Source organism: Lelliottia sp. F153 (assembly GCF_002870005.1).
Taxonomy (GTDB): Bacteria; Pseudomonadota; Gammaproteobacteria; order Enterobacterales; family Enterobacteriaceae; genus Enterobacter; species Enterobacter nimipressuralis.
On sequence record NZ_PKFT01000005.1, the window covers coordinates 115,343 to 171,393 of the forward strand.

General features: G+C 57.3%; 54 protein-coding genes, 1 pseudogene and 1 other annotated feature (2 of these 56 running past the window's edge). Of the genes and pseudogenes, 23 read left to right on the forward strand and 32 right to left on the reverse strand.

What is annotated here, in order from left to right; all coding sequences use genetic code 11:
- The 6 genes from F153LOC_RS13930 to F153LOC_RS13955 all read left to right on the forward strand — a co-directional run.
- On the forward strand, positions 1 to 870 hold the 3' portion of the coding sequence (locus tag F153LOC_RS13930) for a cyclopropane-fatty-acyl-phospholipid synthase family protein (protein WP_102105093.1). The gene continues 351 nt to the left of window position 1, outside the view; the window shows 870 of its 1,221 coding nt (coding positions 352–1,221); the start codon falls outside the window, past its left edge; its stop codon occupies positions 868 to 870.
- On the forward strand, positions 867 to 1,352 hold the full coding sequence (locus F153LOC_RS13935) for a DUF2878 domain-containing protein (RefSeq protein ID WP_102105094.1): 486 nt from the start codon (positions 867 to 869) through the stop codon (positions 1,350 to 1,352). The genes F153LOC_RS13930 and F153LOC_RS13935 overlap by 4 nt, the downstream gene beginning before the upstream one ends.
- Entirely contained in the window at positions 1,349 to 1,876 is a 528-nt protein-coding gene (locus F153LOC_RS13940; protein WP_102105095.1) for a hypothetical protein, read from the forward strand. Before F153LOC_RS13935 ends, F153LOC_RS13940 begins: the two co-directional genes overlap by 4 nt.
- The gene (locus F153LOC_RS13945) at positions 1,873 to 2,403 is read left to right on the forward strand and encodes a DUF3833 domain-containing protein (RefSeq protein ID WP_102105096.1); all 531 of its coding nucleotides are present in this window, start codon (positions 1,873 to 1,875) and stop codon (positions 2,401 to 2,403) included. Before F153LOC_RS13940 ends, F153LOC_RS13945 begins: the two co-directional genes overlap by 4 nt.
- Positions 2,404 to 2,415: 12 nt before the next feature.
- Positions 2,416 to 3,375, forward strand: a complete 960-nt coding sequence (locus tag F153LOC_RS13950) for a DUF523 and DUF1722 domain-containing protein (protein WP_102105097.1) — start codon at positions 2,416 to 2,418, stop codon at positions 3,373 to 3,375.
- A 156-nt stretch (positions 3,376 to 3,531) separates the two neighbouring features.
- Entirely contained in the window at positions 3,532 to 4,626 is a 1,095-nt protein-coding gene (locus tag F153LOC_RS13955) for an AAA family ATPase (protein ID WP_102105098.1), read from the forward strand.
- Positions 4,627 to 4,748: 122 nt separating this feature from the next.
- On the opposite strand, the gene nlpA is transcribed toward F153LOC_RS13955, so the two are convergent.
- A complete protein-coding gene (nlpA, locus tag F153LOC_RS13960) occupies positions 4,749 to 5,558 on the reverse strand; it encodes a lipoprotein NlpA (protein WP_233210364.1) in 810 nt (269 codons plus the stop codon).
- A 152-nt stretch (positions 5,559 to 5,710) separates the two neighbouring features.
- Positions 5,711 to 6,130: a GNAT family N-acetyltransferase gene (locus F153LOC_RS13965; protein WP_102105100.1), complete on the reverse strand. Its 420-nt coding sequence runs from the start codon at positions 6,128 to 6,130 to the stop codon at positions 5,711 to 5,713.
- Between the two features lie 199 nt (positions 6,131 to 6,329).
- Here F153LOC_RS13965 and F153LOC_RS13970 point away from each other — a divergent pair, with 199 nt between their 5' ends.
- From F153LOC_RS13970 to F153LOC_RS13990, 5 genes are all read left to right on the forward strand, one after another.
- The gene (locus F153LOC_RS13970) at positions 6,330 to 6,899 is read left to right on the forward strand and encodes a TetR/AcrR family transcriptional regulator (RefSeq protein WP_102105101.1); all 570 of its coding nucleotides are present in this window, start codon (positions 6,330 to 6,332) and stop codon (positions 6,897 to 6,899) included.
- A 146-nt stretch (positions 6,900 to 7,045) separates the two neighbouring features.
- Positions 7,046 to 8,167, forward strand: coding sequence for an efflux RND transporter periplasmic adaptor subunit (locus F153LOC_RS13975; RefSeq protein WP_102105102.1), 1,122 nt, complete (start codon positions 7,046 to 7,048; stop codon positions 8,165 to 8,167).
- On the forward strand, positions 8,167 to 11,274 hold the full coding sequence (locus F153LOC_RS13980; protein ID WP_102105103.1) for an efflux RND transporter permease subunit: 3,108 nt from the start codon (positions 8,167 to 8,169) through the stop codon (positions 11,272 to 11,274). Before F153LOC_RS13975 ends, F153LOC_RS13980 begins: the two co-directional genes overlap by 1 nt.
- 2 nt (positions 11,275 to 11,276) lie before the next feature.
- Entirely contained in the window at positions 11,277 to 12,641 is a 1,365-nt protein-coding gene (locus F153LOC_RS13985; RefSeq protein WP_102105104.1) for an efflux transporter outer membrane subunit, read from the forward strand.
- Between the two features lie 157 nt (positions 12,642 to 12,798).
- On the forward strand, positions 12,799 to 13,095 hold the full coding sequence (locus F153LOC_RS13990; protein ID WP_100778241.1) for a YicS family protein: 297 nt from the start codon (positions 12,799 to 12,801) through the stop codon (positions 13,093 to 13,095).
- A gap of 30 nt (positions 13,096 to 13,125) precedes the next feature.
- Here the strand turns inward: F153LOC_RS13990 and F153LOC_RS13995 are convergent, their stop codons facing one another.
- The gene (locus F153LOC_RS13995) at positions 13,126 to 14,076 is read right to left on the reverse strand and encodes a LacI family DNA-binding transcriptional regulator (RefSeq protein WP_100778242.1); all 951 of its coding nucleotides are present in this window, start codon (positions 14,074 to 14,076) and stop codon (positions 13,126 to 13,128) included.
- 293 nt (positions 14,077 to 14,369) lie between these two features.
- On the opposite strand from F153LOC_RS13995, the gene F153LOC_RS14000 reads away from it, so the two are divergent.
- From F153LOC_RS14000 to F153LOC_RS14025, 6 genes are all read left to right on the forward strand, one after another.
- On the forward strand, positions 14,370 to 14,684 hold the full coding sequence (locus F153LOC_RS14000; RefSeq protein WP_102105105.1) for a PTS sugar transporter subunit IIB: 315 nt from the start codon (positions 14,370 to 14,372) through the stop codon (positions 14,682 to 14,684).
- A gap of 12 nt (positions 14,685 to 14,696) precedes the next feature.
- On the forward strand, positions 14,697 to 16,019 hold the full coding sequence (locus F153LOC_RS14005) for a PTS sugar transporter subunit IIC (RefSeq protein ID WP_100778244.1): 1,323 nt from the start codon (positions 14,697 to 14,699) through the stop codon (positions 16,017 to 16,019).
- Between the two features lie 21 nt (positions 16,020 to 16,040).
- Positions 16,041 to 17,429, forward strand: a complete 1,389-nt coding sequence (locus F153LOC_RS14010; RefSeq protein ID WP_102105106.1) for a glycoside hydrolase family 1 protein — start codon at positions 16,041 to 16,043, stop codon at positions 17,427 to 17,429.
- A gap of 6 nt (positions 17,430 to 17,435) precedes the next feature.
- Positions 17,436 to 17,738 carry a PTS lactose/cellobiose transporter subunit IIA gene (locus tag F153LOC_RS14015; protein WP_142503674.1) on the forward strand — a complete coding sequence of 101 codons (303 nt, stop codon included), beginning with the start codon at positions 17,436 to 17,438 and terminating at the stop codon, positions 17,736 to 17,738.
- Positions 17,739 to 17,882: 144 nt separating this feature from the next.
- Positions 17,883 to 19,262, forward strand: a complete 1,380-nt coding sequence (locus F153LOC_RS14020) for a carbohydrate porin (RefSeq protein ID WP_100778246.1) — start codon at positions 17,883 to 17,885, stop codon at positions 19,260 to 19,262.
- A gap of 146 nt (positions 19,263 to 19,408) precedes the next feature.
- The gene (locus F153LOC_RS14025; RefSeq protein WP_100778247.1) at positions 19,409 to 20,314 is read left to right on the forward strand and encodes an EamA family transporter; all 906 of its coding nucleotides are present in this window, start codon (positions 19,409 to 19,411) and stop codon (positions 20,312 to 20,314) included.
- 39 nt (positions 20,315 to 20,353) lie between these two features.
- Here the strand turns inward: F153LOC_RS14025 and nepI are convergent, their stop codons facing one another.
- From nepI to ivbL, 9 genes are all read right to left on the reverse strand, one after another.
- Complete coding sequence (gene nepI / locus F153LOC_RS14030; RefSeq protein WP_100778248.1) at positions 20,354 to 21,544, reverse strand: purine ribonucleoside efflux pump NepI; 1,191 nt, start codon at positions 21,542 to 21,544, stop codon at positions 20,354 to 20,356.
- A 124-nt stretch (positions 21,545 to 21,668) separates the two neighbouring features.
- Positions 21,669 to 22,121 (reverse strand): DUF1198 domain-containing protein, encoded by a 453-nt coding sequence (locus F153LOC_RS14035; protein ID WP_102105107.1) that lies wholly within the window; start codon positions 22,119 to 22,121, stop codon positions 21,669 to 21,671.
- A 157-nt stretch (positions 22,122 to 22,278) separates the two neighbouring features.
- A complete protein-coding gene (gene uhpT, locus F153LOC_RS14040; protein ID WP_100778250.1) occupies positions 22,279 to 23,670 on the reverse strand; it encodes a hexose-6-phosphate:phosphate antiporter in 1,392 nt (463 codons plus the stop codon).
- Positions 23,671 to 23,807: 137 nt separating this feature from the next.
- On the reverse strand, positions 23,808 to 25,136 hold the full coding sequence (locus tag F153LOC_RS14045; protein ID WP_102105108.1) for an MFS transporter: 1,329 nt from the start codon (positions 25,134 to 25,136) through the stop codon (positions 23,808 to 23,810).
- 9 nt (positions 25,137 to 25,145) lie between these two features.
- Positions 25,146 to 26,645, reverse strand: a complete 1,500-nt coding sequence (gene uhpB / locus F153LOC_RS14050) for a signal transduction histidine-protein kinase/phosphatase UhpB (protein WP_100778252.1) — start codon at positions 26,643 to 26,645, stop codon at positions 25,146 to 25,148.
- On the reverse strand, positions 26,642 to 27,235 hold the full coding sequence (gene uhpA / locus F153LOC_RS14055) for a transcriptional regulator UhpA (RefSeq protein ID WP_095280027.1): 594 nt from the start codon (positions 27,233 to 27,235) through the stop codon (positions 26,642 to 26,644). Before uhpA ends, uhpB begins: the two co-directional genes overlap by 4 nt.
- Before the next feature lie 72 nt (positions 27,236 to 27,307).
- Positions 27,308 to 27,595, reverse strand: coding sequence for an acetolactate synthase small subunit (ilvN, locus tag F153LOC_RS14060; protein WP_100778253.1), 288 nt, complete (start codon positions 27,593 to 27,595; stop codon positions 27,308 to 27,310).
- Between the two features lie 3 nt (positions 27,596 to 27,598).
- Complete coding sequence (ilvB, locus tag F153LOC_RS14065; RefSeq protein ID WP_102105109.1) at positions 27,599 to 29,287, reverse strand: acetolactate synthase large subunit; 1,689 nt, start codon at positions 29,285 to 29,287, stop codon at positions 27,599 to 27,601.
- Between the two features lie 102 nt (positions 29,288 to 29,389).
- Positions 29,390 to 29,488, reverse strand: coding sequence for an ilvB operon leader peptide IvbL (gene ivbL / locus F153LOC_RS14070; RefSeq protein WP_100778255.1), 99 nt, complete (start codon positions 29,486 to 29,488; stop codon positions 29,390 to 29,392).
- A 524-nt stretch (positions 29,489 to 30,012) separates the two neighbouring features.
- Here ivbL and tisB point away from each other — a divergent pair.
- Both tisB and emrD read left to right on the forward strand, forming a co-directional pair.
- Positions 30,013 to 30,102: a type I toxin-antitoxin system toxin TisB gene (tisB, locus tag F153LOC_RS14075; protein ID WP_100778256.1), complete on the forward strand. Its 90-nt coding sequence runs from the start codon at positions 30,013 to 30,015 to the stop codon at positions 30,100 to 30,102.
- Between the two features lie 230 nt (positions 30,103 to 30,332).
- A complete protein-coding gene (gene emrD, locus F153LOC_RS14080; protein ID WP_100780789.1) occupies positions 30,333 to 31,517 on the forward strand; it encodes a multidrug efflux MFS transporter EmrD in 1,185 nt (394 codons plus the stop codon).
- Here emrD and F153LOC_RS14085 read toward each other — a convergent pair.
- Both F153LOC_RS14085 and dsdC read right to left on the reverse strand, forming a co-directional pair.
- On the reverse strand, positions 31,420 to 32,508 hold the full coding sequence (locus F153LOC_RS14085; protein WP_100778257.1) for a glycoside hydrolase family 5 protein: 1,089 nt from the start codon (positions 32,506 to 32,508) through the stop codon (positions 31,420 to 31,422). The two genes, emrD and F153LOC_RS14085, sit on opposite strands and share 98 nt — an antisense overlap.
- 86 nt (positions 32,509 to 32,594) lie before the next feature.
- Positions 32,595 to 33,521 (reverse strand): DNA-binding transcriptional regulator DsdC, encoded by a 927-nt coding sequence (gene dsdC, locus F153LOC_RS14090; RefSeq protein ID WP_100778258.1) that lies wholly within the window; start codon positions 33,519 to 33,521, stop codon positions 32,595 to 32,597.
- Between the two features lie 214 nt (positions 33,522 to 33,735).
- On the opposite strand from dsdC, the gene dsdX reads away from it, so the two are divergent.
- Together dsdX and dsdA are read left to right on the forward strand one after the other, a co-directional pair.
- A complete protein-coding gene (dsdX, locus tag F153LOC_RS14095) occupies positions 33,736 to 35,073 on the forward strand; it encodes a D-serine transporter DsdX (protein ID WP_102105110.1) in 1,338 nt (445 codons plus the stop codon).
- A 17-nt stretch (positions 35,074 to 35,090) separates the two neighbouring features.
- Positions 35,091 to 36,392, forward strand: a complete 1,302-nt coding sequence (dsdA, locus tag F153LOC_RS14100) for a D-serine ammonia-lyase (RefSeq protein WP_102105111.1) — start codon at positions 35,091 to 35,093, stop codon at positions 36,390 to 36,392.
- On the opposite strand, the gene F153LOC_RS14105 is transcribed toward dsdA, so the two are convergent.
- The 5 genes from F153LOC_RS14105 to F153LOC_RS14125 all read right to left on the reverse strand — a co-directional run bounded on the left by F153LOC_RS14105 (position 36,378) and on the right by F153LOC_RS14125 (position 40,546).
- Positions 36,378 to 36,839 (reverse strand): regulator, encoded by a 462-nt coding sequence (locus F153LOC_RS14105; RefSeq protein ID WP_129035795.1) that lies wholly within the window; start codon positions 36,837 to 36,839, stop codon positions 36,378 to 36,380. The genes dsdA and F153LOC_RS14105 overlap by 15 nt on opposite strands.
- Positions 36,840 to 37,196, reverse strand: coding sequence for a DUF202 domain-containing protein (locus F153LOC_RS14110; protein ID WP_100778262.1), 357 nt, complete (start codon positions 37,194 to 37,196; stop codon positions 36,840 to 36,842). It abuts the gene before it with no gap.
- On the reverse strand, positions 37,186 to 37,533 hold the full coding sequence (locus F153LOC_RS14115; protein ID WP_100778263.1) for a YidH family protein: 348 nt from the start codon (positions 37,531 to 37,533) through the stop codon (positions 37,186 to 37,188). Before F153LOC_RS14115 ends, F153LOC_RS14110 begins: the two co-directional genes overlap by 11 nt.
- A gap of 77 nt (positions 37,534 to 37,610) precedes the next feature.
- On the reverse strand, positions 37,611 to 38,933 hold the full coding sequence (locus F153LOC_RS14120; RefSeq protein WP_100778264.1) for a 6-phospho-alpha-glucosidase: 1,323 nt from the start codon (positions 38,931 to 38,933) through the stop codon (positions 37,611 to 37,613).
- Positions 38,930 to 40,546 (reverse strand): alpha-glucoside-specific PTS transporter subunit IIBC, encoded by a 1,617-nt coding sequence (locus tag F153LOC_RS14125; RefSeq protein ID WP_149044997.1) that lies wholly within the window; start codon positions 40,544 to 40,546, stop codon positions 38,930 to 38,932. The genes F153LOC_RS14120 and F153LOC_RS14125 overlap by 4 nt, the downstream gene beginning before the upstream one ends.
- A gap of 221 nt (positions 40,547 to 40,767) precedes the next feature.
- On the opposite strand from F153LOC_RS14125, the gene F153LOC_RS14130 reads away from it, so the two are divergent.
- Positions 40,768 to 41,514 carry a GntR family transcriptional regulator gene (locus F153LOC_RS14130; protein ID WP_102105112.1) on the forward strand — a complete coding sequence of 249 codons (747 nt, stop codon included), beginning with the start codon at positions 40,768 to 40,770 and terminating at the stop codon, positions 41,512 to 41,514.
- Here F153LOC_RS14130 and F153LOC_RS14135 read toward each other — a convergent pair.
- The 3 genes from F153LOC_RS14135 to ibpA form a co-directional block, all read right to left on the reverse strand.
- The gene (locus F153LOC_RS14135) at positions 41,482 to 43,143 is read right to left on the reverse strand and encodes a putative transporter (protein WP_102105113.1); all 1,662 of its coding nucleotides are present in this window, start codon (positions 43,141 to 43,143) and stop codon (positions 41,482 to 41,484) included. The two genes, F153LOC_RS14130 and F153LOC_RS14135, sit on opposite strands and share 33 nt — an antisense overlap.
- A gap of 191 nt (positions 43,144 to 43,334) precedes the next feature.
- Positions 43,335 to 43,763: a small heat shock chaperone IbpB gene (gene ibpB / locus F153LOC_RS14140; RefSeq protein ID WP_100778267.1), complete on the reverse strand. Its 429-nt coding sequence runs from the start codon at positions 43,761 to 43,763 to the stop codon at positions 43,335 to 43,337.
- Positions 43,764 to 43,897: 134 nt separating this feature from the next.
- The gene (gene ibpA, locus F153LOC_RS14145; RefSeq protein WP_100778268.1) at positions 43,898 to 44,308 is read right to left on the reverse strand and encodes a small heat shock chaperone IbpA; all 411 of its coding nucleotides are present in this window, start codon (positions 44,306 to 44,308) and stop codon (positions 43,898 to 43,900) included.
- Positions 44,302 to 44,374, reverse strand: a sequence feature (ROSE (Repression Of Heat Shock gene Expression) occurs in the 5'-region of heat shock genes and acts as an RNA thermometer to modulate expression.). (Overlaps the previous gene by 7 nt.)
- A gap of 246 nt (positions 44,375 to 44,620) precedes the next feature.
- Between ibpA and F153LOC_RS14150 the strand changes: the two genes are divergently transcribed.
- On the forward strand, positions 44,621 to 44,953 hold the full coding sequence (locus F153LOC_RS14150) for a YceK/YidQ family lipoprotein (RefSeq protein WP_100778269.1): 333 nt from the start codon (positions 44,621 to 44,623) through the stop codon (positions 44,951 to 44,953).
- Here the strand turns inward: F153LOC_RS14150 and F153LOC_RS14155 are convergent, their stop codons facing one another.
- The 10 genes and pseudogenes from F153LOC_RS14155 to dnaN all read right to left on the reverse strand — a co-directional run.
- Complete coding sequence (locus tag F153LOC_RS14155) at positions 44,954 to 46,180, reverse strand: DUF3748 domain-containing protein (protein ID WP_199174673.1); 1,227 nt, start codon at positions 46,178 to 46,180, stop codon at positions 44,954 to 44,956. It abuts the gene before it with no gap.
- A gap of 51 nt (positions 46,181 to 46,231) precedes the next feature.
- Positions 46,232 to 47,567 (reverse strand): annotated as a pseudogene (locus tag F153LOC_RS14160) (MFS transporter).
- An 86-nt stretch (positions 47,568 to 47,653) separates the two neighbouring features.
- Positions 47,654 to 48,802: a galactonate dehydratase gene (dgoD, locus tag F153LOC_RS14165; RefSeq protein WP_102105116.1), complete on the reverse strand. Its 1,149-nt coding sequence runs from the start codon at positions 48,800 to 48,802 to the stop codon at positions 47,654 to 47,656.
- Positions 48,799 to 49,416 carry a 2-dehydro-3-deoxy-6-phosphogalactonate aldolase gene (locus F153LOC_RS14170; RefSeq protein WP_100778273.1) on the reverse strand — a complete coding sequence of 206 codons (618 nt, stop codon included), beginning with the start codon at positions 49,414 to 49,416 and terminating at the stop codon, positions 48,799 to 48,801. Before F153LOC_RS14170 ends, dgoD begins: the two co-directional genes overlap by 4 nt.
- Positions 49,400 to 50,278, reverse strand: coding sequence for a 2-dehydro-3-deoxygalactonokinase (locus F153LOC_RS14175; protein ID WP_102105117.1), 879 nt, complete (start codon positions 50,276 to 50,278; stop codon positions 49,400 to 49,402). The genes F153LOC_RS14170 and F153LOC_RS14175 overlap by 17 nt, the downstream gene beginning before the upstream one ends.
- Entirely contained in the window at positions 50,275 to 50,964 is a 690-nt protein-coding gene (dgoR, locus tag F153LOC_RS14180) for a D-galactonate utilization transcriptional regulator DgoR (RefSeq protein ID WP_102105118.1), read from the reverse strand. Before dgoR ends, F153LOC_RS14175 begins: the two co-directional genes overlap by 4 nt.
- A 223-nt stretch (positions 50,965 to 51,187) precedes the next feature.
- Positions 51,188 to 52,000: a sugar-phosphatase gene (gene yidA, locus F153LOC_RS14185; RefSeq protein WP_102105119.1), complete on the reverse strand. Its 813-nt coding sequence runs from the start codon at positions 51,998 to 52,000 to the stop codon at positions 51,188 to 51,190.
- A gap of 172 nt (positions 52,001 to 52,172) precedes the next feature.
- A complete protein-coding gene (gyrB, locus tag F153LOC_RS14190; protein ID WP_100778277.1) occupies positions 52,173 to 54,587 on the reverse strand; it encodes a DNA topoisomerase (ATP-hydrolyzing) subunit B in 2,415 nt (804 codons plus the stop codon).
- 28 nt (positions 54,588 to 54,615) lie between these two features.
- Positions 54,616 to 55,689, reverse strand: a complete 1,074-nt coding sequence (recF, locus tag F153LOC_RS14195) for a DNA replication/repair protein RecF (RefSeq protein WP_100778278.1) — start codon at positions 55,687 to 55,689, stop codon at positions 54,616 to 54,618.
- A protein-coding gene (gene dnaN, locus F153LOC_RS14200; RefSeq protein WP_100778279.1) for a DNA polymerase III subunit beta crosses the window boundary here: on the reverse strand, positions 55,689 to 56,051 show its end. Its footprint extends 738 nt past the window's final position; 363 of the gene's 1,101 nt are visible here — the last part of the coding sequence; its start codon lies off the right edge, out of view; its stop codon occupies positions 55,689 to 55,691. The genes recF and dnaN overlap by 1 nt, the downstream gene beginning before the upstream one ends.

Consider the following 56,051-nt stretch of genomic DNA (forward strand, 5'->3'; position numbering starts at 1 on the left):
GTCGAACGGCTACGCCACTGGATGCGCCGCAACCATCGCCAGCAGGCGCGGGAAAATATTGCCGCCCATTACGATCTCGGCAACACCTTTTATGCCCAGTTTCTCGACGAAGAGCTGCTCTATTCCAGCGCCCTGTTTACCTCGCCGGATCAGGATCTCACGGCCGCGCAGCAGGCAAAAATGGCCCGCCTGTGCGATCAGCTTTCGCTGACGCCGGACGATCATCTGCTGGAGATTGGCACAGGCTGGGGAGCAATGGCCGAATTCGCCGCGCGCCACTACGGCTGTCGGGTCACCACCACCACGCTCTCTTACGAGCAGTTTTGCTGGGCGCAGGCACGGATTAACCGCGCCGGATTGCAGGATAAAGTCCAGGTTTTGCTGTGTGATTATCGCGACTTAACTGGGGAGTACGACAAGCTGGTGTCCGTTGAGATGATCGAAGCGGTCGGCAAAACCTTTCTGCCGGAGTTTTTCCGCACCTGCCAGGCCCGCCTGCGCCCCGGCGGCAAAATGGCGCTTCAGGCGATCACTATTCAGGACCAGCGCTACCGCGACTACAGCAAAAGCGTCGATTTCATTCAGCGCTATATCTTCCCCGGCGGCTTTTTGCCGAGCATTACGGCGATGAACGAACTGATGACGCGCCACACGGATTTCGTGGTTCGCAACCTTTTCGACATGGGACCGGACTACGCCCGCACCCTGACACACTGGCGCACGCGCTTCCTCCACGCCTGGCAGGAGATCGAAAAACTCGGCTTTGACGAGCGTTTTCGCCGCATGTGGCTCTACTACCTGGGCTACTGCGAAGCCGGGTTCAACGCCCGCACCATCAGCGTGGTGCAACTGACGGCAGAGCGCGTATGAACCGCCATGTGCAGGTCTTCGTGCTCGCCATCGCGTTCGATCTCTACTGGACGCTGGTGGTGATGTTTCGTGAGCGGGGAGTGATGGTGTGGCTCGCGCTGGCGCTGCTGGCCTGCCTGATGCTGAAACCGATCCAGCGTCTCTTCGCCCTTATGCTGGCGGTCGCCGGGAGTTCTCTGGACACCCTCTGGTCGCTGACCGGTCTGCTGCGCTTCAACGGCGAAGGGATTTTGCCTCTCTGGATGATGGCGCTTTGGCTGATGTTCGCCTGCGTCTGGACCCAGCTCACGACCACCACTGCGCTGCCGCGCTGGCTGCTGGTTCTGATGGGCACCGCCGGCGGTCCGGTGGCCTATTTTCTCGGCGAGCGGCTGGGCGCGATCACCTTTCAGGCACCGGCATTCATCGTCCTGAGCTGGATGGCGATGGGCTGGCTGGTATTGATTCTCTTTTTCCATCTGCTGGTGGGGAGGCAACAATGAGATCCGCTTTGCTGCTTCTGCTCTGGCTGGCTGCCGCGCTCCCTGCGGCGCACTCCGCCGACTGGCTCACCTGGCGCAAAGTGGGCGAGGCGACCCTCACCTGGGGCCCGTTTGACGTTTATCGCTCCCGGCTGAGCACCCCGGATGGGCGTTACACCGGCCTGCAACAGGATCAGGCGCTGCTGATTACCTATCAGCGCAGTATCCGCCGTGACGAACTGGTCGACGCTACCCGCGAGCAGTGGCAGGCGCAGGGCATTCTGGACAGTGAACCCAACAGCGCCGAATGGCTGCGCAGGTTGCAGGCACTGTGGCCTGATGTGAATCAGGGAAGCCAGCTGGCGTTTGTCGTGAATAACGGACAGGGGCAATTCTGGTATCGCGCCCCGACCGCCCGTTCGGCGTTCACACCGCTCGGCCCACCGCAATCGGCGACCTTCAGCGAGCGCTTTCTGGCGATCTGGCTCGGTCCTCGTACGCAATATCCCGAACTACGACTGCAGTTGCTCGGAGGTAAACCATGAAACGTTTTCTGACTCTCGGCCTGGTGCTGATGACGCTGCTGGCGGGCTGTAGTGCCGACATTAACGATTACCGCGATCAGCAGCCGCGGCTCGATATCTTCCACTATTTTCAGGGCCAGACCGAAGCCTATGGGATGGTGCAGGATCGCAGCGGGAAGCAAATTCGCCGCTTCCACGTCGATCTCAAGGGCGAGGTAAGCGGCGATACGCTGACGCTCAACGAGCAGTTTGTGTATGACGATGGCGAAAAACAGCAGCGCGTATGGCATATCCGGCGCGTCAGCGCCGATCGCTTTGAAGGCCGTGCGGGGGATATTGAGGGCGTAGCGACAGGCCAGGCGGCGGGAAATGCCTTCAACTGGCGCTATAACATGAACGTCAAAGCCGACGGCAAAACCTGGCTGCTGCACTTCGACGACTGGATGTATTTGCAGGACGGCAAACACCTCTTCAATAAAACCGCGATGACGAAGTTTGGCTTTAACGTCGGAACGGTGACGATTTTCTTCACCCGCAACGAGCAGTAAGGGGACAACACCATGAACAATAAACCCATTCTCGGTATCAGCGGATGTCTGACCGGCTCAGCCGTACGGTTCGACGGCGGACATAAACGCATGAGTTTTTTAATGGATGCGCTGGCGCAATGGGTAACGTTTAAACCCGTATGCCCGGAAATGGCGGTGGGCTTGCCCGTCCCTCGCCCGGCGCTGCGACTGGTCAAAACGCCCGACTGTGAGATGCACATGCGCTTTACCCAGGCCCCCCATGAAGACATCACCCATAAAATGGCCGAGTTTGCCGGGCACTATTTGCCGGGTATTGCCGATTACGCCGGCTTCATCGTCTGCGCCAAATCGCCAAGCTGCGGCATGGAGCGCGTGCGCATCTACGACGAAGCGGGTAATCCTGGCCAGAAAGAGGGAAACGGTCTCTTCACCGCCGCGATGCAGGAAAAATATCCGTGGCTGCCGGTGGAGGAAGACGGGCGGTTGCACGATCCGGTACTGCGGGAGAACTTTATCGCGCGGGTATTTGCCCTGCACGAGCTGAACATGCTTCGCGCCAGCGGCCTGACGCGCGGCGCACTGCTGGCCTTTCACAGCCGCTACAAGCTGCAACTGCTGGCGCATAATCAGGCCGGTTATCGCGAGATCGGACCGTTTGTGGCATCGCTTCACGAATGGGACGATCTGGAGGCCTTTTTTGCGGTCTATCGCGAGAAACTGATGGCGATTTTGAAACAGCCCGCGTCGCGCAAAAACCACACCAACGTGCTGATGCACATTCAGGGCTATTTCCGTAAACAGCTCAATACCCGCCAGCGCCTGGAGTTGCGTGAAGTTATCCTCAACTACCGCGCCGGACAGCTGCCGATCCTCGCCCCGCTCACGCTGTTGAAACATTATTTGGCCGAGCACCCGGACCGCTATCTCCTGACGCAAAACTACTTCGACCCGTACCCGCAAGACTTAGGCCTGCGGCTGGCGATCGCTTGATTTAACAACGAGAGACCTTTAGCCCAAAGGGTCCTTACACGCACCCCCGTTTTAGACGACAAACCTCACTGTCGTCTTTTTTTTGGCCCGCGGCATGGGTTATTGGCTGGTAGAATGAGTGGGTTGACCCCGTTTTGCATCACTCAGGTAACCACGATGATCCGCGCCCTGCACATTGAAAACTACCGCTCGATTCGCCAGCTCTCGCTCGGGCTGGAACAGCTCAATATCGTTTTTGGGCCGAACGGCACCGGTAAATCGAATATTTACAAGGCGATCCATCTGATGCACAGCGCGGCGCAGGGCCAGTTTTCGCAGGCTCTGGCGAACGAAGGCGGGATTTTAAAGGTGTTCTGGGCCGGGAAAACGCGAAGCGATCAGCTGCGCCGCGTCAATCTGGCGGTGGAAACCGAAACCTACGAGTACGAGCTACAGGTGGGGTTTGTCGAGAAGCTGCCCTATCCTTCACAGTTCCAGCTCGACCCGGTGATCAAAGAAGAGACCCTCTGGCTGAGCGATCACCATCGCCGCCCGTCGTCTCGGCTGATGCAGCGTAAAAACCAGACCGTATTTCTGAACAACATTCACCACGAGAAAGTGACCCACAGCGGCACGCTGTATGAGAACGAATCGGTGTTCGGCCAGTTGGGCGAGCCGCATCTCTATCCTGAGGTGTCGCAGATGCGCGAATCCCTGCGCAACTGGCGCTTTTACCACGAATTTTCCGTCTCGTCTGGCTCGGCGATGCGCGCCCCGCAGGTGGGTTTTCGGTCGCCGGTTTTAGCCAGCGACGGGGCGAATCTCGCGGCAGCGTTCCAGACGATTGTGGAGATTGGCGACGAGCTGCTATTGATGCGGATCCTCGACCAGGCCTTCCCCGGCTGCGTATTTTACAGCGATAACAGCGGGGGACGTTTTCGCATGATGATGCAGCGCGAAGGGTTAAGCCGCCCGCTGGAACCGGCAGAATTCTCGGACGGCACGCTGCGATTCCTGTGCCTGGCCGTCGCACTGCTCAGCCCGCGACCACCCGCGTTTATTGCCCTCAACGAACCGGAAAACAGCCTGCACCCGCAGATGCTGCCCGCCCTTGCCAGCCTGATCGCCGAAGCGAGCCACTACTCGCAAATCTGGCTGACCAGCCACTCACCGGAACTGGCAAATTTAATCGAAAAACACCGCTCGTTTTCGCTGTATCAGCTGTCGATGGTGGACGGAGAGACAAGGATGGAGCGGCTGGCGATGACTTAATTTAACAATGCGAGACCTTTAGCCTAAAGGGTCCTTACACGCACCCCGCTTTAGACGACAAACCTCACTAAGGCTTAGAGCATGCAAGAAGGCCATTCATCGCTTTAATGGCCTTCTTGAGATCACCAGCCCGGAACCGCGCCGCCATTAAAGATTTTTTCTGCCGCTTTCGCCACTTCTGGCGACTGGTACGACTGAATAAATTCCTTCACGTTTTCCGCGTCTTTATTCTCTTCGCGGGTTACCACAATATTCACGTAAGGCGAGTTTTTATCTTCGATAAACACGCCATCATGCACCGGTGACAGCCCGGTTTGCTGGAGGTAAGTGGTGCTGATGATCGCCACATCCACTTTTGGGTCGTCAAGCACGCGCGGCAGCTGTGCGCCTTCCAGTTCCATGATGTTCAGCTTTTTCGGGTTAGCGGTAATATCAAGAGCCGTTGGCAGCAGGCCGACGTCGGGTTTAAGCGTAATCAGCTTCTCTTTTTGCAGCAGCAACAGCGCGCGGCCCAGGTTGGTAGGATCGTTTGGAATTGCAACGGTCGCGCCATCCTTCAGTTCCGATACCGATTTGATTTTGCGCGAGTAGCCTGCCATCGGGAAGACAAACGTATTTGCCACCGCGACCAGCTTATAGTTGTGAGCTTTGTTATCTTCCGCCAGGAATGGGCGATGCTGGAAGACGTTCGCATCCAGTTCGCCGTGGTTCGTCGCATCGTTGGGCAGCAGCGAGCCGCTGAAACCGACCAGCTCCACATCCAGCCCGTACTTCTCTTTCGCCACTTTTTTGGCGACTTCCGCCACATCCTGCTCTGCGCCGTTAATCACGCCGACTTTAATATGTTTGGCATCGCTGCCGCTTTGATCACAGCCCGCAAGCAGAACGCCCGCCAGAAGTAATGCACCACATCGAGGTAAAGGGAATTTCACGAGACAGATCCTTTTGATAAACTTTTAAACAACTATATCGACAACGAAGCGGTACGCTAAAAACCGAAAAAGAATCAACCAGAAGGAAAAGTTATATATCGGTACTGTCTGAATGGCAGGCCCGGTCACACCGCGCCACCGGGCATCCGCCGTTACAGATCTTTCGCCAGATAGTGCCGCTGCATGCCCTGATAAGGGAAATCCTCCAGCGTCATCTGCAGTGTGTACCCCTGCTTTTCATAAAACGGACGCGCCTGAAAGCTGAACGTATCCACCAGCGCATGGCGGCAGCCCTGGCGGCGGGCTTCTTCTTCGGCGGCATTTATCAGCTGACTTCCCAGCCCGCTACCGCGCGCATCATTGCTCACCCACAGGTACTGAAGATTCAGCCATTCGCCTTTGCGATTGCCGATCAATCCGCCCGTCATCACGCCACTATCGTCGCGTGCATAAACAGCGATATCGCCACCGACCGCAGAAAAATCGATATACTGCCGGTTATACGATCGTAATCCATTCAGGAGTTCTTCTTTATCGGCTTCAGTAATGGTATCCGTAAGGCTCAAGTGCATGTTGCTCTCCTTATTTTCAGCGCAATCTGAATATCGCACACCTTTATCTTCATAAAAACTCCTTATTCTCTCCTTTATTTCGCAGTAGAAATATTCTTTCAATATGAAAATAAAAAAAGCGCTTTCCTGAACCATTCTGAAACGTATAATAACCAAAAATGAGAACGATCATTCTCACTCTCAGCGCGGCGGGGAAACGATGAGCACAACGCTTGAAGAACGGCAGAAACTACGGCAGGACGAGATCATCACCGCGGCGCGACGCTGCTTTCGCGCGAGCGGCTTTCACGGTGCCAGCATGTCGCAAATCGCCAGCGAGGCGAAGCTGAGCGTCGGGCAGATCTACCGTTATTTCAGCAATAAAGATGCCATCATCGAAGAGATGATCCGCCGCATTATCGACTACCGCATCGCCGAGATGGAAGGCAAAACCCAGACCGACCGCATGCCGCAGATCCTTGCCTGGCGCCAGACTCTGAGCGAAGACGACGATGCGCTGATGCTGGAAATGTCTGCCGAAGCGACCCGCAATCCGCTGGTTGCGGCAATGCTGGTGGAAGCCGACGCGCGCATGTTTGCCAACGCCTGCGAGCACCTGAAAAAACAGTGCCCGCACCTGAGCGACGAGCGTATTCGCTGCTGCGTGGAAATTATCGCCGTGATGATGGAAGGCTCCATCTATCGTCGATTAACCCCACAAAAAGTATCAGCAGAAGAATTAGAAAAAATTTATCGGGAAATACTCAATATGCTTCTCATTGTGAATTAATTAAACCTGAACTCATCACCGGGAAATAGCTATTTCCCGTTTTTTCATTTCCGCGAATCGCGGAGATGCGGCATCGCTTTGCCTTAAAACCTCCTCATCTCGTTAAGCCATTAACGGGACAGGCGTCGTTCACCCTGGAAAAAAGTATGAAAACCCTAACAACCGCCATCGCGGCATTATTTCTCCTGACCGGTTGCGATAATGCACAAATATCCGCGCCAGAAGGCGCACTCCCGCAAGTGGGGATCGTCACCCTCATGAGCCAGCCCGTCCCGGTGGTCAGTGAGCTTACCGGGCGGACCAGCGCCGCCCTGAGCGCGGAGGTACGCCCGCAGGTGGGCGGCATCATCCAGAAGCGGCTGTTTAATGAAGGCGATACGGTGAAAGCCGGGCAGGCCCTGTATCAGATTGACCCGGCCAGTTTCAGGGCGAGCTACGACGAAGCCGCCGCCGCGCTGAAACAGGCCCAGTCGCTGGTGCAGGCCGACTGCCAGAAAGCCAGGCGCTATGCACAGCTGGTGAAGGACGATGGCGTTTCGCGCCAGGATGCAGAAGATGCACAGGCCACCTGTGCGCAGGACAAGGCCAGCGTCGACTCCAAAAAAGCTGCGCTGGAGAGCGCGCGCATCAGCCTGAACTGGACCACCGTCACCGCGCCGATTAGCGGGCGGATCGGTATTTCGTCCGTCACGCCGGGCGCACTGGTGACCGCCCAGCAGGAGACGGCTCTGGCGACCATTCGCGGGCTGGACAGCATGTACGTCGATCTCACCCGTTCGAGCGCCGATCTGCTGCGATTACGCAAGCAAACGCTGTCCACCAATAGCGATACCCTGAGCGTTTCGCTGATCCTCGAAGACGGCAGCACTTACAGCGAAAAGGGCCGTCTGGCCCTGACAGAAGTGGCCGTTGATGAATCCACCGGCTCCGTCACCCTGCGGGCGATTTTCCCCAATCCGAAGCATCAGCTTCTGCCGGGCATGTTCGTTCGCGCCAACGTGGACGAGGGCATCATGGATGACGCGATTCTGGCACCGCAGCAGGGCATTACCCGCGACGCCAAAGGCAACGCCACCGCGCTGGTTGTGAACGGCAGCAACAAAGTCGAACAGCGCACGCTGCAAACAGGGGAAACCTACGGCGACAAATGGCTGGTGCTGAGCGGGCTGAAGGCGGGCGATAAGCTGATCGTAGAAGGCACCGGAAAAGTGTCCACCGGGCAGGAAGTGAAAGCCGAAGAGATCAAAACCGCCGGAGGAGACGCCTGATGTTTTCCCGTTTCTTCGTGCGTCGCCCGGTGTTTGCGTGGGTGATCGCCATTCTGATTATGCTCGCCGGGATGCTGGCGATCCGCACCCTGCCGGTCGCGCAGTACCCGGACGTCGCGCCGCCGTCGGTGAAAATCTCCGCCACCTACACGGGGGCCTCCGCCCAGACCCTGGAAAACAGCGTCACCCAGGTGATTGAGCAGCAGCTGACGGGCCTGGATAACCTGCTTTATTTCACCTCCACCAGCAGCTCCGACGGCTCCGTAAGCATCAACGTCACCTTTGAACAGGGTACCGACCCGGATACCGCCCAGGTGCAGGTGCAAAACAAAGTTCAGCAGGCCGAATCGCGCCTGCCGAGCGAAGTACAGCAGTCGGGCATCACGGTAGTGAAATCCCAGAGCAACTTCCTGCTGATCATGGGCGTGTACGACAAAACCGACAAAGCCAGCAGTTCAGATATTGCCGACTGGCTGGTGAGTAACGTGCAGGACCCGCTGGCGCGCGTGGAAGGCGTGGGCAGTTTGCAGGTGTTCGGCGCGGAGTACGCGATGCGCATCTGGCTCGATCCGGCGAAGCTGGCCTCGTACGCGCTGATGCCGTCCGACGTACAAACCGCGATTGAAGCGCAGAACGTGCAGGTCTCTGCCGGGAAAATTGGCGCGCTGCCGTCGTCGAATGCGCAGCAGCTGACGGCCACCGTGCGCGCCCAGTCGCGCCTGCAGACCGTCGATCAATTTAAAAATATCATCATCAAGAGCCAGTCCAACGGCTCGGTGGTGCGCATCGGCGACGTCGCCCGCGTTGAGATGGGCAGCGAAGATTACACCGCTACTGCGAAACTAAACGGCCACCCGGCGGCTGGCGTTGCGGTGATGCTCTCGCCTGGGGCTAACGCCCTGAGCACCGCGACCGCAGTGAAAGAAAAAATCGCCGAGTTCAAACGCGCGATGCCGGAAGGCTATGACGTCGCCTACCCGAAAGACAGCACCGAGTTCATCAAAATCTCCGTTGAGGATGTGATTCAGACGCTGTTCGAAGCCATCGTGCTGGTGGTGGTGGTGATGTATCTGTTCCTGCAAAACGTCCGCGCCACGCTGATCCCGGCGCTGGCGGTACCGGTGGTGCTGCTCGGCACCTTTGGCGTGCTGGCGCTGTTCGGCTACTCCATCAACACATTGACCCTGTTCGCGATGGTACTGGCCATCGGCCTGCTGGTGGATGACGCCATCGTGGTGGTGGAAAACGTCGAGCGCATTATGCGTGATGAGGGCCTGCCCGCCCGCGAAGCGACCGAAAAATCGATGGGTGAAATCTCCGGCGCACTGGTGGCGATTGCCCTCGTGCTCTCGGCGGTGTTCCTGCCGATGGCGTTCTTCGGTGGCTCAACGGGGGTAATTTACCGCCAATTCTCCGTGACCATTATTTCGGCGATGATCCTCTCGGTGGTGGTGGCGCTTACGCTCACCCCGGCCCTGTGCGGCACGGTTCTCAGCCACACACCGCCACACAAGAAAGGCTTTTTCGGCGCCTTTAACCGCTTTTACAGCAGAACAGAAAGTGGCTATCAGCACCGTGTCCTGCGCGTATTACGCCGCTCCGGCAGCATGATGGCGATTTTCGCGGTCCTGTGCGGCGCGATGGCCCTGACCATGTGGAAACTGCCAGGCAGCTTCCTGCCGACGGAAGATCAGGGCGAAATCATGGTGCAGTACACCCTCCCCGCAGGCGCGACCGCCGTGCGCACCGCCGAGGTGAGCCGCAAGGTCACCGACTGGTTCCTCAGCAAAGAGAAAGACAACACCAATGTGATTTTCACCGTTGAGGGCTTTAGCTTTAGCGGCAGCGGCCAGAACGCCGGGATGGCGTTTGTGTCACTGAAAAACTGGTCCGAACGTAAGGGCAGCGAAAACACCGCACAGGCGATTGCCCTGCGCGCCAGCAAAGAGCTGGGCGGCATTCGTGATGCCACCGTGTTCGCCATGACGCCGCCGTCCGTGGACGGTCTCGGCCAGAGCAACGGCTTTACCTTTGAGCTGATGGCGACGGGCAATACGGATCGCGATACCTTGCTGGCGTTTCGTAATCAGCTGATTGGTGAGGCGAATAAAAACGCGTCGCTGCAGGCGGTGCGCGCCAACGATCTGCCACAGATGCCACAGCTGCAGGTCGATATCGACAACAACAAAGCCGTTTCTCTCGGCCTCGCGTTGAGCGATGTCACCAGCACCCTCTCCAGCGCCTGGGGCGGAACCTACGTGAACGATTTTATCGATCGTGGTCGCGTCAAAAAGGTCTACATCCAGGGCGATAGCGATTACCGCGCCGCGCCGTCGGATCTCAACAAATGGTACGTGCGCGGCAGCGATGACAGCATGACGCCGTTTTCCGCCTTCGCCACCACTCGCTGGGAATACGGCCCGGAAAGCCTGGTGCGCTACAACGGCTCTGCGGCGTATGAAATTCAGGGTGAGAACGCCAGCGGCTCCAGCTCTGGCAGCGCGATGACCACGATGGAACAGCTGGCGAACAAACTGCCCGCTGGCACCACCTGGGCGTGGAGCGGCCTGTCGTTGCAGGAAAAACTGGCCAGCGGCCAGGCGATGAGCCTTTACGCCCTGTCGATTCTGGTGGTGTTCCTGTGCCTGGCGGCGCTGTACGAGAGCTGGTCGGTGCCCATCTCGGTGATCATGGTCATTCCGCTCGGCGTACTCGGTGCGGCGCTGGCCGCGACGATGCGCGGTCTGAACAACGACGTTTACTTCCAGGTGGCGCTGCTGACCACCATCGGCCTGTCGTCGAAAAACGCCATTCTGATTGTCGAGTTTGCCGAAGCCAAAGTGGCGGAAGGGTACTCCCTGACGCGCGCCGCCCTGCGCGCCGCCCAGACCCGTCTGCGCCCAATCATCATGACCTCGCTGGCGTTTATCGCAGGGGTCACGCCGCTGGCGGTCGCGACCGGCGCGGGCGCTAACAGCCGCGTGGCAATCGGCACCGGCATCATCGGCGGAACGCTTGCGGCAACGCTGCTGGCGATTTTCTTTGTCCCGTTATTCTTTGTACTGGTGAAGCGTCTGTTCTCCGGTAAGCACGCAAACCGGAGGTAATCATGTTTCGTGTTTCTGTTTTAGTGTTGGCGCTGATGAGCGCAGGCTGTGTCTCACTGGACCCGACCTATCAGCGCCCGGATGCGCCCGTCCCGGCGACGCTGCCGGGCAGCCACGGCGAGGCCAGCGCGGTCGTCAGCCAGTGGCAGCAGGTGGTGAACGATGCGCGGTTAAAAAGCGTGGTGACGATGGCGCTTAACAGCAACCGCGACGTGCAAAAAGCGATTGCCGATATCGACGCCGCCCGCGCCCAGTATGGCGAAACGCGCTCGTCCCTGTTCCCGACGGTCGATGCTGAGCTGAGCCATACCCGCAGCCGGACGCTGGCCGGTGGCGTCACCACCAGCGACGAAGCCAACGGCGCGGTGTCGAGCTTTGAGCTGGACCTGTTTGGCCGCAACCAGAGCCTCTCCCGCGCCGCGCGTGAAACCTGGCTCGCCAGCGAATTCACGGCGCAAAATACGCGCCTGACGATGATTAGCGAGCTGACCACCGCATGGCTGACGCTGGCGGCGGATAACAGCAATCTGGCGCTGGCGAAATCCACCATGGAAAGCGCAGCCAATTCGCTAAAAATCGTGAAACGCCAGCAGGAAGTGGGTGTGGCAGCGGCGACGGATACCAGCGAAGCGATGGCGGTGTATCAGCAGGCGCGCGCCAGCGTGGCGAGTTACCAGACGCTGGTCGCGCAGGATAAAAACGCCCTTAATCTGCTGGCGGGCGATACGGTGCCAGACGCGCTGCTGCCGGGCACGCTGGAGAGTCTGAGCGACAATGCCATCACCCTGATCCCGGCGGGTGTCAGCTCCAGCGCGCTGCTGCGCCGCCCGGATATTCAGGAAGCCGAGCACAATCTGCTGAGCGCCAACGCCAGTATTGGCGCGGCGCGTGCGAATTTCTTCCCGACCATTTCCCTGACCGCCAGCGCCGGGGTTGGCAGCGATTCATTGTCATCTCTGTTCAGCCACGGCCTCAAAGTGTGGTCGTTCGCACCGTCGATCACCCTGCCGCTGTTCAGCGGCGGGAGCAATCTGGCGCAGCTGCGGTATGCCGAAGCGGAGAAAAAGGGGCTGATCGCCACCTACGAAAAGACCATTCAGAGCGCGTTCAAAGACGTTGCCGACGCGCTTGCGCGGCGGGAAACGCTCAGCGAGCAGCTGGACGCCCAGCGGGAATACGTCGCGGCGGAGCAGAAAACGCTGGATGTGGCGACGCGCAGCTATCAGGCGGGTGCGGGGGATTATCTGACGGTACTGACCGCGCAGCGGTCTCTGTGGTCGGCGCAGACGTCGCTGATCGCCCTGCAACAGACGGACTTCACCAACCGCGTGACCCTCTGGCAATCGCTCGGCGGTGGCATCCAATAAATCTTTTGCCGGGCGCTGATGCCCGGCAAAAACTCCAGCTACGCTTAAAACGTCTCATACCTGTGTCTGTCCAGAATCATACTTTCGGCTTGAATCGCTTTGATGAATGTAACGATATATTTCAGAGAACAACGCGCGTTTTACTCCGGGGGTTTCAATGAAAGCTGCTCACCTGTTTTGTCTGGTTATCTGTTTGCTTTTCGCCGCCTTCGTCCACGCCAGAGAGACGCAGGACCCGGTAAAAACGGAGAAAATCCGCCAGGCCGTGATGAAAGATATCAAGAAAGTCTGCTCGCCTCAGGGCAAGCAGACGGACAAAGAGTGGCAGGCGATGATCATGTCATCCGAGGCTAACAAGCTGCTGGTGAAAAACGCCGTGCTGGCGATGGAGCGCGACAACCTGGATAACTACTGGGAAGCCGTCGGCAAAGTGGACTGCATGGAGGATTACTAAGCGTGAAGCGTGCTTCACGCTTTTTTTTGATTAGCGTTTACGCATATCCGGGATAATCAGATCCCCGCGTAAGACGTAAGAGCCGAGCATTTGCGTTTTCTCATTCAGCCACGCCACAATCCGCGCCGCCATCGCATCCATGGAGTATTCGATGGCCGGAATGGTCGGAATTCCCGGAAGATGCAGCGATCCGGCGAGACTAAAGACCATGATGTCTTCCGGAACCGACTTATTAAACGCCTGCAATTGCGGGATCACGCGCTGCGCTTCCTGCTCATCCGCCACCAGCAACGCGTTGAAATTCAACGTGGTCGCGTTATTCAGTAGTTCCTGCAACGCCACGGACGATGAAGTGGCGTCCATAAACACCAGATTGCGGTTAAACGGCAGGAAATTTTTCTCCAGCGCGTGTTTGTATCCGAGCAGCACCTGATCGGCAAAACCGCTGCCCTGTGGCTGAATTAAGGCAATCTGCCGACGGCCCTGACTGGTGAGGTAGTTACAGGCGGTTTCGGCGGCAAAGGCGTGGTCAAACTGGATGCTGTTGGCGTTATCGGACTCCATGCAGTCCACCAGGATGACGTTATCCTGATCGATATGCAGCGGGAAACGCGCCCCGATTATCAGGATGTCGTCGCAAAGGCCGCAGGAGAGTTCATCGAGCGCGTTGAGCACCTCGCTTTTGGTGTTCGCGAAGCGCAGCAGCAGATGTTTTTGGTGCTGACTGAGCTGTTTTTCCAGCGCGTAAAGATACCCGGTGGTCTGGTTGATATTATCCTGCGCACAGATCACGCCGATACAGCCGGTAGACTGGCTCAACAGCGATTGCGCTATAACGTTGGGCCGATAGTTCAGCTCATCCACCGCTTTCAGTACGGCCTCACGGCTGGCTTCCTTCACGCCGCGCGACCCGCTCAACACCCGTGACACCGTGGCTTTGGACACCCCGGCCAGACGTGATACATCGTTGATTGTAGACATCATATTCCCCTGTCAGGACCCACGTAGCCCTGTAATTCCTGTTACCGCTTCGGCTCACATTATAGCCAATCCGGAGTATATCCGTTTCCGTTTTCCATGGAAACCGATTTTCCGTTTCCACTCAATTTGATGTCAAAAACGCCAAATTCTGTGACCCACATCGTGATAACACGCCCCATAAGCGGCGGATCTTGATGGTTATCACACTTCTGGGGTTTATGAATGGAAACCGGTTTCCATATGATATCCAATCATCCCCGCAATAACTTTTTACACTTTGAGGATGGTTGTCGATGTTCAAGATTATGCTGTGCTGCTCTGCCGGGATGTCCACCAGCCTGCTGGTGAGGAAAATGGTTGAAGTGGCAGAAGAACGCGGAGTCCCGGTCACGATTGATGCGTACGGCGTGTCCGAATTTGACACGCAGTTTCCGCAATACCAGGTCGTTCTTCTCGGACCGCAAGTGAAATACATGTTAAAGACACTGGCAGACAAGGCCGCTACGCAGGGTATTCCGGTACAAGCCATCGACATGATGGACTACGGTATGCAGCGTGGTGATAAGGTACTGGACTATGCTCTGTCGCTCATCGAAGCGGCACACTAAGAAGGTGTTCTCATGAGTTCGTTATATCAATCAATGGTTGCCGTTATTGAGCAGTCCATTACCCCGCTGGCGGCAAAGCTCGGACAGCAAAAGTACGTGATTGCGATCCGTGACGGGTTTACCGCCGCCCTGCCGTTTATGATCATCGGCTCGTTTATGCTGGTGTTCATCTTCCCGCCGTTCTCGGCGGATACCACCAACAGTTTTGCCCGCGGCTGGCTCGATTTCTCCCAGACCTACCGCGAACAGCTGATGTTGCCGTTTAACCTCAGCATGGGCGTGATGACCTTCTTTATCTCGGTGGGGATCGGCGCGAGCCTGGGTCGCCAGTTTAATCTCGATCCGGTGATGTCCGGCCTGCTGGCGTTTATGGCGTTTCTGCTGGTGGCGGCCCCCTATGCCGACGGCAAAATCTCCACGCAGTATTTGTCCGGCCAGGGGATCTTCACCGCGCTGATTACCGCCATCTACTCCACCCGCGTTTACGCGTGGCTGAAGGAGAACAAAGTCACCATTCGCCTGCCGAAAGAAGTCCCGACCGGCGTGGCGCGCTCCTTTGAGATCCTGATTCCGGTGATGGTGGTGATCGGCACGCTGCACCCGCTGAACCTGTTCATCGAAGCGCAAACCGGGATGATTATCCCGCAGGCGATTATGCATCTGCTGGAGCCGCTGGTGTCCGCCTCTGACTCCCTGCCGGCCATTCTGCTCTCCGTGCTGCTGTGCCAGATCTTCTGGTTCGCGGGCATCCACGGCTCGCTGATTGTCACCGGCATCATGAACCCGTTCTGGATGGCGAACCTGTCGGCAAACCAGGCAGCACTGGCGGCGGGCGCAGCGCTTCCGCACGTCTATCTGCAGGGCTTCTGGGATCACTATCTGCTGATCGGCGGCGTGGGCTCGACCTTACCGCTGGCCTTCCTGCTGCTGCGCAGCCGCGTGACGCATCTGCGCACCATCGGCAAAATGGGCGTGGTGCCGAGCTTCTTTAACATCAACGAACCGATTCTGTTCGGTGCGCCGATAATCATGAACCCGATGCTGTTTATCCCGTTTGTGTTCGTGCCGCTGGTGAACGCCTGTCTGGCCTACGCCGCGACCAAACTCGGCTGGCTGGCGCAGGTGGTATCCCTGACGCCGTGGACCACCCCGGCCCCCATCGGTGCGTCATGGGCAGCAAACTGGGCGTTCAGTCCGGTAGTGATGTGCGTAATTTGTATGGTGATGTCAGCCCTGATGTATCTGCCGTTCCTGCGCGCCTATGAGCGCTCTTTGATGAAAACCGAAGAGCAAAAAGCCCAGGCAACCGTCGGTACTGCTGAAGCTGCACGTTAATAACGTCAAAGAGGAAGCATTATGAAATATTCATTTCCCGATAACTTTTGGTGGGGCAGCGCAAGCTCCGCGCTGCAAACCGAAGGGGAAAGCCTGGGCGGCGGCAAAGGAGTGACCACCTGGGATCACTGGTTCGCCAATGAGCCAAACCGTTTCCATCAGGGCGTGGGGCCGCAGGATACCTCAGCCTTTTACCAGAACTGGAAATCGGACATTCAGCTGTTGAAACAGCTGAACCATAACAGCTTTCGCACCTCGATTAGCTGGGCGCGCCTGATCCCCGACGGTGTCGGTGAAGTGAATCCGCAGGCGGTGGAATTCTACAATCGGGTCTTCGATGAACTGCTTGAGCAGGGCATTACGCCGTTCATCACCCTGTTCCACTTCGACATGCCGATGGCGATGCAGGAGATCGGCGGCTGGGAAAACCGTGACGTCGTGGCGGCATACGCCCGCTACGCGCAGATCTGCTTCGAGCTGTTCGGCGATCGCGTGCTGCACTGGTTTACCTTTAACGAGCCGATTGTCCCGGTGGAAGGCGGTTATCTGTACGATTTCCACTATCCCAACGTGGTGGATTTCCGTCGCGCGGCGACGGTGGCGTACCACACGGTGCTGGCCCATGCGCAGGCGGTGCGCGCCTTCCGCGCCGGGCATCATGCGGGGGAGATCGGCATCGTGCTCAACCTGACGCCGTCCTATCCGCGCTCGCAGAATCCGCAGGATCTGAAAGCCGCGCATTATGCGGATCTGATGTTTAACCGCAGCTTCCTCGATCCGGTTCTGCGCGGGGAATATCCGGCGGATCTGGTGGCGCTGCTGAAAGCCTACGATCAGCTGCCTGCCTGTCAGCCCGAAGACAGCGCGCTAATTGCCGAAGGAACCATCGACCTGCTTGGCATTAACTATTATCAGCCGCGCCGCGTGAAGTGTCGCGACAGCGCGGTGAACCCTCAGGCGCCGTTTATGCCGGAGTGGTTCTTTGATAATTACGAGATGCCAGGACGCAAAATGAACCCGTACCGCGGCTGGGAAATCTACGAGCCGGGTATTTACGATATTCTCGTTAATCTGCGTGAGAATTACGGCAACCCGCGCTGTTTTATCTCTGAAAACGGCATGGGCGTCGAAAACGAGCAGCGTTTTATTGAAAACGGTCAGATTAACGATCAATACCGTATCGACTTTATTTCTGAGCACCTTAAATGGGTTCACAAAGGAATTAGCGAAGGCGCGAATTGTCTTGGTTACCATATGTGGACATTTATTGATAACTGGTCATGGTGTAATGCGTATAAAAACCGCTACGGATTTATTCAGCTGGATTTAGCCACGCAGAAACGCACCATTAAGAAAAGCGGGGAGTGGTTCGCCACCACCTCGTTAAATAATAGTTTTGATAAAGAGTAATGAATGATGATCGCATTAGAAGATGCCGTAATGGAAATTATCGTCAACGCCGGTCAGTCGCGTAGCCTGTGCTTTGAAGCCTTGCACGCGGCCCGGCAGGGCAACCTTGACGAAGCCAAAAGCCTGCTGCGCGAAGCCGATGGCTACGCGCGCCAGGCGCACCATATGCAGACCAAACTCATCGAACAGGACGCGGGCGAAGCCCGCCAGCCGATGACTTTAATTATGGTGCATGCCCAGGATCATTTAATGAATTCACTGTTGGCCCGTGAATTGTCCGAAGAGATTATCCATCTCTACCAGAGATAATAAAGGGAGATATCGTTACGCTAAATTAAACCCTCTGTACCTATAAAAATATAAATCAACTTTTTCTGATGATAGCGACATATTCTGTCAGATCGGAATGGGATGGTTATTGTCTGAATAAAATTTAAATTAATAGAGATGACAATGAATATCATAAAAAAACTTCCATTAACAATGGCGGTTATCGCCGCGCTTTGCCCAATTTCTGTGCTCGCACAAGAATTCACGCAGGAGCAAATTGACGCCATTGTCGCCAAAGCGGTGGATAAAGCCCTGACAGAGCGTCAGGCAAAAATGGATGCGGCGGTCGCGAAAAAAGCGGACGTGGTGACGGAACCGCAAAGCGCCGCGCAGTCCCCGGATCTGGCGATTCCCTTTGGCATTAAATTTACCGGCTACGCCCGCTACGGCGCACACTTCCAGGCCGCCGATCAGAAATATGTGGCGGTCGATGGCTCGTATAACGGCGGCTCGGCGATTGGTCGCCTGGGTAACGAAGGCAACGGCGGTGAATTCCAGCTCTCTAAAGCGTTCAAAGGCGATAACGGCGCGATCTGGGACATCAATGTGATGATCGACCACTGGGGCGACGAAGTTAACCTGAAAAAAGCCTACGCGGGGGTGACCAACATTATGTCATCTAACCCCAACGCCTATTTCTGGGCCGGTCGAGACTTCCACCAGCGTCCACAGCAGGGCATCAACGACTACTTCTGGATGAACCACGATGGCCAGGGCGCCGGGGTGAAAAACTTCGACATCGGCGGGGTGCAGTTTGACGTGGCGACCGTCGCGGCGGTGGAGTCCTGTAATCCGGAAGTGGAAAACGACGGCTCTAACCCATCGCGCATCTCCTGTACCGGCGGCTCCGGCACCGGCGATAAAGGCAACTACGCAGCCACCTCCAAGATCCACGGCATGAAAATCGGGCCGCTGGATCTGGAACTGTACGCCAACTACGGTTTCGACTCGAAAGCCATCGAGAGCGACGATCGTCTGAACGCCTGGCAGGGCGGCGTGGTGCTGAGCCACACCAACGACAGCGGCGTGAACAAAGTGATCGCCCGTTACTCGGATAACTCAGACAACAGCGTGTTCAATAAAACCGAAGATCTGACCACGGTTTACGCCAGCTTCGAAGGGCTGCATAAATTCACCCAGCAGACGCAGGTGGAGTACATCCTCGCCTTCCACGATTACGACAACAGCCGTGACAGCACCGACAATCGCAAAAACTACAACGCGATTGTGCGCCCAATGCACTGGTGGAACGACGTTCACTCCACCTGGCTGGAAGCGGGCTGGCAGCACGTTGACTACGATAACGGCGGTGATAACAAAGGCTGGAAGCTGACCCTGTCGCAGAACATGTCTATCGCCATGGGCCCCGAGTTCCGCCCGATGCTGCGCTTCTACGTGACCGGCGGCAAGGTGGATAATGAACGTACCGCTCGCGTGAACGGCACCGACGACCAGACGCTCGACGATTTCAACGTCGGCGCAATGTGGGAAGCCTGGTTCTAAGGTAAAAGCAAAACGGCAACGGGCGTTGCCGTTTTTCGTGTTTTCCCTCTCCCTGTTCGGGAGAGGGCGGAGCGAGGGCATCAGACCGCACCACCCGGCATTGCTCCCATGATATGCTAGAAAAAAACGAGCATGCAGGGGAGAACATGGGTTCCACAAAAAGAGGGATGCTGAATGTCCTGATCGCCGCCGTGTTATGGGGCAGTTCAGGGGTTTGCGCGCAGTACATTATGGAGAAGAGTCAGATTTCCTCGCCTTATCTGACCATGATTCGTCTGCTGTTCACCGGCGTGATTTTACTGACGCTCTCTTTCGTCCACGGCGACAAGATTTTTTCAGTCATCAAACATCGCAAAGACGCCATCAGCCTGCTGATTTTCTCACTGGTTGGCGCGCTCACGGTCCAGCTCACGTTCCTGCTGACGATTGAAAAATCCAACGCCGCTACCGCGACTGTCCTGCAATTTCTCTCTCCGACCATTATCGTGGCGTGGTTCGCGCTGGCGCGGAAAAAACGGCCTGGGATATTTGTCCTCTCGGCAATTTTGACCTCCCTGATTGGCACGTTTTTACTGGTGACGCACGGCGATCCGACATCGCTGTCCATCTCCCCTGCGGCGCTGTTCTTTGGCATCGCCTCGGCCTTCGCCGCCGCGTTTTACACCACCTATCCCTCGACGCTTATCGCCCGCTACGGCACGCTGCCGATTGTCGGCTGGAGTATGTTGCTGGCAGGGCTGATGCTGACGCCGTTCTACGCCGGGCGCGGCACCACCTTCGTGATTGACGGCAGCCTGCTGCTGGCCTTTTTCTATCTGGTGGTGATCGGCACCGCGCTGACCTTCAGCTTGTATCTGAAAGGCGCGCAGATGATTGGCGGGCCGAAAGCGAGCATCCTGAGCTGCGCCGAACCGCTGAGCAGCGCGTTGCTGTCGGTGCTGCTGTTAGGGGTGGCCTTTACGCTGCCGGACTGGCTGGGGACGCTGTTGATTGTGTCGTCGGTGGTACTGATTTCGATGGATTCACGCAGACGCGTTCAGGCTTCGGTGTAACCCGATATCCTCACCCGAAAGGGTGAGGATATGCCAGACTTACTGCGCCTTGACCTTCCCCGCCACCAGCAGTGCCGTCAGCAGCATCAGCGTGCCAGACAACACCAGCGGCGACAGCAGCCCCAGATTATCCAGCGCATAGCCGCCAATCGCCGCGCCGCAGGTGTTCGCCAGCTGAATCACCGCTACCTGAATCGACCCGGCTTTTTCCGCCTGATCGGCAAGGGAACGGGTGATCCACGTTGACCAGCCCACCGGCACCAGCGCAAAAGCAAAGCCCCAGATAATCGCAATGGCCGACGCCACCCACTTGTCACTTCCCCACAAAATCAGCACCACCGCGCTGACCGCCAGCACCAGCGGCGCACCTGCCAGGGCGAATTTAAGGGAGCGTTTCAGGAACTGCGCCGACAGGGATGTGCCGACAAAACTCGCAATACCAAAACTCAGCAGTACCAGCGTCAGGCCATCCACATCAAAACCGGCCATGGTCATAAATACCGGGCGGATATAGGTGAAAAAGGCAAACTGCCCGGCGAACGCCATAAAGATGGCGGTCATCCCCGCCAGCACACCGGGGCGTTTCAGCAGGCTGAACATATTCTGCTTATGATGCGCCGCTTCGCCCGGCAGGGACGGCAGCGCCTTCCACACCCAGAAAATGCACAGAATGCCCATGATCGCCGCGCCGTTAAAGACGTTACGCCAGCCGATAATGCCGCCCAAAAAACTGCCCAGCGGTGCGGCGATCACCAGCGCAATCGAGACGGCGCCGAAGATCACCGAGAGCGCTTTCGGCACTTTGCGCGCGGGCACCAGACGCATGGTCAGCGAGGCCGACATTGCCCAGAATCCACCCAGCCCTAGCCCCAGACAGGCGCGGCCCAGCAGCAGCAGGGTAAAGTTATCGGCAAAGGAGACCAGCACGCAGGAGAGTGTGAGCAGAACCGCAAACAGAATTACCACCTTGCGGCGGTCGATGGTGCCGATTATCTGGGTGATAAACAGGCTGGAGAACATGGCGACAAACGCCGTGACGGTGACGGACTGGCCCGCCACCCCTTCGGAAATCCCCAGATCCTGCGCCATCGGCGTCAGCAGGCTGACCGGCAGAAACTCCACGGTAATCAGGCAGGCGACGCAAAACGCCACGGAGAAAACCGCCGACCAGTTTGGTCGCAGGACCTCACCGGTATGGGCTGTGGGCGTGGAGTGGATCTGTTCTGTCATGGCGTCACCTGAGGATAAAACTGCGGGAAAGTCGCGCAGTTTATCATCAAAACTGTGACGAATTTAACGTTTTGACAACTTTTGTTGAAATCTGACCTTCACCGACAGACAGCCAGCCTGGGGCTCAGTGCAGGAAAAAAACGCCCTCTTCAGGCAGGAACAGGCGGTTGTAGCGCAGCTGAAAAGCGTTGAACTCCTGCGGATCGGGGTCTATTTCGCGCATAAATCCCAGCGCCAGGCGGATCTGCGCGTCGGTAATCGGCGCGGCAAGACGCGCTTTTCGCAGTAGTCGATGCCAGGTATGCAGATTCTCTTCGCTGCCGTCGACGATGCAGACCTGCCAGATCAGCAGCACCTGCGCGGCATTTTGCAGATGGGCTTCGTCCGGGCGCTCCAGGTAGCGGATAAACTCAGTGCCTGCGGTTTTACCGCACTGGTCGATCATCGACTCCAGCGGAACGGGCGTAATCCCTAAGCGTTCGCTCAGTCGTTTGATCGCCCGACGCGAATCAGACGTCAGAATGCGAAACCCGACAACAAACACCACAACCAGGGTGGCCAGCATTATCCAGACCATGCGTTCTCCTTAATAATAGCCGCTCATGATATCGGGAAACGCGCCGTTGTCGACAGCGTAAAACATGCTGAAAGGGATCGGAAAAAACAGGGGCGGGAATGAAAAAAGCCCGGCACATAGCCGGGCAAAAAAGTTACCTGCACAATTACTCAAGCCATTAAGCCGCTTTCAGTCGTTGAATGCGTTTTTCGCGGCGAATTTTGCGTTCTTCCATCACGGCGACCATCGCCATCAGGCAGATACAGGCGATAGCCGCAGCGTCCAGCGCGGCGAAGGTGCCCGCCCAGCCGGTCAGGCCGAAGATCGGCGTGCCGTCGGCGATCATCCCGAGACCCAGTTTGGCGAAGCTATCGCCGATCAGATAAGCGAAGGTGCCTTTGATCCCATCGGCAGCGCCGATCGCTTTTTTCGGCACAAATCCGACGGCCGCGACGCCAATCAGCAGCTGCGGGCCAAACACCAGGAAACCGAGCGCAAACAGGGAGGCGAGATAGACGTACTGGTTGCTGGCGTGCTGATACACCCCCAGCGTAGCGATAATCAATGCCAGCGCAACGCAGGCCACCAGCGCTCGACGACCGTTTGCCAGATCCGACAGCCAGCCCCACAGCAGCGTTCCCACCAGCGCGCCCACTTCAAACAGGGTAAAGCCCTGAATCGCCACCTCTTTGGAGAGTTTCAGCTCCTGGAAGGCGTACACGGTAGACCACTGGTCGATGCCGATGCGCACCACGTACAGGAAGATGTTGGAGAAGCAGAGCAGCCAGATGACTTTGTTTTTCAGCACATACTCAACGAAGATCTGCCATTTGGTCATCGACTCGTCTTCAGCGTCTTTGTCTTCTTCACTCAGCTCTTCGCCAAACAGCTCCTCCGCTTTGCCCAGGCCGTAGGATTCCGGGGAATCGCTGCCGTAGCGCAGGCCGATAAAGCCAACAATCAGCGCGATAATGGACGGGAAGATGAACATGCCGATCACATGGCCGTCGAACAGGACATTCGCCCCGAACAATGCCACGCCTGCCGCACCCGCCCCACCGAGGTTATGGGAGATGTTCCACATACCAAGATAAGTGCCGCGCTTGCGACGTGGCGTCCATTTGGTGATGGTGGAATAGCTGCACGACCCGCCGGTGCTCTGGAAGAAACCGCTCAGGGCATAGAAGGCGATCATCATAAACAGGCTGACGGAACCTGCGCCCATGCTGGCGCTAAAACCGAGCATACAGATGGCCGAGAGGATCAGCATAAACGGCAGGAACTGCTTGGTGTTTTTACCGTCGGCGTAGTACGAAACCAGGGTTTTCCCCACCCCGTAGGTGATGGAGAAACCGAGGCCGATCATCCCCAGCTGCGTCATGCTCAGCCCGTAGGTGGAGATCATGTCGTTCTGGGCGATGTTGAAGTTTTTGCGGATCAGGTACATGGTCAGGTAGCCGATGAACACCACCAGATAGGACTGCATGAACGGCTTGAACCACATTTTGCGCCGCATCTCGAGCGGCAGATCCAGGGTCGGCTTGCGCACCTGGTTTAGAAAGGCCAGCATCAAAAACTCCTGATATGAATACCTGCGAATGGCAGGCATTGTAAAAATCAGCAGTCGCATTGGCCTGAGACAGCGTCCAGGCGAAACCGGGAAAATTTCCTAGTTTTGCCCCACTCGGGGCAAAAAGGTGAGGCGCATCACGCTTCGTTGACCTCACGCGGGGCCTGAGCGTTCAAAAACGGCAACAGCAGCAGGGCGGAAATCCCCGCCGCGATAGCGATCACCGCGAAAAAGCCGCTCCAGTGCCAGATGTCGATGACCCGCGCCAATGGCCAGCCGGACAGGGACGCGCCAAGATAGGCAAACAGGCCGACAAAACCGGTCGCCGCCCCCGCCGCCTCTTTGTGCGAGCACTCCGCTGCCGCCATGCCGATCAGCATTTGCGGGCCGAAAACGAAGAATCCGGTGGTGAAGAAGCACGCCGCCTGCATCACGTAGCTGGCAAAAGGCATCAGCCACAGCGAGCCAACGGAGAGCAAAATTCCGGCGGCGAAAATCAGGTTCATCGGGCCACGGTTGCCGTTAAACAGTTTGTCCGAGCCCCAGCCCGCCACCAGCGCGCCGATAAATCCGCCCAGCTCAAACATGGTCACCGCCGAGTTGGCAGTCACCAGATCGACGCCGAGCGTCTCGGACATATACAGATTTCCCCAGTCGTTGATCGCCGCACGCACCACGTATACCAGCACATAGCACAGGGACAGCAGCCAGATATAGGGGTTCAGCAACACGTATTTGGTGAGGATCTCTTTGCGCGTCAGCCCCGCGCCTTCCTGCTGCTGGGCGATCTCCATCTCATCGTGACGCCAGTCGCCCACCGGCGGCAGCCCGACGGTTTGCGGGCGGTCGCGCAGACGCCAGCAGAGAAACAGCCCGGCGAAAATGGCCAGGGTTCCGGCGATCATCATCCCGGCGCGCCAGCCGTAGTGCAGCGCCGCCGCTCCCACCACGATGGGGATCAGCGCCCCGCCGACGTTATGGGCTGTGTTCCAGATTGCCCACCAGCCGCCGCGCTCGTTGCGGGAGAACCAGGCGGTGAGCAGACGCGCGCAGACGGGTGCGCCCCAGCCCTGGAAAAAGGCGTTTAGCGCCCACAGCAGGGCGAAGGCCCACAGGGAGGTGGAGAAACCAAACAGGATATTGACCACTCCGGTTGCGATAAGCCCCATCCCCATAAAGTAACGGGCGTTAGAGCGGTCGCTGACGATGCCGGAGAAGAATTTCGATAGGCCGTAGGTGATGTAAAACAGCGTCGCCAGCAGGCCGATGTCCGTGCGCGTCATCACGCCGCTGGCGAGGATTTCGGGCGCAGCGGCGTTAAAACTTTTGCGGGTGAAATAGAACAGCGCATAGCCCAGCCAGATGGTGGTCAGAATATGACGTCGCCAGTAGCGGTATCGCGCATCTCTTTCGCGTTTATCGCCAATGGGTGCGGCATTCGCCGGCGTTTTCAGAAAGGTAAACATGGTCGGTCCTTACGTATAACGCAGCGGCAAATTCACGCTGACGCGCGTGCCGTGGGTACAGGAGATCGTCAACGTTCCGCCGAGCGCCGTGACGCGCTCGCGCATTCCGGCCAGGCCAAACCCCTGCTGCCCGGAGCCAGGCGGCAGACCGCAGCCGTCGTCTTCGAGAACCAGCATCAGGCGCTCGTCCTGCTGCCAGCCCTGGAGCGTCACCGCGCTGGCACTGGCGTGTTTGACGATATTGTTCAGCCCCTCCTGACAGACGCGGAACAGGGTGACGCGCTGGCTTTCGCTCAGGAGTGTCTCGTCGATAGCCCAGTCGAGATGGCTGACGATCCCGCGATCTTCCAGCTCCATCTCACGCATCAGGGAACGCACCGCCTGCTCAAGGGATAAATCATCTAACTGGCGTGGACGCAGGCGTCCCAGCAGCCGTCGCACGGAATCGTACACCCCGAGAGAGAGCTGCTCGATGTGCGCGCCGCCCTGCCGGACGCCGGGATTTTCCGGGGCCAGCCGCTGAACGATGCCCGCCTGAGTGCGGATGGCCGTGATGGTCTGGCCGATATCATCGTGCAGTTCGCGCGCCACTTCCTGCCGCACATTTTCTTCGGTTTCCAGTAGCCGCTCCGCCAGGCGTCGATTGCGGGCCAGCTCGTTTTGCAGCGACTGGTTCAGCTCGCGCAGACGCTGTATACCCGCGCCCAGCAGCAGTCCGGTCAGGCTTTGCGCCAGCAGCGAAAGGAGTAAATCAACGGGATGATCGTGCCACGTCTGGCTGGCAATCAGCGCGATGGCGTTCATCAGGGTAGCGATCAGCGCCCCCTGCCAGCCATAGTGCCAGGCCAGCGCGATAATCGGCAGCGCCAGACAAAACGGCGTAAAGCGGGAGAGTTCCGCAGGCAGACCCAGCTGCAGCCACAGGCTGACCACAAACAGCAGCAGATACCAGATAAGGTGCCGCGCGCGCCAGTTCACCGGCTGGGAGACCAGCGCCGGGCCGAGCGGCTGCCAGACAGTGCTGGTGAGGTAGTGCCAGATGACGAGGCACGTGGGCGCAAGCGTCAGGCCGCCGGTCAGCGTCAGCAGGAGCGCCGTCAGGGTGTCGGGTTTGCCGATCCACGGCAGGGATTGCAGCAGCGCAGCGGCAATCAGCGCCGCCCCCTGACGCAGCAGCGTGCGCCAGTCGCGCTGATGGCGGTAGCGGGAAATCAGCGCCACCGGCAGCAGCGTCAATACGCCCCCGATCATCAATAAGGGGAGATGCGCCAGTGCCACTTCCTGCGCCAGCCAGACCAGCATGATCCACTCGGCCCCCAGCAAAACCGGCCAGTAGCCGCGCGGACATTGCAGCATCAGTCCCAGACGCAGGCCAAACGGGAACAGCAGCACCGCCAGCTCCGGGCGCTCGACCAGATGAAGGCTGATACTCCACAGACAAAACCAGGCGGCAGAGAAGATAAAAAAGCTGGCGACGACGGAGACCAGCCGCGAGAAGTACGGGCTCATTGCCAGCCGTCAAACATGCGGCGTGCCAGCTCGACATCGTTACTGACGCCGAGTTTTTCCATCAGATTGGCGCGATGAACGTGAACGGTTTTGGGCGACAGGCCCAGCTCGACGGCAATCTCTTTCACCGCCATCCCCTGAGCGAGCTTTTCCGCCACCTGACGCTCGCGTTTTGTCAGCGGGTCCTGGCGTCCGGCGGCCAGTTTAATGGCGATATCCGGCGTGAGGTAACATCCGCCCGTCGCGACGGTGCGCACAGCGGAAATGAGTTCGTCGGGGCTACAACGTTTGGAGAGAAACCCTCGCGCGCCGGCGTTGAGCGCCTGTTCTACCAGCGCCGGGCTGTCGTGAACAGAGAGCATAATGGTCGCCATTCCTTTCGGCAGCTGGCTGAGCAGCTCAAGCCCGGAGAGATCCGGCATTGAGATATCGCAAATGCAGACCTGCACGCCACGCCCCGGTAATCCGGCCAGCGCCTCGCGGCCTGAACCGAATTCAGCCACGACCTGAAAATCTGCCTCCAGGCTCAGCAACTGGGCAAAACCGGAGCGGACGATAAGGTGATCGTCGATAAGGGCAATGGTGGTCATGTGGCATTCCTGGCGGATAAAAAACGCGCTTACCTTAACGATAAGCGCGTTGCCGTTCAAGCCTTGAGCGATTTACTCAAAAAACACCGCAATTTTATTAAACATGGTCGGATCGGACTGGTTGCGGACCACTTGGGTGACATCTTCCAGTTTGTCGATTTGGGCAATCATCTGCTCAAGGCGCTGATCGTCGTTCACGAGGAGCCAGATACGGCTATGATCGCTACCCTGAATCGGCAGACAAAGAATGCCTTCCACGTTAAATGCGCGGCGCGCGAACAGGCCGCAGACGTGAGTCATGACGCCAGGGTGGTTGCGGACGGTGAGTTCGAGAATGACGTTATCATATTGTTTTTGCATGGCTTATTCTCCCACCATCTCAGTATTCGCCGCACCCGGCGGGACCATTGGATACACTTTTTGTTCAGGATCGATGCGCACGTGAATCAGCGCCGGGCCAGGGCGGGAAATCGCCTCCTGCAGGGCGGCTTGCGCGTCCTCGGCGGCGTTCAGATCGCAGGTGTGCAGGCCAAAACCGGCCGCAATCTGCATAAAGTTGATCATCCCCGGATAGGTCGCCGCAAACACGCCCTGCTTGTAGAACAGGCTCTGCTGCTGATGCACCAGCCCCAGCGCTTCGTTGTTCATCAGAATGATTTTCACATCCAGCTGGTTTTCAGCCGCCGTCGCCATCTCCTGAATGTTCATCATCAGGCTGCCGTCACCGGAGAAACAAATCACCTTCCGATCCGGATTCGCCAGCGCAGCGCCCACGGCGGCTGGCAGGCCAAAGCCCATGGTGCCTAAGCCGCCGGACGTCAGCCACTGACGCGGACGGTTCAGCGGGTAAGCCTGGGCGGTCCACATCTGATGCTGGCCGACGTCGGTGGTGATAATAGCGCTGTCGTCCACGCAGGAGGCGACGGCGTTAATCAGGCCGTAGTGGCTCAGCGGGTCGCCTTCGGTTGGGATGGCGCTCGGGAACTCCTGCTGCAGTTGAGCAACCAAATCGCACCACTCGGCGTTGTCGGTGGCGTGGATTTGTGGGATTAACTGGGCCAACACCTCGCCCACATCGCCCTGAATCGCCACATGCGGCTGCTTGATTTTGCCAAGCTCAGCGCGGTCGATATCCACGTGAATGATTTTCGCGTTCGGGCAGAACTGCTCGGTTTTACCAATCGCCCGGTCATCAAAACGTGCGCCGAGAACGATCAGTAAATCAGACTCTTGCAAAATAAAGTTGGTGCTGCGCGCGCCGTGCATCCCCAGCATGCCCAGCGACAGCGGGTGCGCTTTCGGCAGCATTCCCAGCGCCATTAAGGTCATGGTGGTCGGCAGATTGGCTTTTTCGGCAAATTCACGTACCTGTTCTGCGGCGTTGATCGCCCCGCCGCCCAGATAGAGCACTGGCCGCTTCGCAGCGTTGATCATCGCGGCGGCATCCTGCACGCTCTGGGCGCTGAATTCCGGCGCCGGAGCACGGCCACCCGGCTCCGGGAAGGTTTCGATGTCGATTTCAGCGGTTTGTACGTCCTTAGGAATGTCTATCCACACCGGGCCTGGGCGGCCGGATTGCGCAATGCGGAACGCATCGCTGATCACCTGAGGTAACTCGGCGATGTCGCGAACTAAATAGTTATGCTTGGTGATGGGGATAGAAATACCGTAGGTGTCGACTTCCTGAAACGCATCGGTGCCGATCATCGACGAAGGAACCTGGCCGGTAATACAGATCAGCGGAATGGAGTCGAGGCGCGCGTCGGCAATCGCCGTGACCAGGTTGGTGGCACCCGGTCCGCTACAGGCCATACAGACCGCAGGTTTGCCCTGCGTACGCGCCATGCCCTGGGCGATAAAGCCTGCGCCCTGCTCGTGGCGCGCCAGAACGTGGCGGATTTGCGTGCTTTGACTTAACGCGTCATACAGCGGCAGGACCGTACCGCCCGGAATCCCCGAAACGATGCTGATACCCTGACGTTCCAGTAAGTGAACGATTAATTGTGCGCCCGTAAAACGCGTCTTGCCTGATGTTGTGCCCGAACTTGCCATGCTCCAGTCCTTTTGTTCTGAGCCGACTTTCCGGGAGGTTTAAACTAAAAACCCCGCCGGTTTGCGCCGGCGGGGTTTTGGATTCGTGTGTTGATCCAGTCCCTACGGCGCATTGCCGACGACCACCACCACACGTACGACGACCACTGCGGCAGGTTGCGCAGTTTTTAGTAGGGTCGACGCCATCATGGAAGTTGTCATTGAGGACCTGTGTTTAGAATCATTGATAGAATTTATACAAACACAGGATTCGGTGCCTGACAATGGAAATATTTTCATCCACCCAAATTTGCGTCAGGGATCACGTTTCGTTTGTAAGAGAAATAAAAACAAAAAACCCCGCCGGAGCGAGGTTTTTTTTCAGGGTTTGCGGTTGGTTTCCGCGAACACACTGTGTTACGTCAACGCAAGAAGTATACGCGATCGGCCACGAACGCGCAATTTTAGCTCTCTTTTTTGACGAATATGAGTATGGATCAGCCTTCCGAATTTGTCGACAAAATACTGTTCATACATCCAGTGTTTATCTATACTGAGTTTGTTCGCAGTGCGTATTGGGGGCCGCAAGCAGTACACCGGCGCAAAGAAGTCCTGGCTGAAACGGGTGGTGCCGTCAGTGCCTTAACCCCCAAATGAGCACACTGTGTTACGTCAACAAAGGTGCTGGCAACAGGCGGCGGAGAGGTACGCCAGCATCGTGCTCCTTCTGCCAGAAGGAGGCGCGTATGGGCGTCGTGGATATGGTTATTCTTATCCTGAGACTCATTGTTGCGGTACTGCAACTGCTTGACGCTGTCCTGAAATACCTCCGGTGATTCAGGGTCAAGTCGCACCAAAGAGGGGCGGGCAACCGCCCCTCTTTAACATCTGCACACTGGCAACATAAGTTGCCGATATCGTTTACAAATCCTGCCTGCTTCTGCTCAATCATTCACCCCAGAGATGCTTAAATTGTCATCTCATTGTGGTAGATTCCTCGCGCATTTATGGGAATGCGCAGTCACTTATTCTTTATTTCTCTCTTTTTGCAAAAGTATTCAGCGACATGAAAAAGCAAAGGAACGTTAATTTACTGTTGATGCTGGTGTTACTGGTGGCCGTCGGTCAGATGGCGCAGACCATTTATATTCCGGCGATTGCAGACATGGCGAAAGAGCTCAGCGTGCGCGAAGGTGCGGTGCAGAGCGTGATGGCCGCCTATCTGCTGACTTACGGCGTCTCGCAGCTGTTCTACGGTCCGCTGTCTGACCGCGTCGGGCGTCGCCCGGTGATCCTGGTCGGGATGACCATTTTCATGATCGCCACGGTGATCGCCATAACCACTCACAGCCTGACGATCCTGATTGCCGCCAGCGCCCTGCAGGGCATGGGGACCGGCGTCGGCGGGGTGATGGCACGTACGCTGCCGCGCGATCTGTACGAAGGGACACAGCTGCGTCACGCCAACAGCCTGCTGAATATGGGTATTTTGGTAAGCCCGCTGCTGGCACCGCTGATTGGCGGCGTGCTGGACAGCATCTGGTCGTGGCGCGCCTGCTACGCTTTCCTGCTGGTCCTGTGCATTATCGTCACCTTCAGCATGGCGCGCTGGATGCCGGAAACACGCCCGACGGGCGCACCGCGCACCAGGCTTATTGCCAACTACAAAACGCTTTTCGGCAACGGCGCGTTCACCTGTTACCTGCTGATGCTGATTGGCGGCCTGGCGGGAATTGCGGTGTTTGAAGCCTGTTCAGGCGTGTTGCTGGGTGCAGGTCTGGGGTTAAGCAGCATGGTGGTGAGCATTCTGTTCATTCTGCCGATTCCGGCGGCATTCTTCGGCGCATGGTTTGCCGGTCGCCCGAACAAGCGTTTTTCCACGCTGATGTGGCAGTCGGTGATGAGCTGCCTGCTGGCAGGGGTGATGATGTGGGTCCCAGGCTTACTGGGCGTGATGACCGTCTGGACGCTGCTGATCCCGGCCGCCCTGTTCTTCTTCGGCGCGGGAATGCTCTTCCCGCTCGCGACCAGCGGCGCGATGGAGCCGTTCCCGTTCCTGGCAGGAACCGCAGGTGCGCTGGTGGGCGGCCTGCAAAACATCGGCTCCGGCGCGCTGGCCTGGCTCTCCGCCATGATGCCGCAGACGGGTCAGTCTAGCCTTGGCCTGTTGATGACCCTGATGGGGCTGCTGATTTTACTGTGCTGGCTGCCGCTGGCGTCGCGCGAGCCGCATCACGAGCAGACGATTTAATCACATGATGGCCCGGCTTCTCGTCGGGCTTTTCACACACCGGTGCAAGCATCGCCTGCAGCAGCGGTTCCGGCCCTGGTCGCCACGCCCCCTCCTCGCCGTCATAAAACTGGAAATCCGCGTTAATGGCGTAAGGGATTTTGGCTTTTTGCAGTTCGCAGGCCATAAAGCTGGCGAAAGCCATCTGCGGTGCCGTTGGGGTAACGCGGCTGGATTCACCCACGCCCCAGCCGCCCACCCAACTCACATGCCCGGTTTTTTGCTGCCAGCGCAACGCGGTAGTGATCCGGCTGCGAATCATCGATTTCTCCGCCGCCGTGCCTGATGTCCACGGGTATTTTCCGTTGTTCTTGAGCGGTCCCCACGGGAAGATGTGCCATTCGGCCAGTACGTAATTCTGGCTGTGGGCAGGCAGCTTAAGGCTGCCGAGATCTTCCGGTGCCGCGCGCAGGCGCGGAGCGACGAAAATCATGCGCTCGGCATCGATGGCATGAATAGCTTTGATCGCTTTTTCGTAGACGCGGTTAAGGGATGCGAGATTGTGATTGAGCTTGTCCGCCGGCTCGTAGATCAGGTCAAAACCGAGCAGCGGCGAGCTTTTCTCGAAGTAGTGCGCCACGGCAATCCACCAGTTCACCACCTCTTTTTCGTTATCCGCTTTCGGGTCGTTTTTGTATTCATCGGCCTGATAGGCAATCACCGGGATCACGCCGTATTGCTCACAGGCTTCCACCAGCTTGCGCAGATGAATCAGGCGCGCTTCCGTCGGCTCGCCGGCCACGCGGATACGCACGTGGGTAAAACCTTTGGCCTTAAAATCACGCACTTCCAGCGGATCGAATTCGCGAATGCCGCGCTCGGTGCGCGCCCAGTCCACGTCGATGCCCACCCCGAGCTGCTGCGCGTAGCGCGCAGCCGTCAGCGGTGGCTCAGCGGCAGACACCCAGCCAGAGGAGATAATCAGCGCAGCGGCGATCAGGGGCTTTAACACGGTTAACCTTGCGAGAAATCGAAAGCAATATGCTGTATTTAGCACGCTTTTCGCAGTTTGGTGTAGAGGCTACGCGTAATAATTCTTCAACCCACCTGACTTTTCAGCCAGTCGATAAAGGCATCAATTTTTGGCCACTGTCTGCCCGAAAGGGTCGATATGTAGTAGTGCTGATGGCATTTCAGCGCTTTCTCGCCGAAGGGCGCAATCAGCTCCCCGCGATCCAGCCGCTTTTGCACCAGCCGCTGACGCCCCATGGCGACACCCACGTGGTTCATCGCGGCGATAACGGCTAAATCGGAACGATCGAAACCAATGCCCGACGATGGCGGCAAATTCACTGCAAAGTGCTGCGCCCAGCTAAACCACTCGTCGGTTCCCGAGTCGTTACTCCATGCCTGTCTGTCATGCAGGAGCGTGCAGTGGCGCAGATTGTCTGGGTTTTTAATTAACTCATGTTCGCGCGCGTACTCCGGCGTACACACCGGCAGGATCGCCTCGTTCATCAGAAAATGATGGGCGAGCTGAGTGGGCGGCGTATCGTCGAAGTAGAGCGCCAGATCGATACCCGTTCGCTGCATGTTCGGGTAATCATTGCCGGTGAGAATGGTCAGGGAGATCGACGGATAGCGGCGGGAAAAATCCCCGAGCATCGGCACCAGCCAGCACTGGGCGATGCTGGGGCGCGAATAGACGGTCAGGGTGCCGGAAAGCGCCTGATTCTTGATGTCGAGGATCTCCTGGTTCAGGGTATCCAGCGACGATTTGAGGGTCCAGAAAACCCGTTTTCCCTCCTGCGTCAGCTCCACTTTGCGGTGCGAACGGACGAACAGCTGAATCCCCAGCTCCTCTTCCAGCAGGTTAATACGATGGCTGACGGCGCTCGGGCTGAGCGACAGCTCTTCCGCCGCCAGCGCGAAGGACTCATGCCGGGCCGCCACTTCAAAGGTGTACATTTTTGACAGTTGCCAGCCGTTCAGCAGGCGATTGCCGACCTCATTCGCATCGTTCATGGCGGTTTTTTATCCCCTCAGCCTCGTATTTCTGCCCTCAGAATATCCGTTATGAATGAATTAATGTGAAGCAACGACGAATAAAGTGCGCTTTTTAGAGCAATGTCACTCACTTGATCCAATCTGCCTCACCTGAACGGCAATTTATATCGTTTGTCAGCCGGTGCCGTTTTTTCGTCCAATAGCCACAGATAACTTAAGGGTGGGGTGAGATATGGGATCTCAGATGTGGGTTGTGGCGACGCTGCTGGCAAGCATCGTGTTGATTGTATTAACCATCGTAAAACTGAAGTTTCACCCGTTTCTGGCGCTGCTGCTGGCGAGCTTCTTCGTGGGCGCAATGATGGGCATGAGCCCGCTGGATATGGTCAATGCCATCGAGAGCGGCATCGGCGGCACGCTGGGATTCCTGGCGGCGGTGATTGGCCTCGGCACCATTCTCGGCAAGATGATGGAAGTTTCTGGCGCGGCGGAACGCATCGGGCTGACGCTTCAGCGCTGCCGCTGGCTCTCCGCCGATGTGATTATGGTCCTGGTCGGGCTGATCTGCGGTATCACGCTGTTCGTTGAAGTGGGCGTGGTGTTGCTGATCCCGCTGGCGTTCTCAATCGCCAAAAAGACGCAGACTTCGCTGCTGAAACTGGCAATCCCTCTGTGTACGGCGCTGATGGCGGTTCACTGCGTGGTGCCTCCCCATCCGGCGGCGCTGTTTGTCACTAACAAACTGGGTGCGGATGTGGGAACGGTGATTGTATACGGTCTACTGGTCGGGCTGATGGCCTCTCTGGTGGGCGGCCCGCTGTTCCTGAAAATCCTCGGCGATCGCCTGCCGTTTAAACCGGTTCCGGCGGAGTTTTCTGACCTCAAAGTGCGAGAAGAACATACGCTGCCCACGCTGGGCGCCACGTTGTTCACGGTGCTGTTACCGATTGGCCTGATGCTGGTAAAAACCATCGCCGAGCTGAATATGGAAAAAACCGGCTCGCTCTACACGCTGCTGGAATTTATCGGCAACCCGATCACCGCCATGTTTATCGCCGTGTTTGTGGCCTATTACCTGCTCGGCATTCGTCAGCATATCGGGATGAGCGCGCTGCTCAAGCACACGGAAACGGGCTTTGGTTCGATTGCCAACATCCTGTTGATTATTGGGGCGGGCGGGGCATTTAACGCGATCCTCAAAACCAGCGGCCTGGCCGATACGCTGGCGCTGATTTTATCAAACATGCATATGCACCCGATTCTGCTGGCCTGGCTGGTGGCGTTAATTCTCCATGCGGCCGTCGGGTCTGCCACGGTTGCGATGATGGGGGCCACGGCGATTGTCGCGCCGATGCTGCCGCTCTATCCCAACGTCAGCCCGGAGATCATCGCCATTGCCATCGGTTCTGGTGCCATTGGCTGCACGATCGTCACCGATTCTCTCTTCTGGCTGGTGAAGCAATACTGCGGCGCGACCCTGAACGAGACCTTTAAATACTATACAACGGCGACATTTATCGCCTCGGTACTTGCACTTGGCTGCACGTTCCTGCTTTCTTTCATTATCTAAGCGCGAAGAGACGTACTATGGAAAACGCAAACATCACCAACTTAATCGCCCAATATCCTCTGGTAGAGGATCTGATGGCGCTGAAAGAGACCACCTGGTTTAACCCGCGCACCACCACGCTTGCCGAAGGGCTGCCGTATGTCGGGCTGACGCAGGCGGATGTGAAGGATGCCCACGCCCGCCTGGCCCGCTTTGCACCTTATCTGGCGAAAGCGTTCCCGGAAACCGCGGCCAAAAACGGCATTATCGAATCAGACGTGGTGGCCATTCCCGCCATGCAAAAGCGCCTGGCGAAGGAGTTTGCCACGCCGATCAACGGAAATTTACTGCTGAAAAAAGACAGCCACTTACCGATTTCCGGCTCTATCAAAGCGCGCGGCGGGATTTATGAAGTGCTGACCCACGCTGAAAAACTGGCGCTGGAAGCGGGGCTGCTGTCGCTGACAGATGATTACAGCATCTTGCTGGAACCGCGCTTTAAAGCGTTTTTCAGCCAGTACAGCATTGCCGTTGGCTCAACAGGTAATCTGGGGATGTCGATTGGCATAATGAGCGCCCGCGTTGGCTTTAAGGTAACGGTACATATGTCTGCCGACGCCCGCGAGTGGAAAAAGGCCAAACTGCGCAGCCACGGCGTTGAAGTGGTGGAGTACGAACAAGATTACGGCGTGGCGGTGGAGCAGGGACGCAAGGCTGCCGAGAGCGATCCCAACTGCTTCTTTATCGACGACGAAAACTCTCGCACCCTGTTTTTGGGTTATGCCGTGGCGGGTGAGCGTCTAAAAGCTCAGTTTGCTGAACAGGGGCGCGTGGTCGATGCGGATCATCCCCTGTATGTCTATCTGCCGTGCGGCGTGGGCGGTGGCCCTGGCGGCGTCGCGTTTGGCCTTAAGCTGGCCTTTGGCGACCATGTTCACTGCTTCTTCGCCGAGCCAACCCATTCGCCGTGCATGTTGCTGGGTGTTTATACCGGTTTGCACGATGAAATTGCGGTGCAGGATTTGGGGATCGACAACCTAACGGCCGCAGACGGTCTGGCGGTGGGACGCGCGTCCGGGTTTGTCGGCCGCGCAATGGAGCGTCTGCTGGACGGGTTCTACACCCTGTCCGATCAGAGCATGTACGACATGCTGGGCTGGCTGGCGCAGGAAGAGGGCATTCGCCTGGAGCCATCGGCGCTGGCGGGTATGGCCGGGCCGGTGCGTGTCCCTTCTTCAGCCAATGCGACCCACCTCGTCTGGGCAACGGGCGGCGGGATGGTGCCGGAAGCGGAGATGGCAAAATATCTGGCGAAGGGCCGTCCGTCACGTCTGCCGTAACAGCGTCATCAGCTCTTGCGTCGAGCGGTTGTGCTTTTTCAAATCGCGCATCACTTTCATAAAGGGTGCGCTGTAGTCATAGAACGCCAGATAGCCCTGACACAGCACGTCGTCATTTGCCGACGTGCATAACCGCCGTCCTGCGCACGTCTGGCATTTCAGCAGCCCTTTCTTCTGGCACAGCGCGGTGCCGCACCAACCGTCCAGTGTGTCGTCGAACAGGCGCACCGAGATCTCCCCGATATCCTGCCGGACCCACATCGCAAAAATCTGCGTTAAGAACTCGCCCCACACCTCCGGCGTTACGGGCTTTTCACCCGCCGTCTGTGGCAAAAAATGGACGTTTTTGTTACCGCTGAGGCGTAACGCTTGATAAACCTTCCCTGGCTCGCGCGCGTTGCAGTTATCGACTACAACCACGCGGGTACTTCCGTGGCATCCTGTCATTCACGACCCTAGAAAAATCAGTATTTGCTGTAAGTGTGTTACAGCAAACAGTAATGCGAGGGAGAGTACTGCGAGAGAGATCAAGAATTTGTCACGCACTGCTTTGGGCTGCACGAAATCGTTGTGATTCACGTCCATCAGGTTGCGGCTGCGGGTGTAGCGCCAGAGAAGAGCCGCTACCAGCGCCAGCACCACAATCGAGACCCAGAACGGCAGACCGGTGCGGTGCCAGTTGTGTTTAATCGCCAGTGCGATCAGCGCGCCGTAGCCCAGCAGCGTGCGTAGCCAGGCCAGCGATGTGCGCTCGGGCTGCAGGCCGGGATCGGCTTCCCTTCGCGCTTTGCGGCTATCCGCCATAGAACACCAGCACCATGACCGCTGCCGCGACGGCCAGCAATATCACGCTGATCGCCAGCAGGCCGCGCGTGTAGGGCATATCCTGTTTCAGGCGCATCGCCTTTTCATTGCGCAGCCAGCGCAAATAACCGTAGATCGCCAGCACACCGGCGAACAGACACAACAGCAGCGCCAGCACTTCACGAATCAGCGGCGTGGCGAAATCCGGTGCGAGCTGGTCCAGCCCGACGCCTGCGGCGAGAAACCCCAGCGCGGTGCGGATCCATGCGAGAAATGTGCGCTCATTGGCGAGGGAAAACCGATAGTCAGGCGCTTCGCCCAGCTGGGAAATTTTCATGAAGGCTCCTTGTCGTACCGCAAGCAGGCTTCAGCATAGCGTAAATTGACCGGCATCTGGGATGCCGGTCGGCGGGATTAGTGCAATTCTGGCCAGTAATCTTTGTTGGCCTCAATCAGATCATCGAGGATGGCTTTTGCAACCGAAGCGCTTGGCACGGTTTTAGACAGGGTAATCGCCTGCCAGAGTTTGGTGTAGGAGCGCTCTTCCCAGGCGTCGACCACCAGTTTTTCCACTGCCACCTGCTGGCCCATCAGCCCTTTCTGGAAGTGTGGAATATCGCCCACGGTCAGCGGCTCAGGGCCGTTTTTGCCGACCAGACAAGGGATTTCGACCATCGCATCGGCGTCGAAGTTATGAATCGCCCCGTTGTTCGGCACAATCAGCAGCATCCGCTCCTGAGTGTTGAACGCGATAGCCGTTGCCAGATCGACGATGTACGACGCATGTTCATCGATTTCCAGCTCACCGGCAGAAGATTTCCCCGCTTCGATGATGGCGCGGCAGGAGCTGAAAACATGCTTCTCGCGGTGATCCATCACTTCGTTCGCGCGGGTGCGCTCCGGGTTTGAGTGCGCCACCACGTAATCCGGGAAGAGGTAATATTTCAGGTAGGTGTTTGGCATGGTGTCCGGATCGAGCGCCTGCACGTCTTTTGCTTTCGCGAACGTGTCATTCCAGCTGGCTTCCGTATGGGCATCGTCAGAAGGTGGCACATAACCGTTTTTCGCCACGTATTCGCGCAGTTTCGGCATCAGATCGTTACCGTTCAGATCTTCAATCGACGTCCACCAGCCGAAATGGTTCAGCCCGTAGTAGCGCACGCGCATCTCTTTGCGGTCTTTCAGGCCGACGATCTGCGCCATTCGCCCTTCAATGCCAATCGGCATATCGCAGATGTTGAGGATTTTGGCGTGAGGTCGCAGACGGCGGGTGGCTTCAGCAACGATCGCCGCCGGATTGGAATAGTTGAGCATCCACGCGTTCGGGGAGTATTGCTCCATATAATCCACCAGCTCCAGCACGCCGCCAATGGAGCGCATGCCGTATGAAATCCCGCCCGGACCGCACGTTTCCTGGCCCAGAACGCCGTGACGCAACGGGATTTTCTCATCCTTCTCACGCATCGGGTATTTGCCGACACGGATATGCGCCATCACAAAGTCCACGTCGGTAAACGCGGCTTTAGGGTCGGTGGTGTAGCTGAATTCGATATCCGGCGCCTGCTCCTGCAGGATAATTTTGCACGCCTCGGCGATGGTCTCCTGACGTGCACCGTCGTTGTCATAAAACTTGAGCGCACGCAGTGGGAAGCGGTCGCGATTCGCCAGCAACATCAGGACGATACCAGGAGTGAACGTGCTGCCGCCGCCTGCGATAACAACTGAGAATTTTTTCATGATACAGCCTCTGTCATGGTGGATGATGGGTTTGTAGAAGAAGGGGTCATCAGGGATTCAAGCTGGTCACGCACCTGTGGGACGTGCAGCCCAACAATCACCTGAATACCATTGCCGCGACGCACCACGCCGTGGGCGCCAAGGGCTTTGAAAACGTCGTCACTTTGCGTTTTGCTCATATCAAACAGGGCGATACGCAGCCGGGTGGCGCAGTTGTTGATACTTTCGATATTGCCTGCGCCGCCCAGCGCCTGCAGATAGGCGGCCGCCTGGCCGGAGCTGGTGTTCGCCGCAACGGTGGTTTGCCCGCGCGCGGCCTGGTAATCCGCTTTGCTGTAGAGTTTGATTTCGCTCTCTTCACGGCCTGGTGTTTTCAGGTTGAAGCGTTCGATAAGCGTCTTAAAGACCAGGAAATAGAGGGCGGTGAAGCACAGACCGATGCCAATCTGGGTGAACATCATGGAGGCATGATTGTGGAACATCGGGATCCAGTTCTGCGGCAGGAACTGGTCTAGCAGACCGCCGCCCATGTTGCCGACCACGCCAAAGATATACATCACGGTCGCCATGGTCGCGGCGAGGACCGCGTGAACGGCAAACAGCAGTGGCGAGATAAACAGGAAGGTAAACTCCAGCGGTTCGGTGATCCCCACCAGCATCGCGGTCAGCGTCGCCGGGATCAGCAGCCCCGCCACTTTGACGCGATTTTCCGGCGAGGCGGTGTACCAGAGCGCCAGCGCAATCCCAACGGAGCCAAACACTTTCGAGTTACCGTGCAGCGCAAAGCCGCCTTCGGGGAACAGGGTTTTCAGCGGTAACGTGCTCTGGCTGAACGCCTGCAAATGCTGCGCCCAGTACACCTGAATACCGCCCTCGACCGCCGCCGGGCCGAAAATAAATGGACCGTAGACGAAGTGGTGCAGGCCCGTTGGGATCAAAATGCGTTCCAGGAAGGTATAAACCCACACGCCCAGCGCCCCGGCGGAGCGTAAAAACGCCTGCAACGACTCAATGCCCATCTGCACTTTTGGCCAGCCGAGCAGCGTCAGCCAGGCGCACGGAATCATCACGAAGAAGGCGATGATCACCACAAACGAGGTGCCCTGGAAGATGCCTAAAAATACCGGCAGCTGTTTATCGAAATAGCGGTTGTGGATGGCGGTCACCAGCCCGGAAATCACAATCGCGCCGATAATGCTGGTATCGAGGGTTTTGATCCCGGCAATCATCGCCAGCCCGCTTCCCGCGGTAGGCTCGGCCATAAAGTTCACGCCAAAGAACTGACCCCAGGTCATACCCATTGCGTTGATAAAGTAGTTCCAGGTCAGGAAGCTAATCAGCACCGCCAGACACGCCCGGCCCTGCGCCTGTTTGGCGAGGCCGATCGGTAAGCCGACGGCGAAAATCAGCGGCATATTACGAAAGACCGCCCAGCCGCCCTCTTCAATGATGTGGACGATTTGGGCAAATAAATGATCGGGTGCCGTTAAGGCCTCGCCCACAAAAAGCGGATTGCGCAGCATGATGGCAATTCCGACCACCATGCCTGCGAAAGGGAACAACAGCACCGGGGTAAACATGGCGCCGCCAAAACGTTGTATTTGACTGAGCATCTTTAAATCCTCATGTAACAACCTGTAGGGGGTTTGGCCTTATTGGTTTTGTGCTGGCCTGAAATGAGAATAAAAATTTACTCAGCGGCTCACACCGCGCACCGCTGCGTTCCGTGATCGCATTCATGGTTTTAATTTGCCCACTCAGGTCTACTTTCATTTCAAAATATGGACATGTTAAGACGCGATGCACGACTGAATACGCGCAGAGAGGTCTACAGGTGATCTACAAATCCATTGCCGACAGATTACGTCTGCGGCTCAATTCGTCGGATTACAATGTCGGCAGCCCGCTGCCCGGCGAAAAAGCGCTGGCGCAGGAGTTTGGCGTGGCGCGGATGACCATTCGCAAGGCCATCGATTTGCTGGTCGGCTGGGGGCTGGTGGTACGCCGTCACGGCAGCGGCACCTTTGTTGCGCGCAAGGATGTTCACCATGAAACCACCAATCTGACCGGGCTGGTGGAGGTGTTGCGCCAGCAGGGTAAAGAGGTGCAGAGCAAGGTATTGCAGTTTGAAGTGATGCCCGCCCCGCCCGCCATCGCCAGCCAGCTGCGTATTCAGATTGACGAGCGGATCTACTTTTCGCGTCGGGTGCGTTACGTGGAGGGAAAACCGCTGATGCTGGAAGACAGCTTTATGCCCGTGAAGCTGTTCCGCAACCTGTCGCTGGCGCACCTTGAAGGATCGAAGTTTGATTACATCGAGAAGGAGTGCGGGATCACTATCAGCGGGAACTACGAGAGCCTGACGCCGGTGCTGGCTGACCGGCAGCTGGCGAATCTGATGAACTTACCGGAACAGACGCCGCTGCTGCGCATTACGTCCTTGTCCTACAGCGACAGCGGCGAGTTCCTGAATTACTCCGTGATGTTCCGCAATACCAGCGATTACCAGGTGGACTACCATCTGCGGCGTATCCACCCGGACGCGTTGTTAGCCTATCCCCCAGAACAGCACGGCCAGTAGCTGCGGCGTGATGATACGCAGGAACATCACCAGCGGATAAACGGTGGCGTAGGAGAGTGCCGCCGCGCCGCTGGTGGCGTGCAGATTGTTGGCGAAGGCCAGCGCCGGAGGATCGGTCATGGAGCCGGCCAGCATGCCGCACAGGGTCAGGTAGTTCATCTTCGCGAAGATCCGCGCCAGAATCCCGACCGTCAGCAGCGGAACCGCCGTGATGATAATTCCGTAGCCAATCCAGCTTATCCCCTCGCCCTGCGTCAGAGTGTGGATAAAGTCGCCGCCAGATTTCAGCCCCACTACCGAGAGGAACAGCACAATGCCCAACTCGCGCAGGGCCAGGTTGGCGCTTGGCGGCATGAACCAGTACAGCTTCCCGATACAGCCGATACGCCCCAAAATCAGCGCCATGATCAGCGGCCCGCCCGCCAGACCGAGCTTAAGCGCTACCGGGAATCCGGGCACGTAGAGGGGAATTGAGCCGAGCAGCACCCCCAGCCCGATACCGATAAACACCGGCAGCATCTGCACCTGCTGCAATTTTTGCTGCGCATTGCCGACCATATCGGCGACGGCGTCGATGGACGACGGGCGCCCTACCAGATTGAGGATATCGCCAAACTGCAGGCTGGCATCCGGGCTGGCGACCAGCTCGACGCCCGCACGATTCAGGCGTGAGATCACTACGTCGTAGCGCTCTTTTACCTGCAGATCGCGGATTTTTTTGCCCAATACCTGCTCGTTGGTGACCACAACGCGTTCCACGCGCATGTCAGTGCCACGCGTCGAGAGGGAGGTGTCTACCTCCTGGCCGATCACCAGTTGCGCGCTGTGCAGATCGCCGGGCTGGCCGACCAGGTGCAATAAGTCCCCGAGCTGAATCACAGTGCCGGGGGACGGCACCATCAGCATTTCGTCCCGCTTGAGGCGCGAGCAGATGATATTGACGCTGTTCAGAATCGGCACATCCTGAATCGCCATGTGGTTAAGATTGGGGTTTTCGACGCGAATGTTGATGGTTTTGATCAGCATGTGGCCGTTGGTGATCGTGGATTCATGCTTTTTGGCTTCGTCGTCCACGTTGATACGAAACAGCACGCGCACCAGCCACATGGTCAGCAGAATGCCGCAAATGCCAAACGGGTAAGCCATCGCATAGCTCATCCCCATCTGATCCACTACGCCGGGCGCAATGCCCAGATCGCGCAGAATTTGCTGTCCGGCCCCCAGCGCAGGAGTATTGGTGACCGCGCCGGAGAAAATCCCCAGCACCACCGGGAGCGGAATATCAAAGATTTTATGCAGAATGGCGGTGACGAGGCCGCCCATGACGACAATGCCGAGAGCAAAGAGATTCAGCCGCAGCCCGGAGACGCGCAGCGAGGCGAAAAACCCAGGCCCGACCTGAATGCCGATGGTGTAGACGAAGAGGATCAGGCCGAATTCCTGAATGAAGTGCAGCATTTCAGCGCTGAGGGTTAACCCAAGCTGATCGGCGAAATGGCCGACAAAAATACCGCCGAAAAGCACTCCGCCAATGCCAAATCCGACACCGCGGATTTTGATATTGCCAATCCACAGCCCAACCACTGCAACCAGGGCCAACACGCTAACCGTTAACGCGATATCACTCATGACCTTTTCCCTGCGCATATCCTTAGTGATTAAGGGGATTCTCGCAGAGGTTATGGGGTTTGTATGGGCGATGGCGCACAAAAAAGCCCCGCGAAAGCGGGGCTTAGTCGTTTGCTTTGCCCGCAGACACTGCCCTTGAGCAGGCCTGCGGGTTTTGTTGGCCGGGAAAGCGTAGCGCCTTCCGACACAAATTAGCTGTTCAGCGCCGGACGTTCGCTGATGGCGATTTTCTGCGGTGCCAGTGCTTCCGGCACGTTGCGCGTCAAATCAATGTGCAACAGCCCGTTGGTAAAGGTCGCACCGGAGACTTCCATATGGTCAGCCAGGGTAAAGCTCAGGCTAAACGGCTGAGTCACCAGGCCCTGATGCAGCCACTGGGTCTCGGTTTGTGGTTTTTCCGGCGTCCCTTTCACCGTCAGGCGCGCGCCTTCGAGCTGGATATCGAGATCCTCCTGACGGAATCCGGCCAGCGCCAGCGTGATGCGGTAGTGGTTGTCATCGCTTTTTTCGATGTTGTACGGCGGAAAACTCTGTTGTTCAGCCGTGCTTTGCAGGGCGTTAGCCAGTTTGTCAAAACCAATCCACTGACGCAGCAGGGGGGATAAATCGTAGTTACGCATTGTTAATCTCCTTCTGAGAAGCGAGTTAAGCACTGTTTTTAGTGCGCAGTTGTTCCTGCAAATCCACATGGATTCGCACAGGCTCCCGTTTCGGCAAGCCACTCTGGATGGGCCGCGCGAGCGACCCGTTTAAATTAGTTGATCTCGATACGGCGCGGTTTTTTCTCTTCCGGAATCACACGTTCCAGATCGATAAACAGCAGACCGTTCACCAGGTTTGCACCGTAAACGTGGATGTTTTCGGCGAGCTGGAATTTGCGTTCAAAGTTGCGCTCAGCAATGCCCTGGTAGAGATAGGTACGTTCTTTCTGCTCTGCCGTGTGTGCGCCTTTCACCACCAGCAGGTTGTCCTGCGCGGTGATTTCCAGTTCGCTCTCAGCGAAACCGGCGACAGCAATGGCAATGCGGTAGTGGTTTTCGTCAACCAGCTCAACGTTGTATGGAGGGTAACCGTTACCCTGGCTTTGGTTATTTTCTAAATGGTTGAACAGGCGATCAAAACCAATAGCAGAACGGTACAGCGGGGAAAAATCGAAATTACGCATAAATCAACGCTCCTGAAATCAGCGAGTAATGTTTGCCTTCCACCATGGACAGGCCGTTGTGCCACCAAACACCCATCAGGCGTGTTCGTTCTTCGGCTACACAGATAAAGTGGGTCTGATTCCGATCATTTCAAGAGGTTAAATGCGAGATTTTTTTGCACTTTGCTGGGTCTCGCATAGACTGGGACTACAGCACAAAGAGTGAAATTGCGATGGCTGCCACAGAGCGGCGCTTTCCAGCTATTCTTTTCGCACATGGCTCGCTATAACTCGATATTGCGGTTATGTCTCGCCATTAACATTGATTAACAGATGATGAATAATGTTCTGATAAAGCTGACAACATGCAGCGTAGTGGTATTACTTTGCGGGTGTTCGAGCGTGATGTCTCACACCGGCGGTAAAGAAGGAACATATCCGGGCACGCGCGCCAGCGCGAATATGATTTCGGATGATGAGACGAACTGGGGCACCAAATCCCTGGCGATTCTGGATCTGCCGTTTACAGCGGTGCTGGATACGCTGTTAGTCCCGTGGGATCTGTTCCGCACCGATAGCTCGGTGCGTTCACGCGTGGAAAAAAGCGAAAAGCAGAATATGGCCACCAACAGCGTTATCCCGCCCGCTGAGATGACAGCGCCCTGATTACTTCCCGGTTTCCGTGACCCAAAGCTGACGGAAACCGGCCGTCTCTTCCATCCACGCCACATAACGACCATCCGGCGAGAACACCACCGCATCACCCGAGGGCGGATTGCCGTGATCGGACGTCAAAAACGTCACTTCACCGCTTCGCGCATCGCAGCAGGCGATGCGGTTGTCCAGCACAAATCCCAGCGCTTCCCCCGACGGATGCCAGTTAAACGCCGACTGAATATCGCGGGTGTTATGCGTCAGCTGGCGCGGCTTACCACCCTCTGGCGCGATAAGCCATAGCTGCACAATGCCGCGCTCATCGCGCATCAAAAATGCGATTTCATCGCCCTGCGGATGGCTGCGCACCCAGTGGCGCGGCACGTTGACCAGCCCCGGATAGCGGTTTTCATGGGTAAACGTTAAGCGCCGCTGCACCACGCCAGCAGGCGGCGCGGGCAGGGTTTGCTCCGTCCCTTCCAGCGGTTCGTCGCCCGCCCGTTTCCAGCCTGCCTCATCGTCTGGAAGATCGACGATAAACAGCTCCGGCACTTTTTCACCGCGTTCAGAGAGCGTGTCGCCGATAAAGGCCAGCTGGCGGTTACCCATCCAGCCCTCTTCATAGGCGCGGTTGATCTCATCGCTGCCAGGCCGTGGCGTAGGCGTCGTGCGACTGATCAGTACGCTCCAGAACGTTCCGGCATATTCGCGCGGATGATTGCCCTGTGGCGTCACCGGGCCGAACGGCGCGGCGACGCCGACATTGCGCAGATCCAGCGTCACGTCGCGTTCGTGCATCACATGGTCGTTATAGGTAAAACTGACCCGTTGCCCGTTGGGGCTAAAGACGTGAACGTGGCTCCCGCCGCGCAGCGCGCCGGGGGTATAGGGCGCAGTGATGTCCATGGCATCGAGATTACTGACTTCGCCGTTGCGGGCAATCACACCGCGACGATGGTGAAAGTCGTAGTGCCAGCCCGCATCTGGGTTTTCCGGGCCGTGAATAAAGACGTACTGTTCCTCAAGAGGATGAACGGTCACCACGCCCACGTGCGCGCCATTTTGAGCGCGGTAAATAACCTCGGTTTCGCCCGTCTTCACGTTGACTCGCTCGATCGTCTCGCCCGTAAAGGACGCGCCGGACGGTCGCACGTCAAACGCCAGCCATTGGCTGTCAGGCGTCCAGGTATTGGTATTCGTGAGTTGGTGATGACGGGGAGCGAAGGTGATTTGTTTCATGGAGAGACCCTGATGCGCGGTTATCGCATCAGGGTAAAGCATCGCGAAGATTTAGCCTACTCGTTTAACATCGCCGACCAGCAGGATGTAGGAGAGCGCGCCAATCAGGGTGATGACGGAGATGTAGGTCAGAGCAGGTGCAAAGCCGTGCGCCTGCGCCAGATAGCCAATGACCAGCGGAACGGTGATACCGCCTAACCCGCCGGCAAAGTTAAACACGCCTCCGGTGAGGCCAATCAGACGCATCGGTGCCAATGAGGAGACCAGCGACCAGGTGATGGACGCAAAACCGTTGCCGAAGAACGCCACCGCCATCAGCACGGTGATCCACACCGGGTCATTGGTGTAGTTCGCGCCCATGATGCAGGTGGAGAGCAGCAGGCCAAAGATGATTGGCAGCTTGCGCGAGAAACCAATCGAGAAGCCTTTGCGCACTAACATATCGGCAATCCAGCCCGATAACAGCACCCCCACGAACGCTGCCAGGAACGGAACCGTGGTCATGAAACCGGCTTTCAGCGCGGTGATGCCTTTTTCCTGGGTCAGGTAGTTCGGGAACCAGGTCAGGAAGAACCACAGGGTAGACGCAATCGCGAACTGCCCGAGATAAACGCCCACCAGCTTGCGGTGGAAAACCAGTTTCCAGTCACTTTTGGTCAGGCGGGTGCGCCCCTTGCTTTCAATCTGCGCATCGCCATCCACCAGACCGCCCCCCTGCTCGATGTAATTCAGTTCTGCGGATGTGATGCCTTTGGTTTTACGCGGTGACTGATAGACCTTAAACCAGACAAACGACCAGATAATCCCGACGCCGCCGGTGATGATGAACACCCAGTGCCAGCTCAGCGACTCCTGGATCCAGATCAGCAGCGGCGTGAGGAACGCCAGGCCTACAAACTGTCCTGAGGTGTAGAACCCCACCGCCGAGGCGCGTTCATGCTCCGGGAACCAGCTGGTCACCATGCGATTGTTGGTCGGGAAAGCGGGCGCTTCGAAGATCCCGGTGATGGCACGCAGGCCAATCAGCGACAGCAGTCCGGTGGCAAAGCCCTGGAACAGGGTGGCAACGGACCAGCCAAAAATCGCGATGCAGTAGGTGGTGCGAGAGCCTAAGCGGTCCAGCACACGTCCACCAGGGATCTGGCACAGGGTATACATCCAGGCAAACGCCGAGAAGATGTAGCCCATCTCGGTTTTCGAAATGCCAAACTCTTCCTGAATATGCGCGGACGCCACGGCCAGGTTGGCGCGGTCAACGTAGCAAATCACCACGGTAATAAAAATCATCAGCAGCGTCAGGTAACGACGACGGCCTGTTTTTGCGGTAGTCACAGAAATATCCATTAATCTGTCTCCAGATTTTGGGCATAGCGATACACGTCACCATGCCCTGTAAGTTACAGAGGGTTATGTTTTTGTAGGTAAGAATTTTTGCCCGGGAATATGGCGCTGACCGGGCTTACGAAATGGTGATCACCACTCCGCTACGCTACCATCCGAATATCGCCACAGCGGGTTACGCCAGTCGGAGGCGTTTTTACTCAGCTCAATCACTTTGGCTTCGTCAATGTCCACGCCCAGACCCGGTTTGGTTAACGGTTTGAAGAACCCGCCTTCCATGTTGAAGTCTTCTTTGTTTTTCACAAAATCGAGCAGCTCAGCACCTTTGTTGTAATGGATGCCCATGCTCTGCTCCTGGAATACCGCGTTACGCGAGACGAAGTCCACGTGCAGACAGGCGGCCAGGGCAATCGGTCCCAGCGGACAGTGTGGTGCCAGCGCCACGTCGTAAGCTTCGGCCATACCAGCGATTTTGTAGCATTCGGTGATACCCCCGGCGTGGGACAGATCCGGCTGCAGAATCGCCAGGCCGCCCGCTTCCAGCACGCGTTTGAATTCGAAGCGCGAGAACATACGTTCGCCCGCCGCGATGGGAATATGGGTCTGTGCCGCCAGCTTCGGATAGTACTCGGCCTGCTCCGCCAGTACCGGCTCTTCGATAAACAGCGGGCGATACGGCTCCAGCTCTTTGATCAGCACTTTCGCCATCGGCGCGCTGACGCGACCGTGGAAATCGAGGCCAAACTCAATCTCATTGCCAAAGGCTTCGCGGATTTGCGCCACCGTATTCACGGCGTTATCCACCGCGCGGGAGCTGTCAATGACGCCCATCTCTTCGCAGCCGTTAAGCTTGAAGGTATCAAAGCCAATTTTGCGCAGCGTTTTGATGCCGTCGATCACCTCTGCCGGACGGTCACCGCCGACCCAGCTGTAGGCTTTAATTTTGTCGCGCACCAGACCGCCCATTAGCTGCCAGACCGGAGCGTTCAGCACTTTGCCTTTGATATCCCACAGTGCCTGATCGATACCGGCGATGGCGCTCATCAGGATCGGGCCGCCGCGATAAAATCCACCGCGATACATTACTTGCCACAGGTCGTTAATACGCGCCGGGTCCTGACCGATCAGGAACTCTTTCAGCTCATGCACCGCCGCTTCGACGGTACGCGCGCGGCCTTCAATTACCGGCTCGCCCCAGCCGACGACGCCTTCGTCGGTTTCGATTTTTAGAAACATCCAGCGCGGGGGTAAACGGTACGTGGTGATGTTGGTAATTTTCATTTCACTGCCTCTCGATACGCCTTAACAAACGCGGCTGCCTGCGCTGCGGTACGCTCAACGGACTGCCCGGCGCGATAGAGATCGCTGCCAAGCCCTGCCCCTGCACAACCAGCATTCAGCCACTGCGTCAGGTTTTCCGGCGTCACGCCCCCCACGGCAAAGACCGGAACATCAGCCGGAAGTACCGCTTTCAGCGCTTTGATGTAATCCGGGCCGAAGGCCGACGACGGGAAAATTTTCAGCGCCTGAGCGCCCGCATCCAGTGCGGTAAAGGCTTCGGTGGCAGTAGCACAGCCAGGGCAGACGGTCATGCCGTAACCTACCGCGCGGCGGATGACCTCAGGCTGAATGTTGGGCGTGACGATAAGCTTGCAGCCCATACTGGCGAGTTGCTCGACCTGCTCGGGTTTTAAGACCGTACCCGCGCCAATTAGCGCTCTGTCGCCAAACGCGTCCACCACTGCCGGGATGCTCTTTTCCCACTGCGGTGAATTGAGCGGAATTTCCACTGCGTCAAATCCGGCGTCGATGACTGCACCCACGTGTGCGAGCGCGTCGTCCGGCGTAATGCCGCGCAAAATCGCGATGAGAGGGAGATTAGTTTGCCACTGCATGAGCGATGCTCCTTATACCTGCCTGGAATGCCACGTCGCCTTCAAGCGTTGAAACTTCGCGACCCCAGGCGCGAAACGCCTGCTGGTAACGAGCGGTTAACGATGAACCCGCGACAAGGGTGATGTCCTGCTGCCCGGCGAACTGCTCGCCCAGGGTGGCGACTTCTGCGCCAATCAGCAGACCGGAGAGAAATTCGCTGACCTGTTCACGCGAGAGAGTCCCCAGCACGTGTGAAGCGCGAACTTCAAAAAGTTGTGGCAGAACGGCAGGCGAAGCGAGACCGCGTGCAAGCCCGGCAGCAAAAGCCTCAGGAGAGGGTTGCTGTTCCGGCAGGCCCGCGCCCACCAGCGAATGGCGCAGCAGCACGTGATGCAATTCGCCGGTCAGTACGGTCCGGAAATCGTGGATCTGCTCCGCGTCGGCTTGCACCCATTTGCAGTGCGTGCCGGGCATAACATAGACAGAAGAAGGAGAAAGGGTGCGCGCGCCGAGCAGCTGTGTCTCTTCGCCACGCATCACGTTATGGTTATCGTCACGGGAAACGCAAAGCCCGGGAATAATCCAGATATTGTCGCCAACGGACGTTAACGTCTCACCAATGGCAGAGAAATGGGCAGGAACAGGCAAGTACGGCGCGACTTTCCAGCCCACGTTGCTGCCTACCATCCCTGCCATGACCACCGGTGTCGCGCCTTCGCGCCAGTTTTCAGTGACTTCTGCTAACACCGCCTGAGGGGATTTACCGTTCAGGCGCGTGACGCCTGATTCTGATTGCCTGCTTTCCAGGCATTTATCGCCTTCATAAAGCCAGGCGCGCAGATTGGTCGATCCCCAGTCAATAGCGATGTAGCGAGATGTCATGTGATTTCCTTTAACCTTCGTGTCGAGCTGGCGATCATGGCGAGCGCCGCTTGCTCTGCCGCATTGCTGTCCTGATGTCGTATCGCATCAAACAGCACTTTATGTTCCTGCAGGGTCTTGGGCATGTTGGCCTCATCCCCCATCCAGGTCCGTTCAAAAACTGCGCGCTGTAGCGAGCTGATCGCCACGCTAAGCTGCTGTAAAACCGGGTTATGCACTGATTCCAGCACCGCCTCGTGATAGCGGATATCCGCTTCGTTAAAGGCGTCCCTGTCCTGGTTGTTGGCGATCATGTCGTTGAGCGCCGCTTCGATCTGGGCCAGGTCCCCTGATGTCGCCCGCTCGGCTGCCCAGCGGGCAATTGCCGGTTCCACCAGGTTTCGTACCTCACTCATCGCACCGATGAGCTGCGGGTCGTCGTCGTTTGCCAGCACCCACTGCAGAACGTCGGTGTCGAGGTAGTTCCACTGCTTACGCGGGGCGACAAAGGCGCCGCGATAACGCTTCATGTCGATCAGCCGTTTCGCCATTAGCGAGCGAAACACTTCGCGGATGATGTTGCGCGAGGTTTCAAACTCCTCGCACAGCTCGGCCTCGGCGGGGAGCGGCGAACCCGGTACGTACTTACCGCTGACAATCTGATTGCCCAGCGCGATGACGATGCGGTCGGTTTTGTTGAGAGTCATGGAGAATCCTTGTTTCTTTTGTCCATCACTACTTTACCGCGACCGATGAGTTTCACCTCACTTTTGCAGTACAAACGTGAGGTCGTTCGTCAATTCCATGGTCGTAATGTAGTACAATCACATTGTGTTGTACTACAATCTAGATCACAAAAAGAACAACCCATCGATCGACAGGCAAAAAAAAGCCCCGGTTAATCGCCGGGGCTGATGCGTTTGAGACGGTTTAGTTCAGCACGAACTTCTCGATCGCGTAGGCTACGCCATCTTCGAGGTTAGATTTGGTGACGAAGTTGGCCACTTCTTTCACCGACGGGATCGCGTTTTCCATTGCCACGCCCATACCCGCGTATTCGATCATCGCGATGTCATTTTCCTGATCGCCCAGGGTCATGATCTCTTCCGGCTTGATGCCCAGCGTATCGGCCAGCGATTTCACGCCGGTGCCTTTATTGACGCGTTTATCAAGGATTTCGAGGAAGTACGGCGCGCTTTTCAGCACGGTGTATTTCTCTTTCACTTCCGCCGGGATGCGGGCGATAGCCTGATCCAAAATCGCAGGCTCATCAATCATCATCACCTTCAGGAACTGCGTGGCCGGGTCCATATTTTCCGGCTCGCAGAACACCAGCGGAATGGTCGCCACGAAGGATTCATGTACGGTGTAGTAGCTGATTTCGCGGTTCGCGGTGTACAGCGTGTTGCGATCGAGCGCGTGGAAGTGAGAACCCACTTCGCGGGACAGTTTTTCCAGGTACAGGTAATCGTCATAGCTCAACGCCGTTTGCGCGACCGTGCTGCCATCGCTGGCGTTCTGCACCAGCGCACCGTTGTAGGTGATGCAGTAATCGCCCGGTTGTTCCATGTGCAGCTCTTTCAGATAGCTGTGAACACCGGCATACGGACGCCCCGTGGTCAGTACCACGTTCACGCCTTTCGCACGAGCGGCGGCAATCGCATTTTTAACGGCAGGAGAGATAGTGTGGTCTGGCAGCAGCAGCGTGCCGTCCATATCGATTGCAATGAGTTTGATGGCCATGAGATCCCCGATTTAAATGAGTCTGTCCTCATGCTAACGCGATTCCGCACAGAAAACAGTAAAAGAGTCGTCGGGAAAGGGGATGGGATTTAAAGAGGAGATTCCTCTTTTGCAGGCAAAGAAAAGCCCGGTGAGGCTACACCTACCGGGCTTACAGAATCGACGGCCTGAATTAAATGTCGATATTCGCGGCTTTCAATGCGTTCTCTTCGATGAAGGCGCGGCGCGGTTCAACGGCGTCGCCCATCAGGGTAGTGAACAGCTGGTCAGCAGCGATCGCATCTTTCACGGTCACGCGCAGCATGCGGCGGCTTTCCGGATCCATGGTGGTTTCCCACAGCTGATCCGGGTTCATTTCGCCCAGACCTTTATAACGCTGAATGGAGAGACCACGACGGGACTCTTTCACCAGCCACTCCAGCGCCTGCTCGAAGCTGGCAACCGGCTGACGGCGTTCGCCACGTTCGATAAACGCGTCTTCTTCGATAAGACCACGCAGTTTTTCGCCCAGCGTGCAGAGACGACGGTATTCGCCACCGGTCACAAACTCGTGATCCAGCGGATAGTCGGTGTCTACGCCGTGTGTACGTACGCGGATGATTGGCTCGAACAGGTGCTGTTCAGCGTTCTCGCGAACGTCAAACTGCCACATGCTGCCGTGCTGCTCGCTTTCGTTCAGCTCAGTCACCAGGGCGTTCACCCAGCGCGTCACTTTCTGCTCGTCGCTGAGATCGGCTTCAGCCAGCGTCGGCTGATAAACCAGCTCTTTCAGCAGCGTGCGCGGGAAGCGACGCTCCATACGACCAATCATTTTCTGCGTCGCATTGTACTCAGAGACCAGTTTCTCCAGTGGCTCACCCGCCAGCGCCGGAGCGTGGGCATTCGCATGCAGGGTCGCGCCATCCAGAGCGATAGAGATCTGATACTGATCCATCGCTTCGTCGTCTTTAATGTACTGTTCCTGCTTGCCTTTCTTCACTTTGTACAGCGGTGGCTGTGCAATGTAGATGTGGCCGCGTTCAACGATTTCTGGCATCTGACGGTAGAAGAAGGTCAGCAGCAGCGTACGGATGTGTGAACCATCGACGTCCGCATCGGTCATGATGATGATGCTGTGATAGCGCAGTTTGTCCGGGTTGTACTCGTCGCGACCGATGCCACAGCCGAGGGCAGTGATCAGCGTCGCCACTTCCTGAGAGGAGAGCATTTTGTCAAAGCGCGCCTTCTCAACGTTCAGGATTTTACCTTTCAGCGGCAGAATCGCCTGGTTCTTACGGTTACGGCCCTGCTTCGCAGAACCGCCCGCGGAGTCCCCTTCCACCAGGTACAGTTCGGAGCGAGCCGGATCGCGTTCCTGGCAGTCCGCCAGTTTGCCCGGCAGACCGGCCAGATCCAGCGCACCTTTACGACGGGTCATTTCACGGGCTTTACGCGCCGCTTCACGGGCACGCGCCGCATCAATGATTTTGCCGACAACGATTTTCGCGTCAGACGGGTTTTCCAGCAGGTATTCGCTCAGCAGTTCGTTCATCTGCTGTTCAACCGCAGATTTCACCTCGGAAGAGACCAGTTTGTCTTTGGTCTGAGAGGAGAATTTCGGGTCTGGCACTTTCACGGAAACCACAGCAATCAGGCCTTCACGGGCATCGTCACCGGTGGCGCTGACTTTCGCTTTTTTGCTGTAGCCTTCTTTATCCATGTAGGCGTTAAGGGTACGGGTCATGGCTGTACGGAAGCCGACCAGGTGCGTACCGCCGTCGCGCTGTGGAATGTTGTTGGTGAAGCAGTAGATATTTTCCTGGAAACCGTCGTTCCACTGCAGCGCCACTTCCACGCCGATACCGTCTTTTTCGGTAGAGAAGTAGAAGATATTTGGGTGGATCGGCGTTTTGTTCTTGTTGAGGTACTCAACAAACGCCTTGATGCCGCCTTCGTAGTGGAAATGATCTTCTTTACCGTCGCGCTTATCGCGCAGACGGATGGACACGCCGGAGTTCAGGAACGACAGCTCGCGCAGACGTTTTGCCAGAATGTCGTATTCGAAGTCAGTCACATTAGAGAAGGTTTCGTGGCTCGGCCAGAAACGCACGGTGGTCCCGGTTTTTTCCGTTTCGCCAGTAACCGCCAGCGGTGCCTGTGGCACGCCGTGGGTATACACCTGGTGATGGATTTTACCTTCGCGGTAGATAACCAGCTCCAGCTTCTGCGACAGGGCGTTAACAACGGAAACGCCCACGCCGTGCAGGCCGCCGGACACTTTATAGGAGTTGTCATCGAATTTACCGCCTGCGTGCAGGACGGTCATGATCACTTCCGCAGCGGATACGCCCTCTTCCGGGTGAATGCCGGTCGGAATACCACGGCCATCATCCTGTACGGAAACGGAGTTATCGCCGTGGATGGTGACGATAATATCTTTACAGTGACCCGCGAGCGCTTCGTCGATAGCGTTATCCACAACCTCGAATACCATGTGGTGCAGACCGGTGCCGTCATCGGTATCGCCGATATACATACCTGGGCGCTTACGCACCGCATCCAGTCCTTTCAGGACTTTGATACTGGAGGAGTCATAAGAATTCGACATCAACGTTTCTCGCTCATTTAATCTTGGGTTAATCCGTTATTTTACCCTTTTCCACGGTGAACATCTTCGAATTTTTGTCCGACATGTCCATAACGTGTTCAGCGCTAATGGCGCTGACGAAAACCTGCGACTGCGTGGCTTTTAAGCGGCTGGCAAGCAGTCCGCGCCGTGCATCGTCGAGTTCCGAGGCAAAATCATCAATTAGATACAGGCAACGTCGCCCACTCTCGCGAGTTAAAAACTCACCCTGCGCCAGGCGCAGTGCGCACATCAAAAGCTTGAGTTGCCCGCGCGACAGCGTGTCTTCCACCGGCGCACCGTCGGCGCGAATGCGGAAATCCGCTTTGTGCGGGCCGTGTGCGGTGTAGGTCAGCATACGGTCACGCTCGAAGCCTTTCTCCAGCACCTCGGCATAATCCGTCTCTTTCTCCCAGCCACGCTGAAAGGAGAAGGTCAGAGAAAACTCGGGCAAAAACTGTTTACAGGTATCAGCCATATCTTCGGCGATACCTGCGCTGTATTCGGCACGCCAGCGGCTGATTTGTTCCGCAAGCGGAACCAATTCCATATCCCACGGGCGCAACTGGGCATAGCGGGTCACCTGACGCAGCGCGGCGTTGCGCTGCTTAAGCAGCCGTTTCAGGTTGCTCCAGGCAGTAAAGAAACCCGCTTCGTTGTGAAAGCATCCCCAGTCGAGGAAGGCTCTTCGGTATTTGGGGCCGCCATTGAGTAATGTAAACCCCTCTGGCGTAATCAGCTGCATGGGCATCAGCAGCGCCAGTTCAGCCACTTTATGGCCGTCGGTGCCGTCGATACGCACTTTGCTGTCGCCCAGCTTGTCTTTCGTCAGGCCAATCGAGGTTTCACGCTCGCTGCCCTGAAGTCGTCCGTGCAGCACGAATGCGTCCTGCTCGTGACGAATAACGCGACCAATCTGCAGGCTGCGAAACGCACGACCATGGCCAAGCGTGTAGATGGCTTCCAGCACGCTGGTTTTGCCGCTACCGTTCGCGCCAACCAGGAAATTAAAGCCGGGGGATAAAGCGAGATCCGCGCTTTCGATGTTGCGAAAGTCGCGGATCAGCAAGCGGGTGAGCGACATTACAGTCTCATTGGCATGACAACATAAGCCGCGCTTTGGCTGGCAGCATCTTCAATCTGTACGCTTGAAACCGAATCGGTCAGCAGAATGCGCACGTTTTCGCATTTGAGCGCATTGAGCACATCCAGCACGTAGCTGACGTTAAAGCCGATTTCCATTTCGGTACCGGCGTAGGTGACGTCCAGAATCTCTTCTGCCTCTTCCTGCTCCGGGTTGTTTGCGGTGATTTTGATCTGGTTTTCACTCACATACAGGCGCACGCCGCGGAATTTCTCGTTAGAGAGGATCGCCGCACGGGCAAAGGCCTGTTTGAGGATATCGCAGCCCGCTTCCAGCGTTTTGTCGGGATTTTTCGGCAATAC

What these genes read in the sequence shown, in the direction of transcription:
- F153LOC_RS13935 (WP_102105094.1), top strand. Translation starts at nt 867, where the DNA reads ATGAACCGCCATGTGCAGGTCTTCGTGCTCGCCATCGCGTTCGATCTC.
- F153LOC_RS13940 (WP_102105095.1), top strand. Translation starts at nt 1,349, where the DNA reads ATGAGATCCGCTTTGCTGCTTCTGCTCTGGCTGGCTGCCGCGCTCCCT.
- F153LOC_RS13945 (WP_102105096.1), top strand. Translation starts at nt 1,873, where the DNA reads ATGAAACGTTTTCTGACTCTCGGCCTGGTGCTGATGACGCTGCTGGCG.
- F153LOC_RS13950 (WP_102105097.1), top strand. Translation starts at nt 2,416, where the DNA reads ATGAACAATAAACCCATTCTCGGTATCAGCGGATGTCTGACCGGCTCA.
- F153LOC_RS13955 (WP_102105098.1), top strand. Translation starts at nt 3,532, where the DNA reads ATGATCCGCGCCCTGCACATTGAAAACTACCGCTCGATTCGCCAGCTC.
- F153LOC_RS13965 (WP_102105100.1), bottom strand. Translation starts at nt 6,130, where the DNA reads ATGCACTTGAGCCTTACGGATACCATTACTGAAGCCGATAAAGAAGAA.
- F153LOC_RS13970 (WP_102105101.1), top strand. Translation starts at nt 6,330, where the DNA reads ATGAGCACAACGCTTGAAGAACGGCAGAAACTACGGCAGGACGAGATC.
- F153LOC_RS13975 (WP_102105102.1), top strand. Translation starts at nt 7,046, where the DNA reads ATGAAAACCCTAACAACCGCCATCGCGGCATTATTTCTCCTGACCGGT.
- F153LOC_RS13980 (WP_102105103.1), top strand. Translation starts at nt 8,167, where the DNA reads ATGTTTTCCCGTTTCTTCGTGCGTCGCCCGGTGTTTGCGTGGGTGATC.
- F153LOC_RS13985 (WP_102105104.1), top strand. Translation starts at nt 11,277, where the DNA reads ATGTTTCGTGTTTCTGTTTTAGTGTTGGCGCTGATGAGCGCAGGCTGT.
- F153LOC_RS13990 (WP_100778241.1), top strand. Translation starts at nt 12,799, where the DNA reads ATGAAAGCTGCTCACCTGTTTTGTCTGGTTATCTGTTTGCTTTTCGCC.
- F153LOC_RS13995 (WP_100778242.1), bottom strand. Translation starts at nt 14,076, where the DNA reads ATGTCTACAATCAACGATGTATCACGTCTGGCCGGGGTGTCCAAAGCC.
- F153LOC_RS14000 (WP_102105105.1), top strand. Translation starts at nt 14,370, where the DNA reads ATGTTCAAGATTATGCTGTGCTGCTCTGCCGGGATGTCCACCAGCCTG.
- F153LOC_RS14005 (WP_100778244.1), top strand. Translation starts at nt 14,697, where the DNA reads ATGAGTTCGTTATATCAATCAATGGTTGCCGTTATTGAGCAGTCCATT.
- F153LOC_RS14010 (WP_102105106.1), top strand. Translation starts at nt 16,041, where the DNA reads ATGAAATATTCATTTCCCGATAACTTTTGGTGGGGCAGCGCAAGCTCC.
- F153LOC_RS14015 (WP_142503674.1), top strand. Translation starts at nt 17,436, where the DNA reads ATGATCGCATTAGAAGATGCCGTAATGGAAATTATCGTCAACGCCGGT.
- F153LOC_RS14020 (WP_100778246.1), top strand. Translation starts at nt 17,883, where the DNA reads ATGAATATCATAAAAAAACTTCCATTAACAATGGCGGTTATCGCCGCG.
- F153LOC_RS14025 (WP_100778247.1), top strand. Translation starts at nt 19,409, where the DNA reads ATGGGTTCCACAAAAAGAGGGATGCTGAATGTCCTGATCGCCGCCGTG.
- nepI (WP_100778248.1), bottom strand. Translation starts at nt 21,544, where the DNA reads ATGACAGAACAGATCCACTCCACGCCCACAGCCCATACCGGTGAGGTC.
- F153LOC_RS14035 (WP_102105107.1), bottom strand. Translation starts at nt 22,121, where the DNA reads ATGGTCTGGATAATGCTGGCCACCCTGGTTGTGGTGTTTGTTGTCGGG.
- uhpT (WP_100778250.1), bottom strand. Translation starts at nt 23,670, where the DNA reads ATGCTGGCCTTTCTAAACCAGGTGCGCAAGCCGACCCTGGATCTGCCG.
- F153LOC_RS14045 (WP_102105108.1), bottom strand. Translation starts at nt 25,136, where the DNA reads ATGTTTACCTTTCTGAAAACGCCGGCGAATGCCGCACCCATTGGCGAT.
- uhpB (WP_100778252.1), bottom strand. Translation starts at nt 26,645, where the DNA reads ATGAGCCCGTACTTCTCGCGGCTGGTCTCCGTCGTCGCCAGCTTTTTT.
- uhpA (WP_095280027.1), bottom strand. Translation starts at nt 27,235, where the DNA reads ATGACCACCATTGCCCTTATCGACGATCACCTTATCGTCCGCTCCGGT.
- ilvN (WP_100778253.1), bottom strand. Translation starts at nt 27,595, where the DNA reads ATGCAAAAACAATATGATAACGTCATTCTCGAACTCACCGTCCGCAAC.
- ilvB (WP_102105109.1), bottom strand. Translation starts at nt 29,287, where the DNA reads ATGGCAAGTTCGGGCACAACATCAGGCAAGACGCGTTTTACGGGCGCA.
- ivbL (WP_100778255.1), bottom strand. Translation starts at nt 29,488, where the DNA reads ATGACAACTTCCATGATGGCGTCGACCCTACTAAAAACTGCGCAACCT.
- tisB (WP_100778256.1), top strand. Translation starts at nt 30,013, where the DNA reads ATGGGCGTCGTGGATATGGTTATTCTTATCCTGAGACTCATTGTTGCG.
- emrD (WP_100780789.1), top strand. Translation starts at nt 30,333, where the DNA reads ATGAAAAAGCAAAGGAACGTTAATTTACTGTTGATGCTGGTGTTACTG.
- dsdC (WP_100778258.1), bottom strand. Translation starts at nt 33,521, where the DNA reads ATGAACGATGCGAATGAGGTCGGCAATCGCCTGCTGAACGGCTGGCAA.
- dsdX (WP_102105110.1), top strand. Translation starts at nt 33,736, where the DNA reads ATGGGATCTCAGATGTGGGTTGTGGCGACGCTGCTGGCAAGCATCGTG.
- dsdA (WP_102105111.1), top strand. Translation starts at nt 35,091, where the DNA reads ATGGAAAACGCAAACATCACCAACTTAATCGCCCAATATCCTCTGGTA.
- F153LOC_RS14105 (WP_129035795.1), bottom strand. Translation starts at nt 36,839, where the DNA reads ATGACAGGATGCCACGGAAGTACCCGCGTGGTTGTAGTCGATAACTGC.
- F153LOC_RS14110 (WP_100778262.1), bottom strand. Translation starts at nt 37,196, where the DNA reads ATGGCGGATAGCCGCAAAGCGCGAAGGGAAGCCGATCCCGGCCTGCAG.
- F153LOC_RS14115 (WP_100778263.1), bottom strand. Translation starts at nt 37,533, where the DNA reads ATGAAAATTTCCCAGCTGGGCGAAGCGCCTGACTATCGGTTTTCCCTC.
- F153LOC_RS14120 (WP_100778264.1), bottom strand. Translation starts at nt 38,933, where the DNA reads ATGAAAAAATTCTCAGTTGTTATCGCAGGCGGCGGCAGCACGTTCACT.
- F153LOC_RS14125 (WP_149044997.1), bottom strand. Translation starts at nt 40,546, where the DNA reads ATGCTCAGTCAAATACAACGTTTTGGCGGCGCCATGTTTACCCCGGTG.
- F153LOC_RS14135 (WP_102105113.1), bottom strand. Translation starts at nt 43,143, where the DNA reads ATGAGTGATATCGCGTTAACGGTTAGCGTGTTGGCCCTGGTTGCAGTG.
- ibpB (WP_100778267.1), bottom strand. Translation starts at nt 43,763, where the DNA reads ATGCGTAACTACGATTTATCCCCCCTGCTGCGTCAGTGGATTGGTTTT.
- ibpA (WP_100778268.1), bottom strand. Translation starts at nt 44,308, where the DNA reads ATGCGTAATTTCGATTTTTCCCCGCTGTACCGTTCTGCTATTGGTTTT.
- F153LOC_RS14150 (WP_100778269.1), top strand. Translation starts at nt 44,621, where the DNA reads ATGATGAATAATGTTCTGATAAAGCTGACAACATGCAGCGTAGTGGTA.
- F153LOC_RS14155 (WP_199174673.1), bottom strand. Translation starts at nt 46,180, where the DNA reads ATGAAACAAATCACCTTCGCTCCCCGTCATCACCAACTCACGAATACC.
- dgoD (WP_102105116.1), bottom strand. Translation starts at nt 48,802, where the DNA reads ATGAAAATTACCAACATCACCACGTACCGTTTACCCCCGCGCTGGATG.
- F153LOC_RS14170 (WP_100778273.1), bottom strand. Translation starts at nt 49,416, where the DNA reads ATGCAGTGGCAAACTAATCTCCCTCTCATCGCGATTTTGCGCGGCATT.
- F153LOC_RS14175 (WP_102105117.1), bottom strand. Translation starts at nt 50,278, where the DNA reads ATGACATCTCGCTACATCGCTATTGACTGGGGATCGACCAATCTGCGC.
- dgoR (WP_102105118.1), bottom strand. Translation starts at nt 50,964, where the DNA reads ATGACTCTCAACAAAACCGACCGCATCGTCATCGCGCTGGGCAATCAG.
- yidA (WP_102105119.1), bottom strand. Translation starts at nt 52,000, where the DNA reads ATGGCCATCAAACTCATTGCAATCGATATGGACGGCACGCTGCTGCTG.
- gyrB (WP_100778277.1), bottom strand. Translation starts at nt 54,587, where the DNA reads ATGTCGAATTCTTATGACTCCTCCAGTATCAAAGTCCTGAAAGGACTG.
- recF (WP_100778278.1), bottom strand. Translation starts at nt 55,689, where the DNA reads ATGTCGCTCACCCGCTTGCTGATCCGCGACTTTCGCAACATCGAAAGC.